Genomic DNA, 57,671 nt, shown 5'->3' with positions numbered 1-57,671 from the left:
TCCAGGGTGGCGGTCAGCTCGGGGCGCATGAGGTCGTCCTCGACGCCGAGGACCCTGCGGCCCTTGGAGCGGATGACCCGGCGGCGCACCACGCGGCCCGGGTCGACCGGGGTGGAGCGGTAGAACGGGGCGGCGGCGGGCGCCCGCCAGTCGATCACGAGCGGGGCGTAGTCGGAGTCGAGGACGCCGATCCGGCCGATGTGCAGGGTCTCGCCGATGTCGGCGTGCTGCCGGCCGCCTTCCGTCCGCACCGCGTCCTCGGCGGGCTCGACGGAGGTGTAGGCCCCGTCGGGGCCCTTCTTCCCGTCCTTGCCGAAGAGGAGGTCGATCCGGCCGAAGAGGAAGTCCTCGAACTCGTTGTTGAGCCGGTTGAGGTGGATGCCGGCCCGGAACACCTGGGCGTCGCGCTCGGCGAGGGCGCCGGGCGTGCCGACCTGGCCCCGCTGGGCGGCGTCGTTCATCAGGAACTCGGCCTCGTGGATCTTCTCCTCGAGGCGGCGGTAGACCTGATCCAGATGTTCCTGTTCGACACCGATCTCACGGTCCCTGACCGTGTCGACGGCTTCCTGCGCGGCCACCGGGGCCCCCTTCTGACGTGCACTGGGCAGCCGTCGAGCGTACGCCACCGGAGGCCGTGTGTCAGGCCTGACGTCCCGGGCGGGGTACGGGGGGCGCGGATCCGCGTGGAGGGGCCGGCCCGGGCGTACGGGGGAGCCGCCCGGGCCGGCCGGAACCGGTGCGGCGCGGGGGAAGCGCCGTCCGGTGGTCCGAGGACGTCCTCGCAGGTCAGCGGGACGCCCCCACAGCATCAACGTTCAACTGTTTATTATCTACGGACCATTTTTCCTAGGAATTGACGCAGGGCGCGAGAAAAGGGGGGAGTCACGTGAACAGGACGGCGCTGCGGGCCCTCCTCCGCGAACGCCGCGAACTGATCGCGCCCGAGGCGCACGGCCTCTCGCGGCCCACCGGCCGCGGCCGGCGCGCCCGCGGCCTCTCCCAGCAGCAGGTCGACGAGCTGACCTGCCGCGCGGTCGACACGTACAACCGGCTGGAGACCGGCCGCTACCTCCACCCGCCCGCCGACTACCTCCGCCAGGTCGCCCGGCTCTTCGGCCTCAACGAGCAGGAGTGGGTCTCGCTCTGCCGGTACGCGGGCATCGGCGACCCGCCCGGGCCGCTCCACCCGACCTCCGGCCTGGAGGTGCCCGGCGTGTGGCAGGAGGCCGTGGACGGCATCAGGCACATGGCGTACATCACCGACGCCTCCTGGAACCTGCTCGCCCACAACCGCCGCTTCGCCGAGATGTACCCGGGCGGGCGGCCCCCGGCCAACACGATGCGCTGGATGCTCCTGGACCACGCGGCCCGGGACACCACCCTGGTCGACTGGCGGACCGTGTGGGCGCCGCTGATCCTGCCCCAGCTGCGGGCCGCGATCGCCGCCCGCGGCGAGGACGCGACGCTGCGCCGGATCGAGGCGGAGGTCCGCGCCGACCCGGACCTCGGGCCGCTGTGGGAGGCGGGCGGCGCCCACATCCACCCGGACGGCGACGAGCGCCCGCTCCACCACGCCCTGCTGGGCCCCGGCCACGTCACGATCTGCGCCGCGCAGCCGCTCACGGCCCCGGGGTCCCGGCTGATCATCATGCTGTTCCGCCCCGGCCTCCAGAAGGCCCACCCCCGGGCCCCGATGCTGCGCGCCGGCACGCCCTAGCGGACGGGGGCGCCGTGGACGCGCGCGTATGCCGCTGCGACGCACGGCCATGTCCTCCGGCCGACTCCTGCCCTTCCATGGGGACATGACGAAGACGGAGCACCAGACGGGCCATCGGACGGACGGCCGGACGCACGGCGGCACGGGGAGGGGGACGGGCACGGGGGGAGCCGCCGGGGCGGTCCTCGGGGCGGCGACGGTGGCGACCGGACTGACGGCCGGCGTGTGGTTCGCGTACGCCTGCTCGGTGATGCCGGCCCTCGCGCGCAGCGACGACCGCGTCTACGTCGAGGTGATGCGGAACATCAACGACGTCATCCAGAACCCGGTCTTCTTCACCCCGTTCTTCGGCGCGCTGCTGCTCACGGCACTGGCCGTCCGGCAGCTGCGGTCCGGCGGCCGGGCCCGCGGCTGGACGGTCGCCGCCCTGGTCCTGTACGTGGCGGTGTTCGCCGTCACGTCGGCCGCGAACGTCCCCCTCAACGACGCCCTCGCGGCCACCGCGGACCCGGCGAGGGCCCGAGCGGCCTTCGAGGGCCCGTGGGTGCTCTGGAACGACGTCCGCGGGGTGCTCACCCTGGCGGGGTTCGGCTGTCTGCTGCGGGCGTGGGCGGTACGGGGCCGGGGCTGACCGGGCGGCCTCGCCGCGGACCGGGGCCGGCGGGCGGCCTCCCGGCAGGTCGTCGGCCGGCGGTCCGGAGTCAACCGGCCGTCTCGTCCCCGTACTTCGTGTCCGCCACCGGGTCCAGCGCCAGCCGGTACCCGCGCTTCACCACCGTCTGGATCAGCTTCGGCGCGCCCAGGGCGGTCCGCAGCCGGGCCATGGCGGTCTCCACGGCGTGCTCGTCGCGTCCGGCGCCCGGCAGGGCCCGCAGCAGGTCCGCGCGGCCGACGACCCAGCCGGGCCGGCGGGCGAGCAGCCCGAGCAGGGCCATCCCGGCCGGCGGCACCGGCCGCAGCGCGCCGTCGACGAGGACGGCGTGGCCGCGGATCTCGACCCGGCGCCCGGCCACCGGCAGCACCCGGGCCCGGGACGGCAGCTCCTGGCAGAGCAGCCCCACCAGGGGGCCGAGCCGGAAGCGTTCGGGCTGGTACGTGTCGATGCCGAGGGCCTGCAGCGGCAGCGCCGTCACCGGCCCCACGCACACCGCCGGCACCTCGCGCCGCAGCGCCGCGACGAGCTCGTCGCGCAGTCCCCGCTCCCCCGCCCGGCGCAGCAGCGAGGCGGCGGCGGGGGCGCTGGTGAAGGTCACGGCGTCCAGCGCGCGGGCGACCACCGCGTCCAGGAGCCGGTCGAGCGGCCCGGTGTCCACGGGCGGCATCCACCGGTAGACCGGCACGACGACGACCTCCGCCCCGCCCTCCTCCAGCGCCTCCACGAACCCGGGCAGCGGCTCGCCGTGCAGCTGGAGCGCGATCCGGCGCCCCGCGACGCCCTCGGCGAGCAGCCGGTCGAGGACCTCGGCCATCGACTCGGAGGACGGCGACCAGGACTCGGTGAGCCCGGCCGCGCGGACCGCGCCCTTCACCTTGGGGCCGCGGGCCAGCAGTTCGACCCCGCGCAGCCGGTCGAGCAGCTGGTCCCCGCAGCCCCAGCCGTCGGCCGCCTCGACCCAGCCGCGGAAGCCGATCGCCGTGGTGGCGACGACGACGTCCGGGGCGTGGCCGATGAGCTCCTCGGTGGCGGCGAGGAGCTCGGTGTCGTCGGCGAGCGGCACGATCCGCAGCGCCGGCCCGTGGACGACGGCCGCCCCGCGGCGGCGCAGCAGCGCGATCAGCTCGTCCGCGCGCCGCGCCGCCGTGACCCCGACGGTGAACCCCGCGAGGGGCCCCTGGCCCTGCCTGCCGCGCTCTTGCTCGTCCATGCCGCCCGAGACTGCCGGGGCCGCGTGACGGTCTCGGTTCGCGCGTATTTCCTGGTCGTTACGGCCGTGCGGGACCACTGTGACTCACACCTCGGCGTATCCGAGCCGGGCGGTCGACGGCTCTGCGACGCCTTCCGCCGTGCCGGTCACCGGCGCCGTGGCGGCGGGCCGGCGAAGGTATACCGCCCAGGTCACCGCCATGCACGCCGCGTAGAAGGCGAGGAAGGCGACGAAGGCCCCGGTGCCGGTGCCGACGGTCAGGAAGGACTGCCGGAAGGCCAGGTTGATGCCGAGGCCGCCGAGTGCGCCGATCGCCCCGATGAGCCCCATGGAGGCCCCGGAGAGCCGCCGCCCGTAGGCCTCGGCCGCCTCGCCGGTGAGGCCCTTGCCGTGCCCCTGGGCCAGGAAGATCGCCGGGATCATCTTGTACGTGGAGCCGTTGCCGAGCCCGCTGAGGGCGAAGAGCCCGATGAAGCCCACGAGGAACACGGTCAGCGACTCGGTCATGGACGCGTGGATCACGACCCCGGTGGCGGCGGCCATCGCGGCGAAGGTGGCCAGGGTGATGCGGGCGCCGCCGTGCCGGTCGGCGAGCGCGCCGCCGAGGGGCCGGACGAGCGAACCGAGCAGGGGGCCGATGAAGGTGAGCGAGGCGGCCTGGAGCGGGGTGCGCCCGAACTGCGTCTGGAGGACCAGGCCGAAGGCGAAGCCGTAGCCGATGAAGGAGCCGAAGGTGCCCACGTAGAGGAAGGCCATGATCCAGGTGTGCCGGGCCGCCACGGCCTCCTTCACGGCGCCGGTGTCGTTCCTGACCGGGGCCAGGTTGTCCATGAAGAGCGCGGCGCACAGGGCGGCGACGACGATCAGCGGCAGGTAGACGCCGAGGACGAGGCGCGGGTGCAGGGCCCCGGCGGTGCCGATGACGAGGAGCCCGACGAGCTGGACGACGGGGACGCCGATGTTGCCGCCGCCCGCGTTCAGGCCGAGCGCCCAGCCCTTCTTCCGCAGCGGGAAGAAGGCGTTGATGTTGGTCATGGACGAGGCGAAGTTGCCGCCGCCGACGCCGGTGAGGGCGGCGACCAGCAGGAAGGTGCCGTACGAGGTGCCCGGCTCCATCACCGCGTAGGCGAGGCCCGTCGGCAGCAGCAGCAACAGGGCGCTGACCACCGTCCAGTTCCGGCCGCCGAAGCGGGCGACGGCGAAGGTGTACGGGATCCGGACGAACGCGCCGACCAGGGTGGCGGTCGCGATCAGGAAGAACTTGCCGGCCGGGTCGACGCCGTACCCCGGTCCCATGAACAGCACCATGACCGACCACAGGCTCCAGACCGAGAAGCCGATGTGCTCCGCCAGCACGGAGAACCACAGGTTCCTGCGGGCGATCCGCTCGCCCCCCTCACGCCAGAAGGTCTCGTCCTCCGGCTCCCAGCGTTCGATCCACCGGCCGCCCATCTCGCACCTCCACGGTGTCGGGCCCCTCGCGCGAGTGCTCGGGTCCCCGTGCGGCTGACGCTAGGAAAGGCGCGTTTCGGCCCGGTGGCGGGAGGTGACGGGTACGGAACCTTGCTCTCACCCGGAGCGCGGGGGTGCTGTGAGCGCCCCCAGGAGCTCCCCGTCCGGCAGCCAGGAGCCGGCCGGGCGCTCGTACCAGCCCTCGGCGGCGGCGAGCTCGGCGGCGGCCCGGCGCAGGGCGTCGAGCCCCGGGTGCCGCAGCCCCCTGCGCCAGACCAGGCTCACGGGGGACAGCGGGACGGGGTCGACGAGGGGCCGCAGCACACAGCCCGGCATCGGCGGGAAATCGACCACGGCGAGGACCGGGGTGGGCGACTTGGCCATGATCCGGCGGAACTCCTCCATCCCGACGACGAGCGGCGCGGGCGGGGCGACCCGCACGCCGTGGCCGGCGAAGAGGCGGGCGGCCAGGTCGGTCCACTCGGGCGTGCGGTCGTTGCCTGCGCCCGCGTAGACGTCCCGGCCGGCCAGCGCGCCGAGCGGGACCTCGGGCAGCGCGGCGAGCGGGTCGCCCTCCGGGAGCAGCACGGCCATCGGCTCGTACCGCACGAACTGCGCCTCCAGGCGGTCCCGCAGGACCGGGTCGAGGCCTCCGTACCGCCCGAAGGAGACGTCGAGCCGCCCGGCGAGGATCTCGCGCGCCGCGCCGGTGAGGCCGCTCTCGTAGCGGGCCATCAGCTCCAGTTCCGGGGCGAGTTCGCGGGCCCGGCGGACGACGTTCTCATGGCCGAGGCCGGCGCTGTTGAGGTCGACGAGGAGCGGACGGGGCCCGCCGCGGAAGGCGTCGGCGAGCTCCTCGTACGCGGTGAGGACGCGGTGCGCGTACGGGAGCAGCCGCTCGCCGTCCGGGGTGAGCGCGACCTGCCGGGTGGTCCGGACGAACAGCTCGGCGCCCAGCTCCCGTTCGAGCCGCCGGATGTCCCGGCTGAGGGCCTGCTGCGCGGTGTACCGGCGGGCGGCGGCGCGGGTGAAGTGGAGTTCCTCCGCGACGGCGACGAAGGAACGGAGAAGCCGGGGGTCGGGGTCGCCGGAGATGCTCACCCCCGCATTCAACAACAGAAGCGCGTGAATGCGGCCCGCATGGGTGTTGGACCGCCAGGGGCATGCCAAAAGAACCTTGATCCATGCCCCCTCCACCGGACCTGATCCTGACCCCCGCGGGCCCCGCCCCGGCCCCCCGCTACACCCGCCACCACTCCCCCGGGGCTCCCGCCCCCGCCCACTCCCCCGGGTCACCCGCCCCCGCCCGGGCTCCGCGCCGCACACCGGGGGCTGCCGCCCCCGTCAACCCCTACCTCCGCCTCTTCACCCTCCCCGGCGCCCGCGCCTTCACCCTGGGCAACCTGCTCGCCCGGCTGCCCATGGGCATGTTCGGCGTCAGCGCCGTCATCCTGATCGCCGAGACCTACGGCTCCTACGCCCTCGCCGGCGCCGTCGGAGCCGCCGGCCTGTTCGCCGGGGCGCTCACCGCGCCCTGGATCGCCCGGCTGGTCGACCGGTACGGCCAGGCGCGGATCGCCGTGCCCGCCACCGTCCACGCGGTCCTCGGCCGGCTCGTCCTGCTGCTCTGCGCCTCCGCCCAGGCCCCGGCCTGGACCCTCTTCGCGACCACCGCGCTCACCGCCACCGCCCCCAACACCGGCGGCATGTCCCGGGCCCGCTGGGCCCACCTTCTCAAGGACGCCCCCGACGCCAAGGCCGCCCTGCACACCGCCAACGCCTTCGAACAGGCCGCCGACGAGCTGTGCTTCATGCTCGGCCCGGTGCTCGCCGCCTTCCTCTGCTCGGCGCTCTTCCCCGGGGCGGGCACCCTGGTCGCCGCCGCCCTCTTCCTCACCGGGGTGCTGCTCTTCGCCGCCCAACGCTCCACCGAACCCCCGGTCGCCCCGCGCACCACGGGCCGCTCCCCGCTGCGCGCCCCCGGCATGCCGGCCCTGCTCGCGGTCTTCCTCGCCACCGGCGCGGTCTTCGGCGCGATGGAGATCGTCACCCTGGCGTACGTGGACGGCCCGGCCGCCGGCCCCGTCCTGGCCCTCCAGGCCGCGGGCTCCTGCGCGGCCGGACTGGCCTACGGCCGCGCCCGCCGCTCGGCCCGCCTCCCCGGCTGCCTCGCGGCGATGGCCGCGCTGATGGCGCTCCCCCTCCTCGCCGCCCTCACCGGCTCGCTGCTCGCCCTCGCGGGAGCACTGCTGCTGGCCGGCCTGACGATCGCCCCGACGATGGTCACCGGCATGACCCTGGTCCAGCGCCTGACCCCGCCGGACCGCCTCAACGAGGGCATGACCCTCGCGGTGACCGCCCTGCTCGGCGGCGTGGCGGCGGGCTCGGCCCTGGGCGGCTGGCTCTCGGAGCACGCCCCGACGACGACCTGCGGCTACCTCGCCCCGGTCACGGCGGCGACCCTGGCCCTGCTGCTGTGCCTGGCGACGGGGGTGGGCCGCCGGGAGCGGGAACGGAAGCGGTGACGGCGCACGACAAAGGCCCGGCAGTCGTCGGAACGACCACCGGGCCTGTGCCCACATGGGATGAGTGGAGATGGCGGGAATCGAACCCGCGTCCAACGGTGCGGAAACAGGGCTTCTCCGTGTGCAGTCTGGTACGAGTTTCTCAGCCCTCCGGATCACCCAGACAAGTCCGGAACGGGCTCAGCCACTGTTTGATTTCCCTCAGGCCCCCGTGACCGGGGCTAGAGGTTTAGATCCCTGAATGACGCCAGGATCCGGGTCGGGACCACCCCCGGGCTGACGCTCCTCACAGAGGCTTCTGCTCGTTACCTAAAATTAGGCAGCGAGGGCGAAGCGGGAGTTATCGCTCTTGGAGTTGGCGATTATTGGTTGCGACATATGGTTTACGAGATCATTGCCGCTTCCTCGACACGCTTCCCCTGCTTCGACATCCGCTGTCGAAACCGATCATCCCCATGTTGATTTTTCAAAGCGCGCACCCTCTCCGAGGTGCAGGCCCCATCGTACGTGACCGGGGGCCGCGGTAGCCAGCGCATTAACCCCGGGTGGCTACACCCGGCTCGCCCGCTGACGCCGCTTCGCCGCCGCGATGGCCCGGTTGGTCTCGCGGGTGTCCTGCTGCTCCCGCAGGGTCTGCCGCTTGTCGTACTCCTTCTTGCCCTTGGCGAGCGCGATCTCGCACTTGACCCGGCTGCCGAGGAAGTACAGCGCGAGGGGCACGACCGTGTGACCCGTCTCGGAGGCCTTCTGCTCCAGCTTGTCGATCTCCTCCCGGTGCAGGAGCAGCTTCCGCTTCCGCTTCGCGGAGTGGTTGGTCCAGCTGCCCTGCATGTACTCGGGCACGTGGATGTTGTACAGCCAGGCCTCGTGGCCCTCGATCTGGACGAAGCCGTCGACGAGCGACGCCCTGCCCATCCGGAGCGACTTCACCTCGGTGCCCATGAGCACCACACCGCACTCGTAGGTGTCGAGGATGTGGTAGTCGTGCCGCGCCTTCTTGTTCTGCGCGATGAGCTTGCGCTCCGGCCCCTTGTCCTGGCTCTTCTTCTTCGCAGGCTTGCCCTGCACGTTGACGAGTCCCTTTGCCATAGTGCGCTCATTTTCGCACTACGAGGCCCCTCCGAGGCCACTCAATACCGTACGGGCCCGCTCCTCGGCCCGATCGCCCACCGCGAGGTCCGGGGTGATGCCCCGGCCGTCCACCGCGTGCCCGGCGGGCGTGCGGTAGTGGCCGACGGTGAGCTCGGCGACCGAGCCGTCGGGCAGCGCGCTCGGCATCTGCACCGATCCCTTGCCGAAGGTGCGGGAGCCGACCGTGACGGCCCGGCCCCGGTCCTGCAGGGCGCCGGTCAGCAGCTCGGCCGCGCTCATCGTGCCGCCGTCGATCAGCGCCACCAGCGGCCGTACGGTGTCGCCGCCGCCCTCCGCGTACACCGCGCGCTGCTCGCCCTCCACGTCGTACGTGGCCACGAGCCCGCCGTCGAGGAAGGCGGAGGCGGCCACCGCGGCCTCGGCGAGCAGCCCGCCGGCGTTGCCGCGCAGGTCGAGCAGGACCCCCGCGCCGGAGGGCGCGGTCCGGACGGCCGAGCGGACCCGCTCCCCGGTCCCCTTGGTGAAGGCGGCCACCCTGATCAGCACGGTGCCGTCGTCGAGCCGGCGGACGGTGACGGGGTCGGTGGTGAGCCGGGCCCGGCGCAGGGTCTGCGTCCAGGAGGCCCGGCCGCGCTCGACGCCGAGGGCGACGGAGGAGCCGGAGACGCCGCCGCCGCGCAGCAGCGAGACGACCTCGGAGACGGACAGCCCGGCGACCGGGCGCCCGTCGACGGCGGTGAGCCGGTCGCCGGGGCGCAGCCCGGCCCGGTCCGCGGGGCCGCCGCCCTGGATCCGGCTGATCTCGACCCGGTCCCCGGCCGCCCTGCGGGCGGAGAGCCCGACGCCCGTGTACGCGCCGTCGAGGGCCTGCTCGAACTCGGCGTACTCCCGCTTGTCGTACACCGCGCCCCAGCGGTCGCCGCTGCGGCTGACGAACTCCTCGGCGGCCTTCTTGCCGGACTTGCCGTCGGCGACGGCCTCGGCGGCGGCGCGGGCGAGCGCGGCCCGGTCGACGGTCGCCCGGGTCGCCGCGGGCACGGGTGCGAGCTCGCGGGCCTGCTCCCGGCGGGGCAGCGAGCCGGTGGCCGCCGCCGTGCCGAGCACTCCGGCGAAGACCAACGTCAGAGCGGCCCCACGGAGGACTCCGCGGGGCCGTCGACAGAACTCGGGGCCGGCACCGGCACGCATGTCGCCCACTCTAGGACAAGCGAATGGCGCCGTACGGCTGTTGGCCGGACGACGCCATGGGCTCACCCCGAGTGGACTGTCACACCTTCAGGTACTTGCGCAACGCGATGAAGGCGGCAAGGGCGGGCATCAGCAGGCCTACCGCGATGACCAGCGGCAGCTTGGAGAGCACCGCGTCCCATCCGATGAAGTTGACCAGCGCCATCTTGTCGGCGAGCGCGAGGCCGTGGTCGATGAGGAAGTAGCGCCCCACCAGCAGCATCACCGAGGCGACGGCGCCGCCGAGGAGACCGGCGAAGGCGGCCTCCATGATGAACGGCATCTGGATGTAGAAGTTGGTGGCGCCGACCAGCCGCATGATGCCGGTCTCGCGCCGCCGGCTGAAGGCGGAGACGCGCACCGTGTTGACGATCAGGATCAGCGCGATGACCAGCATCAGCGCCATCACGTACAGGGCGACGACGTTCATGCCGTTCATCAGGTCGAAGAGGTTCTGCAGGATGCCGCGCTGGTCCTGGACGGACTCGACGCCGTCCCGTCCGGCGAAGGCGGTCGCGACGACCTTGTACTTCTCCGGGTCCTTCAGCTTGACCCGGAAGGACTCCTGCATCTGGTCCGGGGTCACGACCGAGGCGATGGCCGTGTCGCCGTACTGCTCCTTGTAGTGCTTGTAGGCCTCGTCGGCGGACTCGCGGTGGACCGTCTCGACGATGTCCATCTTCTTCAGATCGGCCTCGATCTGCTCCTTCTGCTGCGCGGTGACCGCGCCCTTGGCGCACTTGGGCGAGGTGGCCCCGTCGCTCTTGTTGCAGAGGAAGATGGAGACGTTGACCTTGTCGTACCAGTAGTCCTTCATCGTGCTGACCTGCTCGCGCATGAGCAGCGCACCGCCGAACAGGGCGAGCGAGAGGGCCACGGAGACGACGACGGCGAAGGTCATCGTCAGGTTGCGCCGGAGACCGACCATGATCTCCGAGAACACGAACTGAGCGCGCATGTGTCTGTTTCCCCTACCGGCTCAGTGCTGATATCCGTAGACGCCGCGTGCCTGGTCGCGGACGAGACGGCCCTTCTCCAGCTCGATGACGCGCTTGCGCATCTGGTCGACGATGTTCTGGTCGTGGGTCGCCATGACGACGGTGGTCCCTGTCCTGTTGATCCGGTCGAGCAGCTTCATGATGCCGACGGAGGTCTGCGGGTCGAGGTTTCCGGTGGGCTCGTCGGCGATCAGGAGCATCGGCCGGTTGACGAAGGCCCGCGCGATGGCGACGCGCTGCTGCTCACCGCCGGACAGCTCGCCCGGCATGCGGTCCTCCTTCCCGCCGAGACCGACCAGGTCGAGCACCTGGGGGACGGCCTTGCGGATCTCGCCGCGCGGCTTGCCGATGACCTCCTGGGCGAAGGCCACGTTCTCGGCGACGGTCTTGTTCGGCAGCAGCCGGAAGTCCTGGAAGACCGTCCCCAGCTGGCGCCGCATGTGCGGCACCTTCCAGTTGGACAGCCGGGCGAGGTCCTTGCCCAGGACGTGCACCTGACCTTGGCTGGTGCGCTCCTCGCGCAGGATCAGCCGCAGGAAGGTCGACTTTCCGGAGCCGGAGGAACCGACGAGGAAGACGAACTCCCCCTTCTCGATCTCCAGGGATACATCCCGGAGCGCGGGGCGGTTCTGCTTCGGATAGGACTTGGAGACATTGTCGAATCGGATCACGGATGCACCACGGTCGGCCGGGAGTAGGTGTGCGTGACCATACGCGAACGGGGATGGCCCGCGCAGTCGCGGTCCGGACTTGTGTGCTTTATCCTTTTCGCCCCCGGGTACGCGATCCCGCGGGGCGCGCCGAAAACCGCCGGAGCTGGCACAGTGGTAGGGGAACGCCCGGAACGCCCGGACCGTTCTTCTTGGTGAGGCCGTGAGGACCGCAAGGCTCGTAGGGATCGCAAGGATCCCGCGCGGGAGGAGGAGAGCGCATGACGTATGACCGACTGGTGTGCGCCAACTGCGCGGCCCCCGTCGCGGAGGGCCGCTGCCCCGTCTGCCGCGCGAACCGAGAGCGCCTGCCCCAGCCGGCGGGCCTGACCCCGGCGATGCTGCTGACCCTGGTGCTCGCCCTGGTGGCGACGATGGCGCTGCTGGCGGCGCTGCGCGGGGCCTAGGGGGCCGCACGCGAGCCGGAGAGCACGCAGAGGAAAGGGCCGGGGGTACGAGACCCCCGGCCCTTTCTCATGCGCTCACGCGCCTACGCACGCCTTCAGACGGCGGCGCGGTTGCCGCCCACGAGACGCGGCAGCATACGGAAGCCGATGCCACCGGCGATCATGGTCGCGGCACCGATCAGCAGGAACGAGGTCTCGGCGGCGCCGGTCTCGGCCAGCTCCTCCTTGACCTTGCCCTGCTCGACGGGCTGCGAGCCGGCGTTGTTGGTGCCCGGGTTGTTGTCCACGCACTCGGCGCCGTCGAGGTCGACGGTGCAGGTGCCGGTGCCACCGTCGGTGGAGGAACCACCGGTCGTGGAGGAGCCGCCCGTGGTGGAGGAACCACCGGTGGAGCCGGAGGTGCCGCTGCCGCCGGTGGTCTCGGAACCGCCGGAGGACGAGCCGCCGGTGGAGCCGGAGGTGCCGGACGTGCCGCTGCCGCCGGTGGTCTGGGACCCGCCGGTGGAGGAGCCACCGGTCGTCTCGGTGCCACCGGTCGAGGAACCGCCCGTGGTCTCGGTGCCGCCGGTCGAGGAACCGCCGGTCGTCTCCGTGCCACCGGTGGACGAGCCACCCGTGGTCTCCGTGCCACCGGTCGAGGAACCGCCCGTGGTCTCCGTGCCACCGGTGGACGAGCCACCCGTGGTCTCCGTGCCACCGGTCGAGGAACCGCCCGTGGTCTCCGTGCCACCGGTGGACGAGCCACCGGTCGTCTCCGTACCGCCGGTCGAGGAACCGCCGGTCGTCTCCGTGCCACCGGTGGACGAGCCACCCGTGGTCTCGGTGCCACCGGTCGAGCTACCGCCGGACTGGCCGCCCGACTGGCAGAGCGTCGGGTCGATCTCGCAAGGGTCCTCGCTGTTGACCCCGGCGCTGAAGCCGATTTCCACGCCGACGGCCTGAGCGGCACCGGCGGCGGTGAGCGAGGCTCCGGCGGCGATGACCGCTCCGGCCGCTATCCGCGCGACACGAACCCGCGTCTTCTTCGTCATCTGGCTGCTACCCCCAGTAGCTCAATCGTCTGTAGAGCTGCGCTCGGGGCTCGGACGCTGGGCGGTCACCGTTGCTCACTGGACCCGCCCCCGTTCACACGCGCCCCAGTTACACGCATGCCGCCTGCCACCCTTCCGAGTTTCCGATGGCCAGTCAAGGTCGTTGCGCGTGTGATGCCCGAAAGATCACCAGTTGCCCCGCATGCGGCGATGCAACTGTGACGTAAACCCGGAACTCCCGCCTCCTGCACGCCCATTGCCATGTCGACAAAGCGTCAGACGAGCCTTTCCTCCGCTTGCTCCCGCAAAAGCGTCGGGCCCACTCCCCCGTGGGGAATGGGCCCGACACCGGAAGACGGAAGGCGACTAGCTCGCCTGCTCCTGCTGCTTGCGCCAGCGGATGCCCGCCTCCAGGAAGCCGTCGATCTCGCCGTCCAGGACGGACTGCGGGTTGCCGACCTCGAACTCCGTGCGGAGGTCCTTGACCATCTGGTACGGGTGGAGGACGTAGGAGCGCATCTGGTTGCCCCAGGAGCTGCCGCTGTCCTTGAGCGCGTCCATCTTGGCGCGCTCCTCCTGGCGCTGGCGCTCCAGGAGCTTGGCCTGGAGGACGTTCATGGCGCTCGCCTTGTTCTGGATCTGGGAGCGCTCGTTCTGGCAGGAGACCACGATGCCGGTCGGGATGTGCGTGATGCGCACCGCCGAGTCGGTCGTGTTGACGCCCTGGCCGCCGGGGCCGGAGGCGCGGTAGACGTCGACGCGGAGGTCCGAGTCCTCGATCTCGACGTGGTCGGAGGACTCCACGACCGGGAGGATCTCGACGCCGGCGAAGGAGGTCTGGCGCCGGCCCTGGTTATCGAAGGGCGAGATGCGCACCAGGCGGTGGGTGCCCTGCTCGACGGAGAGGGTGCCGTAGGCGTACGGGGCCTTCACGACGAAGGTGGTCGACTTGATGCCGGCCTCTTCCGCGTACGAGGTCTCGTAGATCTCCGTGGAGTAGCCGTGGCGCTCGGCCCAGCGCAGGTACATGCGCTGGAGGCGCTCGGCGAAGTCGGAGGCGTCGACGCCGCCGGCCTCGGCGCGGATGTTGACCAGCGCCTCGCGCTCGTCGTACTCGCCGGAGAGGAGGGTGCGGACCTCCATCTCGTCGAGCGCCTTGCGGACGGCCGTCAGCTCGGCCTCGGCCTCGGCCCGGGTGTCCGGGTCGTCCATCTCCTCGGCGAGCTCGAAGAGCACCCCGAGGTCGTCGATGCGGCCGCGCAGCGCCTCGGCCTTGCGCACCTCGGCCTGGAGGTGCGACAGCTTGCTGGTGATCTTCTGCGCCGCCTCCGGGTCGTCCCACAGGGACGGGGCCGCGGCCTGCTCTTCGAGCACGGCGATGTCTGCCCTCAACTTCTCGAGGTCCAGAACGGCCTCGATCGACCCCATGGTCGAGGAGAGGGACTTCAGCTCTTCGGATACATCGACGACTGCCACGCGTCCAGCGTAACGGCTCCGGGCCGAGACCTGGACCCGTGTTCCGCCCGTGGCCCCGCCACGGCCGCCTACGGCCGGGTCGACTGCTTCGAGTCCTGGGGCGGGGCGTCCGTGCCGCCGGAGTCGCCCGACACCGCCAGGTAGCCGCCCGCCCCCAGCGCGCCCGCGAGGACGACCGCGGCGACCGTGAGCGTGATCCGGCGCTTGCGGACCGTCCCGGCCTTGTGGCGGGCCGATCCGGGCCTCCGGGCGCTCGCCGAGCGGGGGGCGCGGGCGGTGCCCAGCGGGCCGCCGGAGAGCTCGTCGGGGCCGGGGACCCGCATGGAGGTGTGGGTGTCCCGGTTGGAGTCGGTCGAGGCGCCGGGGACGAGGGGGACGGCGGCCCGGCGCGGGGCGGGCTCGCCCGTACCGGTCGGGAAGGGGTCCTCCTCGTACGCGGGCTCCGCCGTCGGGTCCGCGTCCGGCTCGTCCACGTCGAGCGGCGGGATGCCCTTGAGCAGCGGCAGCACGTCCCGCAGCCGGGTGCCCAGCTCCGAGGCGCGCAGCCGGGAGGCGGGGGCCTTGGCGAGGCACTGGACGAGGAGCTGCCAGAGCTCCTCGGGGATGCCGGGGAGCGGGACGACGGTCTCGGTGACGTGGCGGCGCAGTACGGCGCCGGGGTGGCCGCCGCCGAACGGGGTGAAGCCGGCGAGCAGCTCGTACAGGACGGTCGCGAGGGCGTAGATGTCGACGGCGGCGCGCGGCGGCAGGCCCTCGACGATCTCCGGGGCGAGGTAGTCGGGGGTGCCGATGATGCGGGTGGCCTTGGTGCGGCCCGGGGTGTCGATCAGCTTGGCGACGCCGAAGTCGGTGAGCAGCGCGGGGTGGGCGCCGCCGGGGCCGAGCGGGCCCTCCATGTCGAGCAGGATGTTCTCGGGCTTGACGTCCCGGTGGACGACCCCGGCCTTGTGCGCGGCGGCGAGGCCGTCGGCGACGTCGGCGATGATCGCGACGGCCGCCTCGGGGGCGAGCCGGCGTTCCCGGTCGAGGCGGGTGCGCAGGTCGGTGCCGCGGACGAGGTCCATGACCAGCGCGAGGTCGTTGCCGTCGACGACGAGGTCGCGGACGGAGACGACGTGCGGGTGGTCGAGCCCGAGCAGGGCGGTGCGCTCCTGGACGAAGCGGCCGACGAGCTCCTGGTCGGAGGCGAGGTCCTCGCGCAGCAGCTTGATGGCGACGGGGCCCTCGGGGCCCTCGCCGAGCCACACCGTGCCGGCGCTGCCCCGCCCGAGGATCTGGTGGGCCGTGTAGCGGCTGCCGATATTCCGTGCCAAGACTGCTCCCTCAGCGGCTGCGGTTCGCGTCAAAGTTACGCGGCCGAGGGCGCCCACCGGCACTTCCGAGGGGAAATCACCCCTCGGAAGTCGACAAAGAGACAGCATTGGCGTCCACGGACGCCTCCGTCCGGCCCTCGTCCGGCCCCTTTACTGCCCCGTACCGCCGGTAGTACCGCCGGTAGCACCGCCGCCCGTGGAATCGCCGATCGAGGAGACCCAGTCGGAGATCGAGGTGATCGCGTCGCCGATCGCCTGCCAGTAGCCCTTGCCCTGGGCGACCCAGTCCTGGAGCGGGGTGAGCTCCCAGATCAGCCAGCCCGCGACGATGAACAGCACGATCGTGAACAGGCAGCCCTTGAGGCAGCCGAGCCCCGGGATCCGCATCGGGTTGGCGCTGCGCGGGCGCGGCGGGCGCGGCTCGCGCGGCGCCGGGGCGGGCGGCTGGGACTGCGGCGGCGGCTGCGGCGGCACGTACTGCTGCTGGGGCGGCTGCGGCGCATACTGCTGCCGCTGGGGCGGCTGGGGCGCGTACGGCTGGGGCTGCTGCTGGTACTGCTGCGGCTGCGGCGGGCGCTGCGGCTGCTGGTACTGCGGAGGCTGCGGGGGCCGCTGCTGGTACTGCTGCGGCCGGCCCTGCTGACCGTGCCCGTACCCCTGCTGCCCCGGCCCCTGGGGCCGGTCCTGGGGCTGCTGCCCCTGGTACTGCTGCGGCTGGCGCTGCGGGCGGCGGCGGAGCGGGTCCTCGCTCGGGTCCAGGTACTGCACCTGGGTCTGCTCGTTGCGGTCGCGGACCGCGCGCAGCTGGCTCTCCCAGGGGTGCGGCTCGTCGCCCTGCGGCGCGGCCTGCGGAGGCTGCGAGGGTACGGGGGGCAGGACGGCGGTCGGGTCGGCGGCGCCGGTCGCCGGGAGCACCGCCGTCGGGTCCGCCGCGCCGGCCGGACCGCCGGTCGGCATCACGCTGGTCGGCGCCGCCGGGTCGTACTGCGCGGCGCCGCCGGGCAGCACCTGGGTCGCGCCGGCCGGGTCGACGCCCGGGGTCTGCGGGACGGGCGCCGGGGCCGGGTCGGGGGCGAGCAGGGCGCCCACGCCGTCCGCGGCCTCGATCTGGGCCGGGGTGGCGTGCACGCCGATGCCGGCGGCGACCGTGCGCAGGCCGCGGGCCAGGTTCTCGGCGCTGGGCCGCCGGTCCGGGTCCTTGCTCAGGCAGCGCTCTATCACCGTCCACAGCGGCCCGGGCACGGTCGAGGGACGGCGCGGCTCCTCGCTCAGGTGCCGGTGCAGCACCTCCAGGGCCGTGCCGCCGGCGAACGGCGGGCGGCCGGTGACCAGCTCGTACAGCAGGATGCCGGCGCCGTAGATGTCGACCGCGGAGGTCTGCGGGCGGCCCTCGGCGGACTCGGGCGCGACGTACGCGGGCGTGCCGACGAACTCGTGGGTGCGGGTCAGGCCCGGGGAGTCGGCGAGCCGCGCGATGCCGAAGTCGGTCAGCATCGGGAACATGGCGCCGTCCCGCTCGGCGAGCAGCACGTTGGCGGGCTTGAGGTCGCGGTGGACCACGCCGTCGGCGTGGCTCGCGGCGAGCGCGTCGGCGATCTGCGCGGTCAGCAGCGCGGCGCCGACCGGGGTGAGCGGACCGTTCTCGCGGATGTAGCGGTGCAGGTCGGGGCCCTCGACGAGGTCCATGACCAGGGCGAGGACGTCGCCCTCCACGACGAGGTCGCGAGTGCGCACGATGTTGGGGTGGGTCAGCCGGAGCAGCACGGACCGCTCGCGCAGGAAGCGCATCACGATGTCCGCGTCGTTGGCGAGCTCCTCCTTGAGGACCTTGATCGCGACGGTCTCGCCGGGCTGGCCGGGCACGGCCGCCTCGGCGCCGGCCGCCTCACGCTGGCGGGCTCGCCAGACGGTGCCCGTGGCGCCGCGGCCGAGCGGCTCCTCGAGCAGGTACTTGCTGCCGATAGGCCGCACGTCACGCGCTCCCTGCTGATCGTGGTCCTGGGGGGTCTCAGGTGGGTCTGTGGAGTGTCCCCGGGGTTCCTGTGTGTTCTGTGACCCGTCCGGGTGTCCGACCCACTTTAGTGCCGCCGAACGGGTCATCGACCGTGCACGGGCGGGCGCATTCCGGTGGGTTCGCCACCGGGGACGCGCGCAGGACACGGGGTCCGGCCCGCGACGGGCGACGGTCCGGACCGCGGCGCGGACCGCCCCGGACCGCCCCGGGAGCGTCCCGGAGTCGCCCCGGAGTCGTCCCGGACCTGTCCGGACCGCCCCGGAGTCGTCCCGGGATCGCCCCGGACCTGTCCGGAAGAGAGACGCCCGGTGGGCGGCCGAGGTTGCCGGAAGCGACGCGAGACATACGCAACCAGGCGTTTTCGCGTCGTCCGACGATCGAACAAGATCACTTCTGGACGACCCGTGGGCGGGTTGTCAGCGGTAGGTGCGAGGATGCCTACAGCACGTCGTGTCGAGGGTCGGGAGCCCTCGCTCCGTGCCGACCTGTACCGGACGACGCGTCCGTGCCGGGTGGGGGGGAGTCAGTGGGCGGTTCCCCCGCCGGGCGCGCCGCGCAGAAGGGACCGCTGACGGCGATGCAGATCCGGCTGACCGTCCTCGCGCCGCACGCCGGCCACGGCGCGGGGCGCGCCTGCGACGTGCTCGTCACCGCCCCCGCGGGGACGGAGCTGGCCGCCGTGGCCTCCTCCCTCGCCGCGGCCGTCTCGGGCCCCGACACCTCCTCCTCGGGCACGACCGTGCTCTACGCGGGCGGGGAGCGGCTGGACACCCGGCGCTGCGTGCTCGGCGAGCCGCCGCTGGTCGACGGGGCCGTGCTCTCCCTCCAGGTCCCCGGCCCGGACGACGGCATAGGCGAGGGCGCCCCGGCCCGGCTGCACGTGGTGGCCGGTCCGGACGCCGGCGGCGTGCACCTGCTGCACGGCGGAGCGATCAGAATCGGCCGTTCCGTCGACGCGGACGTGCCGCTCGACGACCCGGACGTCTCGCGGGCCCACTGCACGGTGACGGTCGGCCCCGACGGCCGCGTCACGGTCACGGACCGGGGCTCCACGAACGGGACGACGCTCGACGGCGCCCCGGTCGGCCCGCAGCCCGTCCGCTTCCCGCCGGGCGCGGTGCTGCGCGTGGGCGAGTCCGCGCTGCGCCTGACCGGCGGGCGCGGCACGGAGGGCGCCCGAGGGGCGGACGGGCCCGCGGAGCGCTCCGCCGCCGTGGACGACAGCCTCCCGACCGCCCCGGACGGCGAGGGGCACCTGCGCGTCCGCCGCGAAGGGGCCCCCGGCCCCGTCGACCCGGCCGCCCCGGGGCGGAGCCCGCGCCCCGGGGCGTACGCGCCTGCGTACGGCCCCGGGGCCTCCACGGCCTCCGAGGACGCCACCTACGGCGGCTCCCGAGGCCTCGGGTCCGGCACCGGGTCGGGCCCCGGACCAGACTCCGGACCGGGCCTCACCGCCGGCTCCCCCGGCTCCCCGGGCGACGCCCCGGGCAACGGCCACGCTCGCGCCCAGGAGCTCCCGGAGTCCGAGGGAGAGACCGAGATCGAGGCGCACAGCCGGACCCGCCAGGGCCGCAAGCGCGGGCTCGGCGCCTGGGCCCGGCGGCTCGCGGGCGGCAAGGACGACGCGACCCGCACCGGCGAGTACGGCGTGGCCCCGGTGCCCGCCTTCGCCGAGTCCCGGCCCGGCAGCCTGCCCGGCACCGCCGCGGCGGGCCCCGCGCCCTCGCCCGACAGCTGGCCCGACCCGGCCGCCGTCCTGCTCACCGCCCTCGGCCCCGGCCGGCGGCTGTGGGAGCGGGGCCTCGACCACCCCGAGGCCCTGGTGGTCCGGCTCGGCACGACGGACCGCGCCGAGCTCTCCGGAGTACCCGTCACGGTCGGTCTGCGCGAGGCCGGTTCGCTGGGCCTCGCCGGTCCGGGCGGGCGGCTCGCCGGCCTGGCCCGCTCGGTCGTCGCCCAGCTGGCCGCGCTGCACTCCCCCGGCGACCTGGAGATCGTGCTGATCAGCGCCGACCGGAACCGCCCCCTGGAGGAGCGGCGCCGGGCCTGGGGCTGGCTCGGCTGGCTCCCGCACGTGCGGCCCGGGCACGGCCAGGACTGCCGGCTGCTCCTCGCGTACGACCGCGAGCAGGCGCAGGCGCGGCTGACCGAGCTGACCCGGCGCCTGGACGACGGCCCGCTCGGCGCCGGCTGGCCCAGCGCGGACCGGGCGACGGTCGCCGAGGCGGCCGCGCACCACGAGGGACCGGCGACGGTCGTGATCGTGGACGGCGACCCGGGCTCCGCCGCGCTGCGCGAGACGGCGGCGCGGCTCGCCGGGGCGGGCGCCGCCGCGGGCATCCACCTGCTCTGTCTCGCCGAGGCCCCCTCGGCCTCGCCCGCCTCCCCGGTGGCGGCGACGTACGAGGAGGCGTGCGCCGCCTCCTTCGCGTTCCGCGACTGCGGGGCGGCGGCGCTGCTCAGCGGCGACGTGGCCACGGCGCTGCGGCTGCTGCGGACGGCCGGCGGCCGGGTCGCGGGGCACGGCACGGTCGGCGTCGTGGACGCGGTGTCGGTGGCGTGGGCGGACCGGTTCGGGCGGGCACTGGCCCCCTTGCGCACGGAGACGGCCGCGGGCGCGGGGCAGGGGCGGTCCGCCGCGCTGCCGCCCTCGGCCCGGCTCCTGGACGAGCTGGGCCTGGCCCGGGCCACCCCGGCGTCGCTGATGGCGCGCTGGGCCTCGGCCGCGGACGGCACGGCGGTGCTCGGCGCGGGCCCGCGCGGGCCGGTGGCCGTCGACCTCACGGCGGAGGGCCCGCACCTGCTGATCGAGGGCCCGGCGGGCAGCGGCCGCACGGAGCTGCTGCGCGCCATCGCCGCCTCCCTGGCGGCGGGCGGACGCCCCGACCGGCTGGGGCTGCTGCTGGTCGACGGCGCGGGCGGCGAGCGCGGCGAGGGCCTCGCGGCCTGTACGGAGCTGCCGCACGTCACGGAGCACCTGGTCGCCTCCGACCCGGTGCGGATGCGGGAGTTCGCGCAGGCGCTGGGCGGCGAGCTGAAGCGCCGCGCGGAGCTGCTCGGCGACGCGCACTTCGCGGACCGCCGTTCGGGCCGCCTGATCGGGCAGCGCACGGCGAGCGCCGCCGAGTCCGTCTCCCCGGCGGCCCGCGCCACCGCCCGCGTCCCGGACGCCCGCGCGGGCGCGGCGGACCTGACCGACCGCCCGAGCGGCCGCACCCTGCGCACCGGCGGCGGCGAGCTCGGCGACACCCCGAGCGCCCGCCTGCCCCGCCACGGGACCGGGGAGCTCGGCGACCGCACGAGCGCCCGCACGCCCTACCCGGGGACGAACGACCTCTCCGACCGCGCGAGCACCCGCACCCCCTACCCGGGTACGGGCGAGCTCGGCGACCTCCCCAGTACCCGCACCCACCGCACGGGCGCGGACGCGCACACCCCGCCGCCCGGCTCCGACCTCCTGGGCGACCGCCCGAGCGGCCGCACCCTGCGCACCAGCGGCGGCGAGCTCGGCGACGCCCCGAGCGCCCGCCTGCCCCGCCACGGGACCGGTGACCTCGGCGACCGCACGAGCAGCCGCACCCCGTACCCGTACCCGGACGCGGGAGACCTCGGCGACACCCCGAGCGCCCGCCTGCCCCGGCACGGGAGCGGCGGCCCGGTCGACCCCTCCGGCGGCCGGCCGGCCCGGCCGGGCGCGGGCGACCTGGGCGAGCGGCCCAGCGCCCGTACCCACCGCGTGGGCGCCGACGACCTCACGTACCTCCCCAGCGGGCGCACCGAGCGCACGCGGAGCGACGAGCTCCTGTACGGCGGCGGGGCCGCGGGCTCGCAGCCGCCCGCGGAGGGGGCGGGCTCGCTGCCGCGGCTGGTCGTGCTCGTCGACGACTTCGACGCGCTGGTCGCGCCGGCGCTCGGCGCGCCGGGCCGTCCGGCGGCCGGGTCGGTGGTGCGCGCCCTGGAGGCGGTGGCCCGTCACGGGGCCCGGCTCGGGGTGCATCTGATCGCCGCGTCGGCGCGCCCGGACCGGACGGTGGACACGGAGCTGGCGCACGGCGCGCGGCTGCGGATCGTGCTCGACCCGCCGCCCGCCACGGCCGGCCCCGACGAGCCGCAGCCGGGCCGGGGGCGGCTCGGGCACCCCGACGGCCGGGTGACGCCGTTCCAGACGGGCCGGGTCACCGGGCGCATCCCGCGCACGGCGACCCTGCGGCCGACGGTGGTGCCGCTGGAGTGGGAGCGGATGGGCGATCCGCCGACCCGCCGCCCGGTCCGCGAGCTGGGCAACGGCCCGACCGACCTGGCCCTGCTCGCCAGTGCCCTGGACCGGGCCGCCCGGTCCGTCGAGGCCGCTCCCGTACCCCCGCTGACCTCGCCCACGCACGCCTGACGGCACGTCACGAGCCCATCACGATCCCCCGCTTGCCGCGGAAGGCGGTATTGCGGGGCCCGGGCGCCGGGCGTAGACCTGAGCCCACGGGACCAGGAAACGCGGGAGAGGCGGGGCTCGGATGCGTGGTGGCGGAACTCTTCGGATCGGCGCGGTGACGGCGGTCGCCGTCCTCATGGCGGCGGGCTGCGGAGGCGGCTCCCACACGGACATCGGCCCCTCGCACACCCCGAGCGCCGCCGGGGACGGGCTCTCCTTACCGAACCTGGCGGGCCAGAAGATCGAGGTCGCCGCCGTCTGGACCGGCCCCGAGCAGGAGAACTTCGGCAAGGTCCTGAAGGAGTTCGAGAAGCGCACGGGCGCGACGGTGATCTTCGTGCCGGCGCAGGACCCGATCGTGAACTTCCTCGGCACGAAGATCGCCGGCGGCTCCCCGCCCGACGTGGCGCTGCTGCCGCAGGTCGGCGCGATCCGGCAGGCCGTCGCGCAGAAGTGGCTCAAGCCGCTCGGCCCGGAGGCCAGGGCGCAGCTGGCGAAGAACTACGCGAAGGGCTGGCAGGACCTCGGCGCGGTCGACGGCACCCCGTACGGGGTGTACTTCAAGGCCGCCAACAAGTCCCTGGTCTGGTACAACACCGCCGCCTTCGAGAACGCCGGCGCGAGCGAGCCGAAGACCTGGAAGGAATTCCTCGCCACCGCCGACACGATCTCGGCCTCCGGCGTCACCCCGGTCTCCGTCGGCGGAGCGGACGGCTGGACCCTCACCGACTGGTTCGAGAACGTCTACCTCTCCCAGGCCGGTCCCGAGAAGTACGACCGGCTGGCGAAGCACACCATCCCGTGGACGGACCCGTCCGTGACCCGCGCCCTGACGACGCTCGCCGAACTGTTCGGCAAGCCGGCGCTGCTGGCGGGCGGGACCGACGGCGCGCTGCAGACGGAGTTCCCGGTCTCCGTGACCCAGACCTTCACCGGCGGCGACCGGGCGAAGGCCGCGATGGTCTTCGAGGGCGACTTCTCCGCGGTCAACATCGCGCAGACCGGTGCCGAGATCGGCAAGGACGCGAAGGTCTTCCCCTTCCCGGCCGTCGGCGACGGCGGCACGGCCCCGGTGGTGACCGGCGGCGACGCGGCCGTGGCGCTCAAGGACGGCAGGGCGGCGCAGGCGCTGCTGACCTTCCTGGCCTCGCCCGCGGCGGCGCGGATCTGGGCGGGCGAGGGCGGCTTCCTCTCCCCCAACAAGGGCCTGGACAAGGCCGCGTACCCGAACGACGTGCAGCGGGAGATCGCGGCGGCCCTGATCGGGGCGGGCGACGACTTCCGCTTCGACATGTCGGACCAGATGCCGCAGTCCTTCGGCGGGACGCCCGGCAAGGGCGAGTGGAAGGCGCTCCAGGACTTCCTGAAGAACCCGAAGGACATCGCGGGGACCCAGGCCAGGCTGGAGGCCGAGGCCGCCAAGGCGTACAAGGGCTGACCGATGGCCAACCGGTTCCGCGGGACGGCCGTCGCCGCCGCCTTCCTCCTGCCCGCGCTGGTCCTGCTCGGCGCGCTGGTCGTCTACCCGATCGGGTACTCGGTCCAGCGCTCCTTCCTCGACCGGTCCGGCGAGTCCTTCGCCGGCCTGGACAACTACGTCGCCCTGTTCACCGACGAGTCGATCCGCACCGCCGTCCGCAACAACCTGATCTGGGTGGTCGTGGCCCCGACCGTGGCGACGGCGCTCGGTCTGGTCTTCGCCGTGCTCACCGAACGGGTGCGCTGGGGCACGGCGTTCAAGCTGGTCGTCTTCATGCCGATGGCCATCTCGATGCTCGCCGCCGGGATCATCTTCCGGCTGGTGTACGAGCAGGACCCGGACCGCGGGGTGGCCAACGCGGTCTGGGTGGGCGTGCACGACACCTTCGCCGAGGCCTCGGGCTTCCCGCGGGCCCGCCCGCTGCCGGTGCACCCGCTGGAGGCGGCGGGCGGCGGGGCGTACGTCACCCGGTCCCCGGTGCGCGGCGGAGAGGTCGCCCGGCTGCCGCTGATCGGTGTCGCGCCGGCGCAGATGCCGGAGGGCGCGCGCCCGGCCCGTACCCCGGCGCCCGCCGCCGAGGGGATCGCGGGGGTCGCCTGGCTGGACTTCACCCGGGGCGGCGGCGGGAAGCCCAACGTCGTCGACCCGCGCGAACTCGGGCTCGACGGGCTGCGGATCGAGGCGGTGAAGGGCGGCACCGTCGTCGCGCGCGCCACGGCCGCCGCCGACGGCACGTTCATCCTGCCGCCGGCCGCCGACGGGGCCGTCCTGCGGCTCCCCGCGAGCAACTTCCGCGAGCAGTACGACGGGGTGGAGTGGCTCGGCCCCTCGCTCGTCACACCCGCGATCATCGGCAGTTACGTGTGGATGTGGGCCGGCTTCGCGATGGTGCTGATCGCCGCGGGGCTCGCGGGTCTGCCGCGCGAGCTCCTGGAGGCGGCCCGGGTCGACGGGGCGAACGAGTGGCAGGTGTTCCGCCGGATCACCGTCCCGCTGCTCGCGCCGGTCCTCGCCGTCGTCCTCGTGACCCTGATGATCAACGTGCTGAAGGTCTTCGACCTGGTCTTCATCATCGCGCCGGGCTCGGCGCAGGACGACGCCAACGTGCTGGCGCTCCAGCTGTACCGCTCGTCCTTCGGCACGGACGCCGACCTCGGGGTGGGCTCGGCGATCGCCGTGCTGCTCCTGCTGCTGGTGCTGCCGGTGATGGCGCTCAACATCCGCCGGATGCGCCGCACCCGAAGGGAGACCCGCCGATGAGCCCCCGCCCGGCCCGCCCCCTGGGGTCCCGGCTCGCCGCCCGCGCCGCCGGCGGCGCCGTACGGCTCGTCCTCGTGCTGGTGGCGCTGTTCTGGCTGCTGCCGACGGCGGGGCTGCTCCTCTCCTCGCTGCGCTCCCCCTCCGACATCGCCTCGGGCGGCTGGTGGCAGGTCTTCGCCACGCCCGCGCAGCTGACCACCGAGAACTACCGGCACCTGCTCGCGAACGAGACGATCACCGACTCGCTGCTCTCCACGGTCCTGATCACCGTCCCGGCCACCCTGCTGGTCATCGTGCTCGGCTCGCTCGCCGGATACGCCTTCGCCTGGCTGGACTTCCCCGGCCGGGACTGGTGGTTCCTGGTGGTCGTGGGCCTGCTCGTGGTCCCGGTGCAGGTGGCCCTGGTGCCGGTGTCGAAGCTGTTCGGCACGGTCGGGATCTTCGAGACGACCCTGGGCGTGGTGCTGTTCCACACGGCCTTCGGCCTGCCGTTCGCGATCTTCCTGCTGCGGAACTTCTTCGCGGAGATCCCTCGCGAGCTCCTGGAGGCGGCCCGGCTGGACGGGGCGGGCGAGATCCGCCTGTTCACCCGGGTGGTGCTGCCGCTGGGCGGCCCCGCGGTCGCCTCGCTCGGCATCTTCCAGTTCCTGTGGGTGTGGAACGACATGCTGGTGGCGCTGATCTTCGCGGACGCGCAGTCGCCGCCGATCACGGTCGCGCTCCAGCAGCAGGTACGCCAGTTCGGCAACAACGTCGACGTGCTGGCGCCGGGCGCGTTCGTGTCGATGGTGATCCCGCTGCTGGTCTTCTTCGCCTTCCAGCGGCAGTTCGTGTCCGGGGTGATGGCGGGCGCGGTGAAGTGAGCCCGTCCGGAGCGGAGCCCCCCGACCCCGGACCGGACCCCAGACCCGACCCCGGCCCCGGACTCGCCCCCGGCCCCGGTCTCAGGCGGTGAGCGCCGCCACCGCCGAGCGGGCGAGGTCGTCGAGGTAGCCCTGCGGCGTCTCGGTGCGGACCACGACGAGCCGCCAGTAGAGCGGGCCGACGACCAGGTCCAGGGCCCGGTCCGGGTCGGCGCCCTCGGGCAGTTCGCCGCGGGCGACGGCCTCGCGGACGACCTGGGCGACGACGCCCTGCCGGCCGTCGAGGAGGGCGGCCTTGATGGCCTCGGCGATCTCGGGGTTCCGTACCGCCTCGACGAGCAGGTCCGGGATGACCTGCGAGGCCACCGGGTGGCGCAGGGCGTGCGAGGCGACCTCCAGGAGGGCGCGGACGTCCCCGTGGAGCGAGCCGGTGGCGGGCGCGGGCAGGCCCTGGACGGCGACGGCGCCGACGAGGTCGAGGACCAGGGAGAGCTTGGACTTCCAGCGGCGGTAGACGGCGGTCTTGCCGACCCCGGCGCGGCGGGCGATGCCCTCGATGGACATCCGGGCGAAGCCGACGGCGGCCAGCTCCTCGAAGACGGCGGCGCGGATGGCCTCGGTGACGTCCTCCCGGAGCACGGCGGCTCCCGCGGGGGTGCGGCGAGGGGTCCGGGAAGGTGTCGTCATGCCCAGGATTTTAGCCAGCGATTACCTGGACGTAAACGTCACGACGACACGGTTGCGTTCCGACGTCGGAGCGCCCTACTCTCCCCGTAGCGACGATACGGACCCGTTCCATCGAAGCCGGGAGCGAAGGCACGGGCCGAGCCCAGGGCCGAGGGCCGGGCCGGATCCCGAAAGCCGGGCCGCATCCCGGAAGCCGAGCCGAGAGCGAGGGCGATCCCCGTGACGACGACCACCACCCTCGACAAACCCGGCGGGCCCCCCGCACCGCCCGCGCCCCCCACCTCCGAGGAGCTCCGCGCCCTCGCCCGGCGCCACGGCCTGACCGTGAGCGGCGCCCGCCCCCCGCTCCCCGCGTACGCGCGGCAGCTCTGGGCCCGGCGGCACTTCATCACCGCCTTCGCCACGGCCAAGCTGACCGCGCAGTACAGCCAGGCCCGGCTCGGCCAGGTCTGGCAGGTGATGACCCCGCTGCTCAACGCGGCCGTCTACTACGCGATCTTCGGCGTCCTCATGGACGTCCAGCGGAACATCCCCGACTACGTCCCGTTCCTGATCACGGGCGTCTTCGCATGGACCTTCACCTCACAGACGATCATGACCGGCACGAGGGCCATCAGCGGCAACCTGGGCCTGGTCCGCGCCCTGCACTTCCCGCGCGCGAGCCTGCCCATCGCGCTCGCCCTCCAGCAGCTCCAGCAGCTGGTCTTCTCGCTGGGCGCGCTGGTCGTGATCCTGCTCTGCTTCGGCGAGTTCCCGCGCCCGAGCTGGCTGCTCATGATCCCCGCGCTGCTGCTCCAGACGCTCTTCAGCACCGGGCTCGCCCTGGTGATGGCCCGGCTCGCCTCGCGCACGCCGGACATCGCGCAGCTGATGCCCTTCGTGCTGCGCACCTGGATGTACGCCTCCGGGGTCATGTGGTCGATCCAGCACCTGGCGGGCGGCGGACGCTTCCCGCACGCGGTGGTGCTGGCCCTGCAGTGCAATCCGGCGGCCGTGTACATCGACCTGCTGCGCTTCGCGCTGGTCGAGAGCTTCACGGCCGCCCAGCTCCCGCCGCACGTCTGGGCGGTGGCGGCCGGCTGGGCGCTGCTCGCCTTCGCCGGCGGGTTCGTCTACTTCTGGAAGGCGGAGGAGACCTATGGCCGCGGCTGAGCCCTCACAGCACCTCCGGCACGAGGGCGAACCCACCGTCATCGCCGACGGCGTCCACGTCACGTACACCGAGCGCGGCGGCGCCGGGCGCAAGCCGCACACCGTCCACGCCGTCAAGGGCGTGAGCTTCGCCGCGTACCGGGGCGAGGCGATCGGCCTGATCGGCTCGAACGGCTCGGGCAAGTCGACCCTCCTCAAGGCCGTCGCGGGCCTGCTGCCCACCAGCGCGGGCCGGATCTACACCCGCGGCCACCCCGCGCTGCTCGGGGTCAACGCGGCCCTGATGGCCGACCTCACCGGCGAGCGGAACGTCATCCTGGGCGGCCTCGCGATGGGCATGAGCCGCAAGGAGATCGGCGAACGCTACGCGGACATCGTCGAGTTCTCCGGCATCGACGACAAGGGCGACTTCGCGTCGCTGCCGATGCGCACGTACTCCTCCGGCATGGGCGCCCGGCTCCGCTTCTCCATCGCCGCCGCGCGCAGCCACGACGTGCTGCTCATCGACGAGGCCCTGGCCACCGGCGACGCGCCGTTCCGCCGCCGCAGCCAGCGCCGGATCGACGAACTGCGCGCCGAGGCGGGCACCGTCTTCCTGGTCAGCCACTCGAACTCCACCATCACCGAGACCTGCGACCGGGCGCTGTGGCTGGAGGCGGGCAGCCTGCGGATGGACGGCCCGGCGGACGAGGTCGTCGCGGCGTACGACGACTTCACCGCGTTCACCAGTACGGGCCCCAAGACGCGGAAGAATGAGGACAAACCTGGCTAAAGTTCTGAGGGATGACCACCGACCCGCCGCCCCAGCCCGGTGCGCCCGGCACGGCCCGCACGGAGTCCGCGCCGCCCGCACTCACCCGCTCCCCCTTCGAGTCGGAGACCTTCACCTCCGCCACCTTCGTGACCGTCGGCCTCGGCCCGCGGCTCGCCCTCGCCGCGCTCTGGGTGCTCACCCGTGCCGGGATGCTCTACCTGCTCCACCGCGACGACTTCGGCATCGGCGGCGTCGCCAGCGAGGTGCACGTCCTCTACCGGCACTGGTACGGCCTCTTCGCCCAGGGCACCTTCCCGCCCGACGACGCCACCTGGCAGTACCCGCCCGGCGCGGGCCTGGTCATCATGTCCCCCGGGATCTTCCCCTGGCTGACCTACTTCCAGGGCTTCGTCCTGCTCACCCTCCTCGCCGACGCGGCCGTCACCGTGGCCCTGGCGCACGCCGACAGCGCCCGCCTCACCCACGGCGCCTGGTTCTGGGTGCTCGGCCTCCCCCTGCTCCTGCACATCCCGCTCGCCCGCTACGACGTGCAGACCACCGCCCTCGCGGTCCTCGCGCTGCTCGCCCTCGGGTCCCGCTCCACCGCCGCCCACCGCGTCGGCGGGGCCCTCGCCGGGCTCGGCGCCCTGGTCAAGGTCTGGCCCGCCCTCACCCTGATCGGCACCCCGCGCGGCCGCACCACCCGTGAGGCCTGGACCGCCGCCGCCGTCACCGCCGCGGTCCTGCTGGCCACCCTGACCCTGCTCTTCTCCGACGCGCTGGGCTTCCTGCGCCAGCAGGGCAACCGGGGCGTCCAGATCGAGTCGCTGGGCGGCACGGGCCTCGCGCTGGCCAGGGCGACCGGGCTGTGGCCGGGCTCGGTCCAGTTCCGCTACGGCGCCTACGAGTACGTCGGCCCCTACGTCTCCACCGTCGGCCACGTCGCCCTGCTGCTGACCGTCGCCGCCTTCGGCTGGCTGCTGCTGTGGCGGATGCGCGCCCGCACCTGGACCGCGGCCACCCCGCTCGACGCCGCCTTCGCCGCGGTGCTGCTCTTCACCGTGACCAGCCGGGTGATCAGCCCCCAGTACATGGTCTGGCTGCTCGGCCTGGCCGCCGTCTGCCTGACCTCACGCAGCACGGTCATGCGGCCGGTCGCCTTCCTGATGCTCCCGGCCGCCGCGCTGAGCTCCCTCGCGTACCCCGTCCTGTACGTGGACGTCGCCGCCGGCACCTGGCCCGGCATCACCGTGATGGCGCTCCGCAACGGCCTGCTGCTCGCGGCGGCGGCCGTGGCCGCCCGGCGGCTGTGGACCGGCTCGGTGAGCGTCCCGGCCTGACCGTCGCGCGGAGGCGCGAAGGGGGGTCACCCCCGCGCGGAGAAGCGAGAGGGGGCGCCCCCGCCGGTCCGTGGCCGGCGGGGGCGCCCCCTTCCTCGCGCGCTCCGACTAGCTGTGCGTACGGAGCAGGGTGCGCATCGTCCGCATGGCGACCGACAGGTTCGCCAGGTCGAAGCCCTCCGAGCCCTGGATCTCCTCCAGGGTGGTGCGCGCCCGGCCGAGGATCGCCGCGTTCTCGTCCTCCCAGGCCTTGAACCGCTCCTCCGGCGTGGCGGTGCCGTCCCCGGCCGCCAGGACGTCGGACGTGAGCCCGGCGTGCGCGGCGAACAGGTCCTCGCGGATGGAGGCGCGGGCCATCGACTGCCAGCGGTCGCTGCGCGGCAGCTCGATGATCCGGTCCATCAGGTCGGTGATCTTCAGCCGGTCGGCCAGGTCGTAGTAGACCTCGGCGACCGCCAGCGGGTCCTTGCCGGTGCGGTCCGCGATCGCGACGATGTCGAGCGTCGGGAAGGCGGAGGAGAACCCGGCCACGCGCAGCGCCAGCTCCTCCGGGACGCCGACCTCGGTCAGCTCGGCCAGGATCGACTCGTACCACTCCAGGTCCGCGCCGCGCAGCAGCTGCGGCAGCTTCTCCCAGACCTGGCCGACCCGCTCCGAGAAGAACTCGATGGTCTCGCCGATCTGGAGCGGCTGCGGCCGGTTGTTGAGCAGCCAGCGCGTGCCGCGCTCGACCAGGCGGCGGGAGTGCAGGCGCATCCGGGTCTGGAACTCGGCCGGCACCTTGTTGTCGAGCGCCTCGACGGCGTCCCAGACCTCGCCCAGGCGGAAGATCGCGCGGGCCGCGGTCTGCGCCCGGACGATCTCCTCGATCGACGCGCCGGACTCCTCGCGGAGGCGGTGCAGGAAGGTCGAGCCACCGGTGTTGACGGTGTCGTTGACCAGGACCGTGGTGATGATCTCGCGGCGCAGGGCGTGGTTGTCGACGGCCTCGGTGAACTTCTCGCGCAGCAGCGTCGGGAAGTACGCGTGGAGCAGCCCGCGCAGGTACGGGTCGTCCGGCAGCTCCGTACCGATCAGCTCGTCGGCCACCGTGATCTTGGTGTACGCGAGGAGGACGGCGAGCTCCGGCTGGGACAGGCCCTTGCCGCTGTTGAGCAGCTCGCGGATCTGGCGGTCGTTGGGCAGGAACTCCAGCGAGCGGTCCAGGGCCCCGTCGCGGCCCAGGCGGCGCATGAAGCGCTGGGCGGCGTGGAGCAGGGACGGCGACTGGGCGACCGCGTTGGCCAGGGCGGTGTTCTGCGCGTAGTTGTTGCGCAGGACGAGCGCGCCGACCTCGTCGGTCATCTCGGCGAGGATCTTGTTGCGCTGCTTGACGGTCATGTCGCCCTCGGCGACGAGCCCGTTGAGCAGGATCTTGATGTTGACCTCGTGGTCGGAGGTGTCGACGCCGGCGCTGTTGTCGATGGCGTCGGTGTTCACCTTGCCGCCGGTGCCCTCGGGGCCGCCGGAGCGGGCGAACTCGATGCGGCCCAGCTGGGTCGCGCCGAGGTTGCCGCCCTCGCCGATGACCTTGGCGCGGACGTCCTGGCCGTCGACGCGGATGGCGTCGTTGGCCTTGTCGCCGACCTCGGCGTTGGTCTCGGCCGAGGACTTCACGTACGTGCCGATGCCGCCGTTCCACAGCAGGTCGACCGGGGCGTGCAGGACGGCCTTCATCAGCTCGGCCGGGGTCATCTTGGTGACCCCGTCCTCGATGCCGAGGGCGGCCCGGACGTGCGCGTTGACCGGGATCGACTTGGCGGTACGCGGGTGGATGCCGCCGCCCGCGGACAGCAGCGAGGCGTCGTAGTCGGCCCAGGACGAGCGGGGCAGGTCGAACAGGCGGCGGCGCTCGGCGTACGAGGTGGCCGCGTCCGGGTTCGGGTCGATGAAGATGTGCCGGTGGTCGAAGGCCGCGACGAGGCGGATGTGCTCGGAGAGCAGCATGCCGTTGCCGAAGACGTCGCCGGACATGTCGCCGACGCCGACGACGGTGAAGTCCTCGGTCTGGGTGTCGTGGCCCAGCTCGCGGAAGTGGCGCTTGACCGACTCCCAGGCACCGCGGGCGGTGATGCCCATGCCCTTGTGGTCGTAGCCGGCCGAGCCGCCGGAGGCGAAGGCGTCGCCCAGCCAGAAGCCGTAGGACTCGGCGACCCCGTTGGCGATGTCGGAGAAGGTCGCGGTGCCCTTGTCGGCGGCGACGACCAGGTAGGTGTCGTCCTCGTCGTGGCGGACCACGCCGACCGGGGGCACGACCTCGCCGGCGACCAGGTTGTCGGTGATGTCGAGCAGCGCCGAGATGAAGGTCTTGTACGAGGCGATGCCCTCGGCCAGCCAGGCGTCGCGGTCCACCGACGGGTCCGGGAGCTGCTTGGCGACGAAGCCGCCCTTGGCGCCGACCGGCACGATGACGGTGTTCTTCACCATCTGCGCCTTGACCAGGCCGAGGATCTCGGTACGGAAGTCCTCGCGGCGGTCGGACCAGCGCAGACCGCCTCGGGCGACCTTGCCGAAGCGCAGGTGGACGCCCTCGACGCGCGGCGAGTAGACCCAGATCTCGAAGGCCGGGCGCGGGGCCGGCAGGTCGGGGATGGCCTGCGGGTCGAACTTCATCGACACGTAGGAGTGCGGCCGGCCCTCGGCGTCCCGCTGGAAGAAGTTGGTCCGCAGCGTCGCCTTGATGACGGTGAGGAAGGAACGCAGGATGCGGTCCTCGTCGAGGGAGGCGACCTGGTCCAGGGCGCCGTCCAGCTCCTCCAGGAGGCCGTCGATCAGCTCGGTGCCGGCGCGCTGGCGCTCCGGCGCCATGCGCGCCTCGAAGAGGTTGACCAGCAGCCGGGTGGTGTGGACGTTGTTGCGGAGGGTGTCCTCCATGTAGTCCTGGCTGAAGGTCGAACCGGCCTGGCGCAGGTACTTCGCGTAGGCGCGCAGCACCATCGCCTCGCGCCAGTTCAGCCCGGCGGACAGGACGAGCGAGTTGAAGTTGTCGTTCTCGGCCGCGCCGGTCCAGGTGGCCGCGAAGGCCTCCTGGAAGCGCTCGCGGGCGTCCTCGCCGATGTAGTCGCCGCCGTTGCCCGTGGGCGTGGGCATCCGCAGACCGAAGTCGTAGATCCAGGCGTGGGCGCGGTCGGCGCAGCGCAGCTCGTACGGACGCTCGTCGGTGACCTCGACGCCGAGCCGGTTGAGGACCGGCAGCACGGCGGAGAGGGAGATCGGGTCGCCGGTCTTGTAGATCTTGAAGCGGCGCTCGCCGGCTCCGGAGGCGACGGGCTCGTACAGGGAGAGCGCGAAGTCCTTGTCGCTGTCGGCCAGGGCCTCCAGGTGGACCAGGTCGGACACGGCGGCGCGCGGCGAGTGGTCGGCCTTGTAGCCCTCGGGGAAGGCGTTGCCGTAGCGGCGGAGCAGCTCGGCGGCGCGCTCCTCGCCCAGCTCGGCGTTGAGCGCCTCGCCGAAGCCGTCGGCCCAGGAGCGGGCGGCGTCGGCGAGCCGGGCCTCGATGCGGTCGACGTCGGTCTCGGTGAGCTTGGCCAGCTCGGTGCCGGGCTCGACCCGGATGACGAAGTGCAGACGGGAGAGGATCGACTCGGTGTTCCAGGCCGTGAAGTCGACGCTGGCGCCCTGCAGCTCCTCCTTCAGGATGTCGATGATCCGCAGTCGGACGCGGGTGGTGTAGCGGTCCCGCGGCAGGTAGACGAGGGCCGAGTAGTAGCGGCCGTACTCGTCCTGGCGCAGGTAGAGCCGCAGCCGGCGCCGCTCCTGCAGGTACAGGACGCTGGTGACGATGGAGCGGAGCTCGTCGGCCGGGGTCTGGAAGAGCTCGTCGCGCGGGTAGGTCTCCAGGATCTGGAGCAGGTCGCGCCCGTCGTGGCTGCTCGGCGAGAAGCCGGCGCCCTCCAGGACCTCCTGGACCTTGCGCTTGACGACCGGGACGCGGCGCACGGACTCGGTGTACGCGGCCGAGGAGAAGAGGCCGAGGAAGCGGCGCTCGCCGATGACGTTGCCGTCGGCGTCGAACTTCTTCACGCCGACGTAGTCGAGGTACGAGGGGCGGTGCACGGTCGCGCGGCTGTTGGCCTTCGTCAGGACCAGCAGCTTGTGCTCGCGCGCCTTGGCGCGGGCGTCGGCGGGCAGCCGGCTGAAGGACGGCGAGACCGGGTGTGCGTGGGGGTCGTCCCCGCTGTGGTGCGGGTCGGCGCGCAGGATGCCGAGGCCGGTGCCGGGGACGGCGGACAGGGCGTCCCCGTTGACCAGCTCGTACTCGCGGTAGCCCAGGAAGGTGAAGTGGTCGTCCGAGAGCCAGCGCAGCAGCTCGCGGGCCTCCTCGACCTCGGTGGGCCGCAGGTCGGCGGGGGTGGGCTCCTCGGGCAGGGTGTCGGCGATGCGCAGCGCGGCGTCGCGCATCTTCTCCCAGTCCTCGACGGTCTCGCGGACGTCGGACAGGACGCGCAGCAGGTCGGCGGTGATCTGCTTGAGGTCGGCCTTGTCGGTCTCGCGGTCGATCTCGACGTGGATCCAGGACTCGACGAGCGCGTCGTGCGGCAGGCCGCCCTTGGGCTGCTCGGTGACGACCTCGATGAGCTTGCCGGCCACGTCGCGGCGGACGAGGACCTGCGGGTGGATCACGACGTGGATGCCGCGGCCCTGGCGGGACAGCTCGTTGGTCACGGAGTCCACGAGGAACGGCATGTCGTCGGTGACCACCTCGACGACGGAGTGGCTGCAGGTCCAGCCGTTCTCCTCCACCGTCGGCGTGTGGACGCGGACGCTCGCGGTGCCCTGCGGACGGTTCTCCGCGAGGCGGTAGTGCGAGAGCGCGGCGCCGAAGACGTCGTCGGGCTCGCGGTCCGTGAGGTCTTCCGGCGCGGTGTGCAGGTAGTAGCGCTGGAGGTAGTCGAGCACGGTGCCGCGGTCCGGACGCTTTCCGTTCTCCGGCCCTGTCGGAAGTCGCCCCCCGACCGGGCTGTTCTCAGCTACCCGGGCGGCCCGATCGAGCAGCTCGGCCTTGGCTTCGTCCAGCTTGGTCTGCATGTCCTCTGACTCCTGTCGCGCGCCGTTGCGTGACGTCGGTGGAAGAAAGGACACAACGCCACGACGCGGTGGTACCGGTCGGAGTCGACGTTATGCCGCGATGAGAGATGTCCGGGTGCATATCGGCCATGGTGGCCTTCGCGCCCGGACGGAAGGGATCGGCGAACGCGCCATCGACCCGGTCGCTGTGGCGAACCGGGCGGAAGCCGGGGGCTGCACTGCCCCCTCGGCGTATCGCGCTGATCACGGGAAAAGCCTATCGCTGTTGCCCCCCGGACCGTCATGGTCCTTATGTGTACAAAACCAGGGGGGGAAGTTTGACACTGTGGACAGCGACGAATGGTTACCCGGGGCATACCGACCGACGAGCGCTCTTGGGGAGACGCAGTGGCGAAGATCTTGATCGTGACCGGGGACGCGGCGGAGTCGCTGGAGGTGATGTACCCGTACCAGCGCCTCCTGGAGGAGGGGTACGAGGTCCACATCGCGGCGCCCGCCCGCAAGCAGCTCCGCTTCGTGGTCCACGACTTCGAGCCCGGCTACGACACGTACACCGAGAAGCCGGGCTACACCTGGCCCGCCGACCTGGCCTTCTCCGAGGTCGACCCGGGTGAGTACCTGGCCGTGGTCATCCCGGGCGGCCGCGCCCCGGAGTACCTGCGCAACGACCCGGAGCTCCGCAAGATCCTGAAGTCCTTCTTCGACGCGGACAAGCCGGTGGCCCAGATCTGCCACGGCCCCCTCCTGACGGCCGCGACCGGCAGTCTGGAGGGCCGCCGCGTGACCGCGTACCCGGCCCTGGAGCTCGACATGCAGGCGGCGGGCGCCACCTTCCAGGACTCGGCCGCGGTCGTCGACGGCACCCTCGTCTCCTCCCGGGCCTGGCCGGACCACCCGAGCTGGATGCGGGAGTTCCTGAAGGTCCTGCGGGACACGAAGGCGTAGCACCCGGGGGTCTGTGGGCCCTCGTTCCGCCAGGGCCGGGGGTCCTCCGGACGAAGTCCGGGGGAGATTGCGCACAGACCCCCACCGGGCCGCACCCGGCAGCGCACTCGGCCCCTAGACGAGCTCCTCCGCCACCGCCACCGCCTCCGCGAGCGAGTCGACGACCGGCACCCCGACCCGCTCCAGCGAAGCCCGACTGTGCGACCCCCCGGTGTAGAGCACGGCCCGCGCCCCCACGTGCAGCGCCGCCACCCCGTCGTCCGCCGCGTCCCCGATGACGACGACCCGCTCCGCCGGCACCTCCAGCGCCGCCAGGTGCCGGACCATGTGCCCCGACTTGCCCTCGGTGGACCGGTCGACCCGCCCGTCGACCCGCAGGAACCGCTCCGCGATCCCGTGCCGCCGCACCAGCGGTATCAGCTCCTCGTGCGGCGCGAGCGACAGCAGCGACTGCGTGAACCCGGACGCCTGCCGCGCCGCGAGCAGCTCCGCGGCGCCCGCGGTGAGCCCGCAGCCCTCGGCCCGCTGCCAGTAGTGCCGATGGAAGGCGCCGTCCATGACCAGCCACTCGTCATCGGTGGGCAGCCGCCCCATCAGCCGCTCGTAGAACTTCGGCACCGGCACCGTGTACAGCTCGCGGTACCGCTCCAGAGTGATCGGCTCGAGCCCCAGCTCGGCGAAGGCCGCGTTGGTCGCGCCGATCACCGCGCCGGTGTCGTCGAGCAGTGTGCCGTTCCAGTCCCAGACCAGGTGCTTCCCGTGCTTCCCCATGGAGGCACGGTACCGGTCGGCCCTGGTGCGCCGACTCAGCCCAGCAGGCCCGGGATCTCCTGCACCCCGTACCAGAGCAGCTCGTGGTCCTCGGCGCCGTCCACGACGAACTGGGCGTCGTCGTCGCCCTGGTCCGCCGCCCCGAGCGCGTCCGCCGCGGCCGAGACGTCCGCGTGGGCGTCGTCGGCGTCGGCGTGCACGGCCGCGGCCTTGGCCAGCGGTACGGTCCCGGCGATCCGGACCTCGCCGAGCGCACTCGCGTCGAGCCCGCGGTCGGGGTCCACGGCCGCGTCCTTGTCGGCCACGTCCACCGCGACCACGATCCGGCGCCGGGCGGCCTCGGGGTCACCGGCGAGCAGTCGCAGCGAGGCGGCGGCGGCGCGGTTGAGGGCCGCGTACTCCAGCTCCTCGATGTCGTCGGAGACGTACCACTCGCGCAGCGCGGGGGTGACGGCATAGGCGGTGAGCGGCCCGGGACCGAGCTCGCCCGCCTTGTGCGCCTGTGCGAGACCGGGGAGGGTCAGGGGGACGTAGACGCGCATGGCTGGCCGCTTTCGTAGTCGGAGACGCCCTCAGGATACGTGCGGAGTCCCCCTTCGGGGCCCCCGACCCAGCCCCTCGCCCCGTCACCCCCGGGAGCCGCGCCCCCGGGCCCCCGTGGGCCCCAGGAACCCCTCCGTCACCCTGATAGGTGAACCCCGCCGCGCCCTCGCGCACGGGTCCGCGCCCCTTGCCCGGGCGACCGCCGCCCCCGTACAAGATCCCCAACGGAAGTTACCGACTGGTACCGGTCGGTGACCGAACGCGACGAACGGGGACCGTCATGACCACGCACACGCCCACCCGCCCGGCCCGCTCCCCCCGCGGCCCCGGGGGCCCCTCGGGCCCCGCCGGCTCCAGGGGGCCCTCGGGCCCCGCCGGCACCGGCCCCCGCGGCCGCGCGGGCGTCGGCCCGCGCCGGATGCCGCCCCCGCACGTCCTCTTCGCCGAGAAGCTGCTCGCCGTGCTCAGCGGCGAGCGCCCGGTCCACTGGATGCTCGGCCACACCATCGGCGAGGCGTACGAACAGCTCGTCCGGCTCGCCCCGGAGACCCCGCTGCGCTCCTGCGGGCCCCGCCCGGTGCTGCGCCACTGCTCGGCCCGGCCCCCGGGCCCGGACGCCGTCGAGGCCTGCGCGACCATCGCGACCGGCGAGCGCGTCCGGGCCATGGCCTTCCGCCTGGAACGCGGCCGGGACCGCCGCTGGCGCTGCGCGGCGGTGGAGCTGGACGGCCTGCCCGCCTAGGGCGTGCTTTCCGGATCGGGCAGGCCCGCCGGCGAAGACGCGGAGGGGCCGGTCACCGCACCCGGTGACCGGCCCCTCCGTACAGCCCTGCCGCTTACTTCTTGCGGCGGCGTCCGCCCGCGTTCTTCTGCGCCTTGCGGCGCTCCGCGCGGGTCAGCCCGTCGCCCGCGGCCTCGCCGCCGTCGGAGGCGAAGTCGCCCTCGACGACCGAGCCGTCACCGTCGACCTTCGGCGCGGAGAAGTGCAGCCGGTCCGGGCGCTGCGGCGCGTCCAGGCCCTTGGCGCGGATCTCCGGGCGGCCGGCGCCCGCCGCGACGGCGCCCTTCTCCAGGGACGGCGCGTCCTGCACCGGGACCTCCTCGACCTGCTGCTCGACCTGGACCTCCAGGTTGAACAGGTAGCCGACGGACTCCTCCTTGATGCCCTCCATCATCGCGGAGAACATGTCGAAGCCCTCGCGCTGGTACTCGACCAGCGGGTCCTTCTGGGCCATCGCCCGCAGGCCGATGCCCTCCTGCAGGTAGTCCATCTCGTAGAGGTGCTCGCGCCACTTGCGGTCGAGCACCGAGAGGACCACGCGGCGCTCCAGCTCGCGCATGATCTCCGAGCCGAGCTGGGCCTCGCGGGACTCGTACTGCTCGTGGATGTCGTCCTTGACGGACTCGGCGATGAACTCGGCGGTGATGCCCGCCCGGTCCCCGGCCGCGTCCTCCAGCTCCTCGACCGTGACCTTGGCCGGGTAGAGCTGCTTGAAGGCGTTCCACAGCCGGTCCAGGTCCCACTCCTCGGCGAAGCCGTCGGCGGTCTCCTGGCGGATGTAGTCGTCGATCGTGTCGTCCATGAAGTGGCCGACCTGCTCCTTGAGGTCCTCGCCCTCCAGGACGCGGCGGCGCTCGCCGTAGATGACCTCGCGCTGGCGGTTGAGCACCTCGTCGTACTTCAGGACGTTCTTGCGCGTCTCGAAGTTCTGGCTCTCGACCTGGCCCTGCGCGGAGGCGATGGCCCGGGTGACCATCTTGTTCTCGATCGGCACGTCGTCCGGCACGTTCGCCATCGCCATGACGCGCTCGACCATGGCGGCCTTGAAGAGGCGCATCAGGTCGTCGCCGAGCGACAGGTAGAAGCGGGACTCGCCCGGGTCGCCCTGACGGCCGGAACGGCCGCGGAGCTGGTTGTCGATGCGGCGGGACTCGTGGCGCTCGGTGCCCAGGACGTACAGGCCGCCGAGCTCCTTGACCTCCTCGAACTCCGCCTTCACGGCCTTCTCGGCACGCTCCAGGGCGCCCGGAAGGGCCGCGGCCCACTCCTCGACGTGCTCGACCGGGTCCAGGCCGGACTGGCGCAGCTCGGCCTCGGCGAGGTCGTCCGGGTTGCCGCCGAGCTTGATGTCCGTACCACGGCCGGCCATGTTGGTGGCGACGGTGACGGCGCCCTTGCGGCCGGCCTGCGCGACGATCGCGGCCTCGCGCTCGTGGTGCTTGGCGTTCAGCACCTCGTGCTGGATGCCGCGCTTGCTGAGCTGCTGCGACAGGTACTCGGACTTCTCGACCGAGGTGGTGCCGACGAGGACCGGCTGGCCCTTCTCGTACTTGTCGGCGATGTCGTCGACGACGGCGGCGAACTTGGCGACCTCGGTCCGGTAGATCAGGTCCGGCTGGTCCTTGCGCTGCATGGGCTTGTTCGTCGGGATCGGGACGACGCCCAGCTTGTAGATCTGGTGGAACTCGGCCGCCTCGGTCATGGCCGTACCGGTCATGCCGGAGAGCTTGTCGTAGAGGCGGAAGAAGTTCTGGAGGGTGATCGTGGCGAGCGTCTGGTTCTCGTCCTTGATGTCCACCCCCTCCTTCGCCTCGATCGCCTGGTGCATGCCCTCGTTGTAGCGGCGGCCGGCGAGGATACGGCCGGTGTGCTCGTCGACGATCATGACCTCGCCGTCGATGACGACGTAGTCCTTGTCCTTCTTGAACAGTTCCTTCGCCTTGATGGCGTTGTTCAGGTACCCCACGAGCGGGGTGTTCACCGACTCGTAGAGGTTGTCGATGCCCAGCCAGTCCTCGACCTTGGCGACGCCGGCCTCGTGGATGGCCACGGTGCGCTTCTTCTCGTCGACCTCGTAGTCGCCGGTCTCCTCGATGCCCTTCAGCGGGTTGCCGGGCTCGCCCTTGACCAGGCGGGTGACCAGCTTCGCGAAGTCGCCGTACCACTTGGTGGCCTGGTCGGCCGGGCCGGAGATGATCAGCGGCGTACGGGCCTCGTCGACGAGGATCGAGTCGACCTCGTCGACACAGGCGTAGTTGTGGCCGCGCTGGACGAGCTCGTCCTGGGACCACGCCATGTTGTCGCGCAGGTAGTCGAAGCCGAACTCGTTGTTCGTGCCGTACGTGATGTCCGCGGCGTACTGCTGGCGGCGCTGGGCCGGGGTCATGTTGGCCAGGATGCAGCCGACCTCGAGACCGAGGAACTTGTGGACCCGGCCCATCATCTCCGAGTCGCGCTCGGCCAGGTAGTCGTTCACCGTGATCAGGTGGACGCCCTTGCCGGAGAGCGCGTTCAGATACGCCGGGAGGGTACCGACGAGGGTCTTGCCCTCACCGGTCTTCATCTCGGCCACGTAGCCGAGGTGGAGGGCCGCGCCGCCCATGATCTGGACGTCGTAGTGGCGCTGGCCCAGGACGCGCTTGGCGGCCTCACGGACCGTGGCGAACGCCTCGGGGAGCAGGTCGTCGAGGGACTCACCGTCGGTGTAGCGCTGCTTGTACTCATCGGTGAGCGCCCGCAACTCGGCGTCGGAGAGGTTGACGAAGTCCTCTTCGATGGAGTTGACCTGGTCCGCGATGCGGTGCAGTTTGCGCAGGATCTTGCCTTCGCCTGCACGCATGAGCTTGTTGAAGACGGACACTGAGGCTGGTCTCCTTGCCGGTCGGGCCTGGCACTGGGTCTTGTCATGACTCGGGCGCGGGCACGGCAGGTGGTCCCCACCGCAACGGCCATCGTAAGCGAGACCGCCCTCGCGGAGGGAGGCCCGCTGTGCCGGGAGCCCTGCTCCCGCCCGTGAGGCCTCTCTCAAGAGAGAACGCACGAGGCCGCCGGAAGGTGCCGCCCGCTACCGAAAAGTGTTCGCATCGGCCCGGGCGGGTCACCACAATTCCGTCATGGAGCCCATCACTCTGACCACGGACCGGCTGCGTCTTCGCCTCTTCACCCCCGAGGACGTCGAGGCGGTCCACGCCGCTTGTCAGGACCCCGACATCCAGCGCTGGACGACCGTCCCCTCCCCGTACACCCGCCGGGACGCCGAGTTCTTCGTCCACCGCATGGTGCCGGAGGGCTGGAGCAGCGACCGGGAGTACGCGTTCGCCGTCGAGCCGGTGCAGGGCGGGCCGCTGCTCGCCGCGATCGGCCTGACGGCCCGCGGGGAGGGGGTCAGCGAGGTCGGCTTCTGGCTGGCCAAGGAGCACCGGGGGCGCGGCTACATGACGGAGGCCGCCGGCGCCGTCGCCCACTGGGCCTTCACCGCGCTCGACTGCCACCGCCTGCTGTGGCGCGCCGAGGTCGGCAACACCGGCTCCCGCGCGGTGGCCGAACGGGCCGGCTTCGTCCTGGAGGGCGTCGAGCGGGCGGGTCTGGTCAACAAGGGCACGGTCCGCGACTCCTGGATCGGCTCCCTGCTCCCCTCCGACCTGGGCCTCCCGGCCAGGCTGCCGTACCTGCCGCACGGGGGGTGACGACGGCCGCGGGCCGGTCCCGGGGGCGGTGAGGGCGGGCGCGGGCCCGGTGGCGGCGAGGGCGGGCTCGGGCCCGGTGGCGGGCCGCGGGCCGGTCCCGGGGTGTTGTCAGTGCCGCCCTCTAGGGTGCGGATCATGACGACCGCCCCGCGCCCCGCCGCCGAACTGTCCGCCGACGAAGCCCGCCGGATCGCCCTGCGGGCCCAGGGGTTCCTCGGCGCCCCCGACCGCCGGGGCGGGGTGCGGGGCGTGCTGCGCCACCTCGGGCAGGTCCAGCTGGACACCATCTCCGTGCTGGCCCGCTCGCACGAGCTGATCCCGTACGCGCGCCTGGGCGCGGTCGGCCGACCCGCGGTCGAGGAGGCGTACTGGACCGAGGGCCACGCCTTCGAGTACTGGTCGCACGCCGCGTGCATCCTGCCCGTCGAGGAGTGGCCGCTCTTCGCCTTCCGCCGCCGCGCCTACCGCGACCGCCCGCACTGGGGCCACGAGCTGTCCGACGGGGCGTACGACGCGGTGATCCGGCAGTTGCGCGACGAGGGCCCGCGGACGGCGACCGAGCTCGGCGGCGCGAAGAACAAGGGCGAGTGGTGGGACTGGTCCGACTCGAAGATCGCCGTCGAGCGGGCGCTGATGTACGGCGAGGTGGTGGTCACCGAGCGGCGCGGTTGGAAGCGGGTCTACGACCTGGCCGAGCGGGCCGTGCCCCAGGCGCTGCTCCACGACGACCTGGACGACACCGAGTGCCTGCGCCGTCTCGTACGGCAGGCCGGCGAGGCGCTGGGCGTCGGCACCCGCGCGGACATCGCCGACTACCACCGGATCAAGGGCGAGGCCTTCGACGCGGTGGTGGCGGACTCGGGGCTGGTGCCGGTGACGGTGGCGGGCTGGGGGAAGCCGGCCTGGGCGGACCCGGCGGCGCTCGCGAGCGAGCCGCGCGGACGGCACCGGACGACGCTGCTGTCGCCCTTCGACTCGCTGATCTGGGAGCGGGCCCGCACCGAGCGCATCTTCGGCTTCACGCACCGCCTGGAGGCGTACGTGCCGAAGCAGAAGCGGGTGTACGGGTACTTCGCCATGCCGGTCCTGTCCGGCGGCCGTCTGGTCGGCCGGGTGGACCCGGCGCGGGAGGGCCGGACGCTGGTGGCCCGGCAGGTGTCGCTGGACGGCCCGAAGGCGGTCCCCGCGGTGGCGCGGGCACTGCGCGAGGCGGCCGAGTGGGTGGGCTGCGACGCGGTGGCGGTGGAGCGCGTGGACTCTCCGGAACTCGCCGCAGAGCTCGTCAAGTCGCTCGGCTGAGGACCGGGCTCAGGACTGGGCTCAGGACCGGGCGGTGGGCGGAGGGCCGGGGGCCGGGGGCCTCAGCGGATCTCGAGGATCTTCTCCCGCATCGCGTAGACCACGGCCTCCATCCGGGAGTGCAGCTGGAGCTTCTCCAGGATGTTCCGCACGTGGTTCTTGACGGTGTTCTCGGAGATGAACAACTCCTTGGCGATGTCCCGGTTGTTCATACCGGTCGCGACCAGCTTGAGGACCTCCAGCTCGCGGTCGGTCAGCCGGGGCGCGGGCACCAGTCGGCGCTCGTCGGTGCGCTGGATCATCGACTTGAACTCGGTGAGCAGCTTCGAGGCCATCGAGGGGCTGATCTGCGACTGGCCGTCGGCGACCGCGCGGATCGCGGTCGCGACCTCGTCGGTGGAGATCTCCTTCAGGAGGTAGCCGGTCGCGCCCGCCTTGATGGCGTCGTAGAGGTCGGCCTCCTCGTCGCTGATCGTCAGCATGATGATCTTCGCGCTGGGGGCGACCTCCTTGATCGAGGTGCACGCCTCGATCCCGCCGCGCTTGGGCATCCGCACGTCCATCAGCACGATGTCGGGCAGCAGATCGGCCGCTTTGTCGACGGCCTCCGCCCCGTCCCCGGCCTCTCCGACGACCTGGATGTCCTCCTCCTGCGCGAGGACGATCTCCAGACCGCGCCGGAAAAGGGCGTGGTCGTCCACGACGAGGACCCGGATCGGCTCGTCGCGTGACGCGCCGATGGCCGGATCCGATGCCTCCGGGTTCACCGTGCCGAGGGACTCTCGCCCGCTGTGCACCGGCCCGAAGCTGTCCGCCATCGTTCCTCCCCCTGAAGGCCGTGGCCTGAAGTCGTGTACTGAATCGCTTTCGGTCCTCCAACCGCTGCTCGGGGAGCACCGGTTGGCGTGCACACCATGCTTTCATGCCTCGGCGGCCTCGCGGTGAACGCGTGGTCGCACGCGGTCGCATTCCGTCGCTTCCGGTCGCACAGGGGTGCCCCTGGGAGCGCGGGGGGCGCTCCAGGGGCACCAGGTCGGATCCGCGACCGCGGCTCGGTCGCGAGGGTGTACTCGGGCGGCCGGGTCAGCCGCCGAGCGCACCGCCCGCGCCACCGAGGTCCTCACCCGCGAGGGGGTCGCTCTCCAGGTGGATGACGCCGTAGTCGTAGGCGTGCCGCCGGTAGACGACACTGGGCTGCTTCGTGTCGGAGTCGACGAAGAGGTAGAAGTCGTGCCCGACCAGCTCCATCTCGTAGAGCGCCTGGTCGAGCGTCATGGGGGCGGCCTTGTGGGTCTTCTCGCGGACCACCAGCGGTCCTTCGCCCTGGACCTCGATCGAACCCATCATCGTGGTGGGAACGGTGCCGGTCTCCTCCGGCACCACCTGGCCGGCGCCGTTCAGCGACGCCACGCCCGGCACCACGTCGGCGACCTCCGCCGCCGAAAGCCTGCCGTTGCCACGGCGGGTGAACCTCTTGTCGTGCTGCTTGCGCAGTCGGGCCTCGAGCTTGTCGCTGGCGAGGTCGAGCGCTGCGTACGGGTCGCCTGCCGCCGCTTCCGCCCGGATCACCGGGCCTCGGGAGTGGAGGGTGATCTCCACGCGGTCGGACCGGTCGGCCTGCCGCGGGTTGTGCTCCTTGGACACCTCGACGTCGAGGCTGATCACCTTGCCGTCGAGCTTCTGGATCTTCTCCAGCTTCAGCTTCTCGGCCACGTGCTTACGGAACCGCTCGGGCACCTCGGTCTTGCGGCCCTTGACGACGATGTCCACGCAGAACTCCGTTCCCGGATCGCTCCCTACGGCTCCTAGGCCGCGGAGCATCTCCCTTTGCACCAGACTCCGGCGATTGCCGGGGTCTCGGACTTGGCGACTTCGCCCCTCTCCTCCCCAGTCGACAAGCACCCCACCCCATTGACAAGAGGTTAATTCGCCCTGAACTCCCGTCCTGTAGGCGCACCCGTGCATTAGGTGAGGCGTAGCCTTCGCCATTCCTCACAACCGAACATAGCTCGTTCGGACGGGTGTCGTCACCCGCTGACGGGACTTACCTCCATTCGGGTGTTCTCACCTCTCACCACCTGCAACGATGCAAGTTCTCGGAGAGTTCCGGTTTATTTCGAACGAAGCCGGAGAGGATGCGACTACAGCCGCTGCCGGCTGTTCGAAAAGGCCTTCCGTCGCAGGCCCCTTCGGGCTGTCCGGTAATCCAGGAATGAACGGACGGTGTACACCGGAACGGGCGGCACCCAGTGCCCTCGCCGCTTCCGCGAGCGATGCACCCGTGGTCATCAGATCGTCCACGAGAACCACCCTCCCGGCCGTCCGGCCGGCCTCCTCCAGCAGCCGCACGCCGCCCGCCGGGACCTCCAGGGCGCCCGCCAGGTTGGCGAGCCGCCCGCGCGCCCCCAGCCCGGCCTGGTCGGCCACCGGCCTGGCCTGACGCAGCACCGGCAGGACCCGCGCCGCCCGCCCCGAACGCCGCAGCCGCGCCGCCGCGGCCAGCGCGATCCGCCGGGTCGGATCGTGGCCACGCGCGCGTACGGAGCTCCGCGAGGACGGCACCGGTACGAGGAGCAGCGATCCGCCTCCGGACGCCTCACAGGGCCCTGCGGCGGCCGCCACGGCCCCGGCCAGCGCGGCGCCCAGGGGTCCGGCGAGCGGCAACGCCCCACGCTCCTTGTGGGCGAGGAGCAGGGCCCGCACGGCACCTTCGTACGGCGCGGCGGCATGGACGACGGGCAGCCCCGGGGGTTCGGGCCGCGGACGCACCCTGCGGGGACCGGACCCGGTCAGCCCGGCCTCGCACCGCGGGCACAGCCCCGCACGGGGTCTCCCGCAGCCTCCGCAGGCGACCGGCAGCACCAGCCCGGCGATCTCGCGCCACCACCCCCGCATGGCTCCACTCTCCTCCCGCGGGCCCCGCCGGGCCACCCCTGTGGAAAACCGGGCGGCAGAACGGACGCCAGGCGGGCGGGGGGTCCGGGGCCCGGGAGGGCAGCCGGAGCCGGCGGCCGGGCCCCCGGACAGGGAAAGGCCGGGGGAACCTCAGCCGGGGTAGACCGGCGAACGCCCCTCCTTCACGATGGGCTGCCAGTTCGCCCCGGGCACGAGCCGCACGATGCCGTCGTTGTTGGAGTCCGCGACCACCGGCGACTGCTCACCGTGCGGCGCGGCGACCGCCGTGACCCCGTTCAGACCCGGCAGGACCGAGGTCGTCGACGTCGAGCCGTCCGTCTGCACGTACCGCACCTGCTGCACCCCGCCCGCCTCGGTACCGACCACCACCAGGCGGCTGGGGCCGGCCCAGGACACGGCGGTGACGGACTCCAGGCGCGGCGCGGCCCGCTGCGGGGACTCGACCGAGACGCTCTCGTGCCCCTCGCTGCGGGTCCGCTCGACCCGCCCGATCTGCAGGGTCGTGCGCTTGTCCTTCGTGACGAGCATCGCGATCCGCACCCCGTCGGCGGAGACCCGCAGGGACTCGATCCGCGCACCGTCCTTCAGCCACGGCGTGCTGACCTCGACCGGCTCGCCCTGGCCTCCCGGCACCATCCACAGGCGCGGGTTGACCGGGTTGCGGTCGGCGACCCACAGGTCGCCGTGGCCGTCCCAGCTCGGCGCCGACAGCCGGTCCTCGCGCCGCGGTCCGGCGCTGGTCACGACCGGCTGCGCCGGCTCCTCGTCGGAGGTGATCGAGCCGACCCGCAGCGCACGCCCCTCCTGCACGATCCCGGCGGCCCGGTTCTCCTCGCGGTCCACCGCCACGTACGTCAGCGGCAGCGCGCCCGTGCCGAACGGTCCGGGCACCTCCACCGGCTTGTCCAGCTGCTTGGAGGCGACGGACAGCATCATCAGCTTGCCGTGCTCGTCGACGAAGAAGGGGTTCTCGCCCCGGCCCGGGTCGCGCACCGGCGAGAACTCGTCGGTGGCCTGCCCCTTGCCGAGCAGGCACAGCCGGTTGCCGTCGCTGCCCTGGAGCTCCACCTGCTCCACCCGCGCCGACGTCAGGTCGCCCAGGGTGAACAGCAGTTGCGCCGCCATGCCCTTGCAGACCAGGGAGCTGATGTGGTCGGCCTTGGCGTTGAGCGGGACCTTCAGGGTGAACTGGTCGTCGGTCGTGAGCGTCGTGACGCCCTTCTTCAGCTCCGTACCGGACGGGAAGCGCGAGTCGACGGCCGGGCCGAGCCAGCCCGTCGGGCCCTCCAGGAGCGCCTTCACGGTCTGCGTGACCGGGTCCATGCGGGTGACCGGGTCCTGCCGCTGCCGGATGTAGACAGGGTCGGCGACGACCCAGTTCTCCCCCGAGGCGAAGTAGTACTTGTTGACCGAGCGGTAGTTGCGCAGGAAGTCCGCCTCGCCGAGCACCAGGCCCGAGGGCAGGCTGTCGATGCGCCACTCCTTGCCCTTGCCGTCCGCCGAGGGCTGCTGCACCACGTGGATCGACTCGTTGAACTCGGCCGGGACCTCCGGCCGGTACGCGTGCCGGGCGTCGACCTTCGCGATCCGCCGCCCGGAGATCGGGTAGGACTTCCCCTCGTTCTCCGTGTCGGCCATGCGGTCCGCCTGGTCGCGGTCGGGCGCGTTGGTGAGCACGGTGATGCTCGCCTCCGGACGCCAGGTCCGCGCGGCCTGCCGGGTCAGGTACTTCCGCGCCGTCGCGAACCCGGGGTCGTCGCTCGTCATGGCCTCCAGGAAGCCGTCGACGATCTCCTCCGGATCGGCGTTGTCCCGGGGCGCGACCGCGTACACCCGCACCTGCGAGTCCCCCGCGTTGGACGCCTTCACGGCCCGTACGTCCCCGCTGTCGGGCATGTTCGCGCAGCCGGCCGCCAGCAGCGAACCGCAGGCCAGCAGCACGACCCCGCGCACCGACCGTCCCCGCCCCAGGGCCTCCCGCTTCCCTCGAAGGTCAGCGCCCACCTGTCCCGCCCTCCTGCTCGGCGCGCGTCGACGCCATCGCCTCGCCCCCGGCACCCCCGTTGTCGTCCCCGCCCGTCGCCGGCCGAGCGACCACCCGCGCGCCGCTGCCCGGCAGCGCCGTCGGGTCCACCGTCGCCCGCGGCACGGTCGGCATCCGCGGCGGCACGGGCAGCGCCGGGTGCTCCCCGGCGGGCTGCGCCGGCACCGCCGCAAGGCGCGCCCCGGCCGCGGCCGCGGCCTGCTCGCGGTTGCGCCGCGAGTCCTCCGGCTCCAGCGGGATCGGCGAACCGCGCAGCGGCTCGTCCGCGGTGCGCGGCAGCGTCAGCCGGAACTGCGAGCCGCCCCCGGGCTCGCCCCAGGCCTGGAGCCAGCCGCCGTGCAGCCGCGCGTCCTCGACGGCGATGGACAGGCCGAGGCCCGTTCCGCCGGTGGTGCGCGCGCGGGACGGGTCGGCCCGCCAGAAGCGGTTGAAGACCCGGGTCGCCTCGCCGGGCTTGAGCCCGATGCCGTGGTCGCGCACGGCGACGGCGACGGCCCCGCCGGCCGCGGCCAGCTTCACCGTCACGTCCCGGCCCTCGCCGTGCTCGACGGCGTTCACCACCAGGTTGCGCAGCACCCGCTCGACCCGGCGGGCGTCCGCCTCGGCCACCACGGGCTGCTCGTCGCCCACGACGAGGATCCGGCTGCCCTTGCGCTCGGCCAGCGGCTCGGCGCCGCCGATGACCCGCCGCACGACCTGGCGCAGGTCTATCGGCTCGGCCTCCAGGGCCGCGGCGCCCGCGTCGAAGCGGCTGATCTCCAGCAGGTCCGACAGCAGCGACTCGAAGCGGTCCAGCTGGTCCCCGAGGAGCTCGGCGGAGCGCGCGGTGACGGGGTCGAAGTCGACCCGGGCCTCGTGGATGACGTCCGCGGCCATGCGGACGGTGGTCAGCGGCGTACGCAGCTCGTGCGACACGTCGGAGACGAACCGCCGCTGCATCCGCGACAGGTCCTCCAGCTGCTGGATCTTCAGCTGGATGGTCTGCGCCATCTTGTTGAAGGCCTCGCCGAGGCGCGCGATGTCGTCCTCGCCGGTGACCTTCATCCGCTCCTGGAGCCCGTTGGCCGACAGCCGCTCGGCGACCGCGGCGGCCATCCGCACGGGGGTGACGACCTGGCGGACCACCAGCCAGGCGATGGCGCCGAGCAGCACCACGACGAACAGCCCGGCGGTCGCGAGCGTCGTCTTCACCAGCGCGAGGGAGTCCTCCTCCTGCGTCAGCGGGAAGAGGTAGTACAGCTCGTACGGGGTGCCGTCGGCGTCGTTGAGCCGCTTGCCGATCACCAGGCCGGGCTCGGACGCCTTGCCGCTGGTGTAGTGGATCCGCGCGGGCTGCTGGAAGGTGCTGGTGCCCTGCGCGACGTTGTGCCGCAGCTCGGCGGGGATGCTGGTGGTCGGGTCGACCTCACCGGAGGCGCGGGCGCCCCGGCTGGCGGTGTTGCCGGTCTCCAGCGACAGCGCGACGACGTTGAACGCGCTCTGGCCGCCACTGGCCAGCTGCTCGACCAGCGTCGAGCGCCAGTTCACGGAGGCTCCGGCCCGGCCGCCGTCCTGCCCGCCGGGCGCGGGCGGCGTGGTCGCCGCCTTGTCCTGGGCGGCCGAGAAACCACCGGCCGCCTGGCTCTGCGCGGCCTTCTCCTTGGCGTCGAGCAGGCCGTTGCGGACCTGCCCGATCACCACGAGCCCGAGCAGCAGCACGACACCGAGCGACATGAGCAGGGTGCCCGCGACCACGCGCACCTGCAGATTGCGCCGCCACAGCCGTACGGCGGGCAGCAGCGGCCGGCGCACCCAACGCGCGACGAGCCGGAACACGGGTCCGCCCGGCGCACCGTCCTGGAGCAGGCGGCCGAAACGCGAGCCCCCCCGCCCCGGTCCGGCAGCCCGCCCCGTACGGACTCCCGGATCACCGGGCTTCGGAGCAGTACTGCCTGCGCTCATGTCAGCTCGGCCCTGCCTTGTACCCGACGCCGCGGACGGTCACCACGATCTCCGGGCGCTCGGGGTCCTTCTCGACCTTCGAGCGCAGCCGCTGCACGTGGACGTTGACCAGCCGGGTGTCGGCGGCGTGCCGGTAGCCCCAGACCTGCTCCAGCAGGACCTCACGGGTGAACACCTGCCACGGCTTGCGCGCCAGCGCGACCAGCAGGTCGAACTCCAGCGGCGTCAGCGCGATCGACTGCCCGTCCCGCTTCACCGAGTGACCGGCCACGTCGATGACCAGGTCACCGATGGCCAGCTGCTCCGGCGCGGGCTCCTCCGAGCGCCGCAGCCGCGCCCTGATCCGGGCGACGAGCTCCTTCGGCTTGAACGGCTTGACGATGTAGTCGTCGGCCCCGGACTCCAGGCCCACGACGACGTCCACCGTGTCGCTCTTGGCCGTGAGCATGACGATGGGCACCCCGGACTCGGCCCGGATCAGCCGGCAGACCTCGATGCCGTCACGACCGGGCAGCATCAGATCGAGCAGCACCAGGTCAGGCTTGGCCTCCCGGAAAGCGGCGAGTGCCTTGTCGCCGTCCGCAACGAACGACGGCTCGAAACCCTCACCCCGCAGCACGATCCCGAGCATCTCGGCCAGTGCGGTGTCGTCGTCGACGACCAGAACGCGTCCCTTCATATCGACATCATCCCATTTCCGTATCAGTCTCTAGGCGGCTGGTGAGATACCTCACTGACCTGCGGTGACGTCCGTGATAACCCGCCGTTACCGCCGGTGCCTGTGGGTGTCGATGCCCGACATGGATGTCACGCCCGTGACCCCCGTGGTCGCCCCGAACCGTACCCTGCGCCCCCTCCCGCGGCCCATGGGGAGGGCCGGGCTCCTTTCGACCGGTGGCCTCACCCCGCCATCGGCCGCCTCCGCCGGAAGATCCGCGCCCCCTTGCGGCACGGGCCGGGTGATCACGATCCCGGGCGTCCGGCCCCCGGCCCTTCTCCGGCCCTCCCCGATCTCTCCCCCTCCTCCCCCGGAACCCCGGCGGGACAAGGCACCAGGTGGGACTGGGCCCGCCCGCGGGAGGGCCCCGCGTGGCACGATGGCTCCCGGCCCGTCGCCGCACCCGGCGGACGGCCGCAGTGACCGAGCCGGTTCGCCGATCCGGCCCCGCGACCATTCCTCGAGGTGGACGACCGTGAACGACACTCCGGGCTGGACCTCGCCCGGATCTGCTTCCTCCGACGGCCAGGACGGTTCCGGCATTCCCCGGCCCTCCTCGCCCGGCGACGCGAACGGCTCCGCCCCCCAGTGGTCCAAGGACCAGCCGCCCGCCGGCCAGTGGCAGCCGCCGACCGCCCCGGCCCCCGGCACCCAGGCCCCGGCCCGAGCGCAGTCCGGCCCCGGCTGGGGCGGCCCGCCGCAGCACAACCAGTGGGGCCGCCCGCCGGCCGCGAAGCCGGGAGTGATCCCGCTGCGCCCGCTCACCATGGGCGAGATCCTCGACGGCGCGGTCACGACGATGCGCCGCTACTGGCAGACGGTGCTGACCATCTCGGTCACGGTCGCCGTCATCGGCCAGGTCGCCGAGATCCTCGCGCAGCGCTATCTGGTGCCGGCCGCGCCGCAGGTGGACCCGGACGCGAGCCCGTCGGAGCAGCTCCAGCAGTCCGCCGACACGCTCCAGAACAGCGTGATCGGCATGGGCCCGGCCTTCCTGATCATGCTGGTCGCGACGCTGTTCTGCGCCGCCCTGCTCACCGTGGTGATCAGCCGCGCCGTCCTGGGCCGGCCCGTCACCCTCGCCGCCGCCTGGCAGGAGGCCCGCCCGCGACTGCTCCCCCTGCTCGGGCTGACCCTGCTGCTGGCGCTGATGAGCTGCGGCATCATGTTCGTCGGTCTGCTGCCGGGCCTGCTCCTCGGCGGCACCGGCGGCGCGGTCCTCGCCGCCCTGGGCGGCATCGCCGCCTTCGCCGCCATCGTCTGGCTGACCGTCCGCTTCAGCCTCGCCTCCCCGGCGCTGATGCTGGAGCGCCAGGGCGTCCTCACCTCCCTCAAGCGCTCGGCCAAGCTGGTCCAGGGCTCCTGGTGGCGCATCTTCGGCATCACCCTCCTCACCCAGCTGCTGATCTTCCTCGTCGCGATGATCGTCGCGATCCCCTTCACGGCGATCGCCATAGGCGCCAGCGAGGGCGGCTTCAGCGGATTCCTCTCGGGCACCACTCCCGAGAACAGCTGGACGTTCCTGATCGTCACCGGCATCGGCGGAGTGATCATCAACGCGGTCACCTACCCGATCTCCGCCGGCGTCACCGCGCTCCTCTACGTCGACCAGCGCATCCGCCGGGAGGCCCTGGACCTCGAACTCGCCCGGGCCGCCGGACTGCCCGGCTACGGGGGCTGATGGCGTGACGGTCACGGGGGGCACGACCGACGACGTACCACTGGACATCCCCCGCGTCCCCGCCCAGGAGGCGGCGGAGCGGGAACTGTCCAAGCCGATGTACCACGAGAACGATCCCAGCCTGCTCCAGCGCGGCCTCGACCGCTTCTGGGACTGGATCGGACGCCTCTTCGACTCGGCCTCCGGGGTCACCCCCGGAGGCGTGGTCGGCCTCGTGGCCGTCGCCCTGGTCGTGCTCGCCGTGATCGGCGCCCTGTGGTGGCGCCTCGGCACCCCCCGCCGCTCGCCCTCCACCGGCGGCGGCGACTCACTCTTCGACGACGGCCCCCGCACCGCCGCCGAACACCGCGCGGCCGCCGCCCGGCACGCCTCCGCCGGCCAGTGGAACCAGGCCGTCCAGGAACGGATGCGGGCCATCGTGCGCTCCCTCGAAGAGCGCGCCCTGCTCGACCCGCGCCCGGGCCGCACCGCCGACGAGGCCGCCGCGGAGGCCGGCCGGTCGCTGCCCGCCCACGCCGACGGACTGCGCTCCGCCGCCCGCGCCTTCGACGACGTCACATACGGCGGCCGTACCGCCGACGAGCCCGCGTACCGCCGCGTCGAGCAGCTCGACACCGCCGTGGAGCGGACCAAGCCGAGCCTCGAACCGGCCATCGCCGCCACCGCCTTCACGGAGGCCCCCCGATGAGCCGGCCGGCCACCAGCGCCACCTCGACCTCGCTCTCCCCCCGCCAGATCTGGACCCGCGCGCGCGGCGCCCTGCTGCTCCTCGCCCTGATCCTGATCGGCGGCATCGTCCTCGCCACGATGCGCTCCTCCGACCACCACGGCCGCCTCGACCCGCGCTCGGCCGACCCCTACGGCAGCCGCGCCCTCGCCGAACTCCTCAAGGCCCAGGGCGTCTCCGTCGACGTCACCACCACCCTCGCCGGGGCCACCGCCGCCACCGGCGCGGACACCACGCTCCTCGTCACCAGCCCGGACCTGCTCACCGGCGACCAGCAGGCCACGCTGTACGAGGCGATGAAGGGCTCGGCCGGCCGCACCGTCCTGCTCGGCGCCGGCGCCCCCTCCCTCGGCACCCTGGTCCCCGGCCTCACCACCGGCGGCGACACCTCCGTGTCGGCCCTGGACCCCGCCTGCACCCTGCCGGCCGCCACCCGCGCCGGCAGCGTCGACCTCGGCGGCGAGCGCTACGTCACCGACCACACCACCGCCGACAGCTGCTACTACGCCGACGGACTGCCGACCCTGGTCCGGCTCCCCGGCCAGGGCACCGCCGACACCGTCCTGCTCGGCTCCCCCGAACCCCTCTACAACAAGCGCCTCGCGCACCAGGGCAACGCCTCCCTCGCGCTGCAGCTCCTCGGCTCCCGCACCCATCTCGTCTGGTACCTCCCCTCGCTCGCCGACACCCCGGCCGACCCCGAATCCGAGGACACCGGCACCGCTTTCCTCGACCTGATCCCCTCCGGCTGGCTGTGGGGCACCCTCCAGCTCACCGTCGCGGCCCTGCTCGCCGCCGTCTGGCGCGCCCGACGCCTCGGCCCCCTCGTCGCCGAACGCCTCCCGGTCGCCATCCGCGCCTCCGAGGCCACCGAGGGCCGCGCCCGGCTCTATCGCAAGGCCAACGCCCGCGACCGCGCCGCCACCGTGCTGCGCACCGCGACCCGCACCCGGCTCGCCCCCCTCCTCGGCGTCCCCGCCCAGGACGCCCACGCGGCCGAACTCCTCCTCCCCGCACTCTCCGCCCGGATCCCGGCCACCGCCGTGGACCACCGGGACCTCCTCTTCGGCGCGGCTCCCGCCGACGACGCCGCCCTCATCCGCCTGGCGGACCAACTCGACGCCCTCGAAAGAGAGGTACGCACCTCATGAGCGCCCCGACCCCCGAGACCGTCACGACCTCGGACACCGCACGCGCCTCCCTGGAGGCCCTGCGCACCGAGATCGGCAAGGCAGTGGTCGGCCAGGACCCCGCCGTCACCGGTCTCGTCGTCGCCCTGCTCTGCCGGGGGCACGTCCTCCTCGAAGGCGTCCCCGGCGTCGCGAAGACCCTCCTCGTCCGGGCGCTCGCCTCCGCTCTCGAACTCGACACGAAGCGCGTCCAGTTCACCCCCGACCTGATGCCGGCCGACATCACCGGCTCGCTCGTCTACGACAGCAGGACCTCGGAGTTCTCCTTCCAGCCCGGCCCGGTCTTCACCAACCTGCTGCTCGCCGACGAGATCAACCGCACGCCCCCGAAGACCCAGTCCTCGCTCCTTGAGGCCATGGAGGAGCGCCAGGTCACCGTGGACGGGGAACCCCGCCCGCTGCCCGAGCCGTTCCTGGTCGCCGCGACCCAGAACCCCGTCGAGTACGAGGGCACCTATCCGCTGCCCGAGGCCCAACTCGACCGCTTCCTGCTGAAGCTGACGGTCCCTCTGCCCTCACGCGAGGACGAGATCAGCGTCCTGACCCGTCACGCCGAGGGCTTCGACCCGCGCGACCTGAAGGCCGCCGGAGTCCGCCCGGTCGCCGGCCCCGCCGAACTCGAGGCCGCCCGCGAGGCCGTGGCCAAGGTGGCGGTCTCCCCCGAGATCGCCGGCTATGTCGTCGATATCTGCCGTGCCACGCGTGATTCCCCCTCGCTCACCCTCGGCGTCTCCCCCCGAGGAGCCACCGCCCTGCTCTCCACGGCCCGCGCCTGGGCCTGGCTCACCGGCCGGGACTACGTCACCCCGGACGATGTGAAGGCCCTGGCCCTGCCGACCCTCCGTCACCGCGTCCAACTGCGGCCCGAGGCCGAGATGGAGGGAGTCACCTCCGACTCCGTCATCAACTCGATCCTCGCCCACGTCCCCGTACCCCGCTGAGAACGGCGCCCCATGGCCCTCACCGGACGAACCGCGCTGCTCGCCGCCCTCGGATCGCTCCCCGTGGGCATCCTCGCCCCCAGTTGGACGGGGATGCTCGCGGTGAACGCGCCCCTCTCCCTCGCAATTCTGTGCGACTACGCCTTGGCCGCGCCAGTGAGAACGCTCCAGTTCACCCGAAGCGGTGATACAAGCGTTCGGTTGGGTGACGGGGCGGACGTCCAGCTCACGGTCACCAACCGGTCCCGCCGCCGCCTGCGCGCCCGGCTCCGCGACGCCTGGCCCCCGAGCAGCACCCAGGCTCCCGCACGCCAGGACGTGACGGTCCCGGCCGGCGAACGCCGCCGCCTCGGCACGGCCCTGCGTCCCAGCCGCCGCGGCGACCACCGTGCCGAGCGCGTCACCGTCCGCTCGTACGGCCCGCTCGGCCTCGCCGCCCGCCAGGGCAGCCACGAGGTGCCCTGGACGGTCCGCGTCCTGCCCCCCTTCGCCAGCCGCAAGCACCTGCCCTCGCGCCTGGCCCGCCTGCGCGAACTCGACGGCCGCACCAGCGTTCTGACCCGTGGTGAGGGAACCGAGTTCGACAGTCTCCGCGAGTACGTCCCGGGTGACGACACTCGCTCCATCGACTGGCGGGCCACCGCCCGCCGGACCACCGTCGCCGTCCGCACCTGGCGGCCCGAGCGGGACCGCCGCATCCTCGTCGTCCTCGACACCGGCCGCACCTCGGCCGGCCGCGTCGGGGACGTCCCCCGCCTCGACGCCTCGATGGACGCGGCACTCCTCCTGACCGCCCTGGCCGCCCGCGCCGGCGACCGGGTGGACCTGCTGGCCTACGACCGCCGTCTGCGCGCCCAGGTCCAGGGCCGGTCCGCGAGCGACGTCCTGCCCGCCGTGGTCGACGCCCTGGCTCCCCTGGAACCCGAGTTGGTCGAGACCGACGCCCGCGGCCTGGCGGCCACCGCCCTGGCCCGTGCTCCCCGCCGGTCCCTGATCGTCCTGCTCACCGGCCTGGACGCGGCTCCGATCGAGGAGGGCCTCCTGCCCGTCCTGCCGCAGCTCACCCAGCGCCACACGGTGCTGGTGGCCTCCGTGGCCGACCCGCACATCGCTCGCATGGCCGGCGCCCGGGGCACGCTCGACGGCGTCTACGAGGCCGCTGCGGCCACCCAGGCCCAGGCCCAGCGCCTCCGCACCGCGGAACAGCTGGAGCGTCATGGCGTGACCGTCGTGGACGCGACTCCTGACCGCCTGGCACCGGCCCTCGCGGACGCGTACCTGGCCCTGAAGGCAGCCGGCCGCCTCTGACAACACCCCTGTGGGGCTCCCTTGGGAGTCCCACAACCGGCCTCTGAACGGCCCCTGAACGCAGAAAAGCCCCGCACCATAAGGTGCGGGGCTTTCCCACAATGATTGTTCGGCGGCGTCCTACTCTCCCACAGGGTCCCCCCTGCAGTACCATCGGCGCTGAAAGGCTTAGCTTCCGGGTTCGGAATGTAACCGGGCGTTTCCCTAACGCTATGACCACCGAAACCCTATCGGTTTCGAGCGAACAAGCACACTCTGTAGTTGTGTTCTAGCTCTAGAAACCAGCAACCGTTCGTTGCTTCAGAACTAACACAGTGGACGCGAGCAACTGAGGACAAGCCCTCGGCCTATTAGTACCGGTCAGCTCCACCCATTACTGGGCTTCCACATCCGGCCTATCAACCCAGTCGTCTACTGGGAGCCTTACCCTCTCAAGGAGGTGGGAATACTCATCTCGAAGCAGGCTTCCCGCTTAGATGCTTTCAGCGGTTATCCCTCCCGAACGTAGCCAACCAGCCATGCCCTTGGCAGGACAACTGGCACACCAGAGGTTCGTCCGTCCCGGTCCTCTCGTACTAGGGACAGCCCTTCTCAATATTCCTACGCGCACAGCGGATAGGGACCGAACTGTCTCACGACGTTCTAAACCCAGCTCGCGTACCGCTTTAATGGGCGAACAGCCCAACCCTTGGGACCGACTCCAGCCCCAGGATGCGACGAGCCGACATCGAGGTGCCAAACCATCCCGTCGATATGGACTCTTGGGGAAGATCAGCCTGTTATCCCCGGGGTACCTTTTATCCGTTGAGCGACGGCGCTTCCACAAGCCACCGCCGGATCACTAGTCCCGACTTTCGTCCCTGCTCGACCCGTCGGTCTCACAGTCAAGCTCCCTTGTGCACTTACACTCAACACCTGATTGCCAACCAGGCTGAGGGAACCTTTGGGCGCCTCCGTTACCCTTTGGGAGGCAACCGCCCCAGTTAAACTACCCATCAGACACTGTCCCTGATCCGGATCACGGACCGAGGTTAGACATCCAGCACGACCAGAGTGGTATTTCAACGGCGACTCCACCATGACTGGCGTCACGGCTTCAAAGTCTCCCACCTATCCTACACAAGCCGAACCGAACACCAATATCAAACTGTAGTAAAGGTCCCGGGGTCTTTCCGTCCTGCTGCGCGAAACGAGCATCTTTACTCGTAGTGCAATTTCACCGGGCCTATGGTTGAGACAGTCGAGAAGTCGTTACGCCATTCGTGCAGGTCGGAACTTACCCGACAAGGAATTTCGCTACCTTAGGATGGTTATAGTTACCACC

43 protein-coding genes, 2 rRNA genes and 1 other RNA gene (2 of these 46 running past the window's edge) are annotated in these 57,671 nt (G+C 72.8%); 20 read left to right on the top strand and 26 right to left on the bottom strand.

Annotated elements, in window-relative coordinates:
- A protein-coding gene (locus tag ABD981_RS24810; RefSeq protein ID WP_123955122.1) for a HelD family protein crosses the window boundary here: on the bottom strand, positions 1 to 578 show its 5' portion. 1,771 nt of this gene lie to the left of the window's left edge; only the first 578 of its 2,349 coding nucleotides appear in the window; its start codon is at positions 576 to 578; the stop codon falls past the left edge of the window.
- A 308-nt stretch (positions 579 to 886) separates the two neighbouring features.
- On the opposite strand from ABD981_RS24810, the gene ABD981_RS24805 reads away from it, so the two are divergent.
- Together ABD981_RS24805 and ABD981_RS24800 are read left to right on the top strand one after the other, a co-directional pair.
- Positions 887 to 1,717: an MmyB family transcriptional regulator gene (locus ABD981_RS24805; RefSeq protein WP_046911452.1), complete on the top strand. Its 831-nt coding sequence runs from the start codon at positions 887 to 889 to the stop codon at positions 1,715 to 1,717.
- Between the two features lie 85 nt (positions 1,718 to 1,802).
- A complete protein-coding gene (locus tag ABD981_RS24800) occupies positions 1,803 to 2,348 on the top strand; it encodes an anthrone oxygenase family protein (RefSeq protein WP_123955125.1) in 546 nt (181 codons plus the stop codon).
- A 70-nt stretch (positions 2,349 to 2,418) separates the two neighbouring features.
- Here ABD981_RS24800 and ABD981_RS24795 read toward each other — a convergent pair whose 3' ends face one another.
- The 3 genes from ABD981_RS24795 to ABD981_RS24785 all read right to left on the bottom strand — a co-directional run bounded on the left by ABD981_RS24795 (position 2,419) and on the right by ABD981_RS24785 (position 6,129).
- Complete coding sequence (locus tag ABD981_RS24795; RefSeq protein WP_046911453.1) at positions 2,419 to 3,582, bottom strand: uroporphyrinogen-III synthase; 1,164 nt, start codon at positions 3,580 to 3,582, stop codon at positions 2,419 to 2,421.
- Positions 3,583 to 3,666: 84 nt separating this feature from the next.
- Positions 3,667 to 5,034 (bottom strand): nitrate/nitrite transporter, encoded by a 1,368-nt coding sequence (locus ABD981_RS24790; RefSeq protein ID WP_046911454.1) that lies wholly within the window; start codon positions 5,032 to 5,034, stop codon positions 3,667 to 3,669.
- A 117-nt stretch (positions 5,035 to 5,151) separates the two neighbouring features.
- Complete coding sequence (locus ABD981_RS24785) at positions 5,152 to 6,129, bottom strand: LysR family transcriptional regulator (RefSeq protein WP_123955126.1); 978 nt, start codon at positions 6,127 to 6,129, stop codon at positions 5,152 to 5,154.
- Positions 6,130 to 6,218: 89 nt separating this feature from the next.
- On the opposite strand from ABD981_RS24785, the gene ABD981_RS24780 reads away from it, so the two are divergent.
- A complete protein-coding gene (locus ABD981_RS24780; protein ID WP_345530382.1) occupies positions 6,219 to 7,559 on the top strand; it encodes an MFS transporter in 1,341 nt (446 codons plus the stop codon).
- Between the two features lie 62 nt (positions 7,560 to 7,621).
- Here ABD981_RS24780 and ssrA read toward each other — a convergent pair.
- The 5 genes from ssrA to ftsE all read right to left on the bottom strand — a co-directional run bounded on the left by ssrA (position 7,622) and on the right by ftsE (position 11,547).
- Positions 7,622 to 8,014, bottom strand: a transfer-messenger RNA (tmRNA) gene (ssrA, locus tag ABD981_RS24775).
- A gap of 94 nt (positions 8,015 to 8,108) precedes the next feature.
- Positions 8,109 to 8,648, bottom strand: a complete 540-nt coding sequence (smpB, locus tag ABD981_RS24770; RefSeq protein ID WP_046910801.1) for an SsrA-binding protein SmpB — start codon at positions 8,646 to 8,648, stop codon at positions 8,109 to 8,111.
- An 18-nt stretch (positions 8,649 to 8,666) separates the two neighbouring features.
- Positions 8,667 to 9,839: a S41 family peptidase gene (locus tag ABD981_RS24765; protein WP_046910800.1), complete on the bottom strand. Its 1,173-nt coding sequence runs from the start codon at positions 9,837 to 9,839 to the stop codon at positions 8,667 to 8,669.
- A gap of 79 nt (positions 9,840 to 9,918) precedes the next feature.
- A complete protein-coding gene (ftsX, locus tag ABD981_RS24760; protein ID WP_046910799.1) occupies positions 9,919 to 10,836 on the bottom strand; it encodes a permease-like cell division protein FtsX in 918 nt (305 codons plus the stop codon).
- Positions 10,837 to 10,857: 21 nt separating this feature from the next.
- Positions 10,858 to 11,547: a cell division ATP-binding protein FtsE gene (ftsE, locus tag ABD981_RS24755; protein WP_046910798.1), complete on the bottom strand. Its 690-nt coding sequence runs from the start codon at positions 11,545 to 11,547 to the stop codon at positions 10,858 to 10,860.
- 260 nt (positions 11,548 to 11,807) lie between these two features.
- Here ftsE and ABD981_RS24750 point away from each other — a divergent pair, with 260 nt between their 5' ends.
- Entirely contained in the window at positions 11,808 to 11,993 is a 186-nt protein-coding gene (locus tag ABD981_RS24750; RefSeq protein WP_046910797.1) for a hypothetical protein, read from the top strand.
- A gap of 95 nt (positions 11,994 to 12,088) precedes the next feature.
- Here the strand turns inward: ABD981_RS24750 and ABD981_RS24745 are convergent, their stop codons facing one another.
- The 4 genes from ABD981_RS24745 to ABD981_RS24730 all read right to left on the bottom strand — a co-directional run bounded on the left by ABD981_RS24745 (position 12,089) and on the right by ABD981_RS24730 (position 17,784).
- Positions 12,089 to 13,024: an LPXTG cell wall anchor domain-containing protein gene (locus tag ABD981_RS24745; protein ID WP_046910796.1), complete on the bottom strand. Its 936-nt coding sequence runs from the start codon at positions 13,022 to 13,024 to the stop codon at positions 12,089 to 12,091.
- 366 nt (positions 13,025 to 13,390) lie between these two features.
- Positions 13,391 to 14,500 (bottom strand): peptide chain release factor 2, encoded by a 1,110-nt coding sequence (prfB, locus tag ABD981_RS24740; RefSeq protein WP_046910795.1) that lies wholly within the window; start codon positions 14,498 to 14,500, stop codon positions 13,391 to 13,393.
- A gap of 68 nt (positions 14,501 to 14,568) precedes the next feature.
- Entirely contained in the window at positions 14,569 to 15,813 is a 1,245-nt protein-coding gene (locus ABD981_RS24735) for a serine/threonine-protein kinase (RefSeq protein WP_046910794.1), read from the bottom strand.
- 150 nt (positions 15,814 to 15,963) lie between these two features.
- Positions 15,964 to 17,784, bottom strand: coding sequence for a serine/threonine-protein kinase (locus ABD981_RS24730; RefSeq protein WP_046910793.1), 1,821 nt, complete (start codon positions 17,782 to 17,784; stop codon positions 15,964 to 15,966).
- A gap of 620 nt (positions 17,785 to 18,404) precedes the next feature.
- On the opposite strand from ABD981_RS24730, the gene ABD981_RS24725 reads away from it, so the two are divergent.
- From ABD981_RS24725 to ABD981_RS24710, 4 genes are all read left to right on the top strand, one after another.
- A complete protein-coding gene (locus ABD981_RS24725) occupies positions 18,405 to 22,214 on the top strand; it encodes an FtsK/SpoIIIE domain-containing protein (RefSeq protein WP_046910806.1) in 3,810 nt (1,269 codons plus the stop codon).
- Between the two features lie 121 nt (positions 22,215 to 22,335).
- Complete coding sequence (locus ABD981_RS24720; RefSeq protein WP_046910792.1) at positions 22,336 to 23,691, top strand: ABC transporter substrate-binding protein; 1,356 nt, start codon at positions 22,336 to 22,338, stop codon at positions 23,689 to 23,691.
- Between the two features lie 3 nt (positions 23,692 to 23,694).
- Positions 23,695 to 24,993 carry a carbohydrate ABC transporter permease gene (locus ABD981_RS24715; RefSeq protein ID WP_046910791.1) on the top strand — a complete coding sequence of 433 codons (1,299 nt, stop codon included), beginning with the start codon at positions 23,695 to 23,697 and terminating at the stop codon, positions 24,991 to 24,993.
- On the top strand, positions 24,990 to 25,856 hold the full coding sequence (locus ABD981_RS24710) for a carbohydrate ABC transporter permease (RefSeq protein ID WP_046910790.1): 867 nt from the start codon (positions 24,990 to 24,992) through the stop codon (positions 25,854 to 25,856). Before ABD981_RS24715 ends, ABD981_RS24710 begins: the two co-directional genes overlap by 4 nt.
- Before the next feature lie 81 nt (positions 25,857 to 25,937).
- Here ABD981_RS24710 and ABD981_RS24705 read toward each other — a convergent pair whose 3' ends face one another.
- Positions 25,938 to 26,543, bottom strand: coding sequence for a TetR/AcrR family transcriptional regulator (locus ABD981_RS24705; RefSeq protein ID WP_123955007.1), 606 nt, complete (start codon positions 26,541 to 26,543; stop codon positions 25,938 to 25,940).
- A gap of 219 nt (positions 26,544 to 26,762) precedes the next feature.
- Here ABD981_RS24705 and ABD981_RS24700 point away from each other — a divergent pair, with 219 nt between their 5' ends.
- Genes ABD981_RS24700 through ABD981_RS24690 form a run of 3 tightly spaced genes read left to right on the top strand, consistent with a single transcriptional unit; the run spans position 26,763 to position 29,789 of the window.
- Positions 26,763 to 27,695 carry an ABC transporter permease gene (locus tag ABD981_RS24700; RefSeq protein ID WP_046910788.1) on the top strand — a complete coding sequence of 311 codons (933 nt, stop codon included), beginning with the start codon at positions 26,763 to 26,765 and terminating at the stop codon, positions 27,693 to 27,695.
- Positions 27,682 to 28,467, top strand: coding sequence for an ABC transporter ATP-binding protein (locus ABD981_RS24695; protein ID WP_046910787.1), 786 nt, complete (start codon positions 27,682 to 27,684; stop codon positions 28,465 to 28,467). The genes ABD981_RS24700 and ABD981_RS24695 overlap by 14 nt, the downstream gene beginning before the upstream one ends.
- A gap of 11 nt (positions 28,468 to 28,478) precedes the next feature.
- Positions 28,479 to 29,789: a glycosyltransferase 87 family protein gene (locus tag ABD981_RS24690; RefSeq protein ID WP_123955006.1), complete on the top strand. Its 1,311-nt coding sequence runs from the start codon at positions 28,479 to 28,481 to the stop codon at positions 29,787 to 29,789.
- A gap of 108 nt (positions 29,790 to 29,897) precedes the next feature.
- On the opposite strand, the gene ABD981_RS24685 is transcribed toward ABD981_RS24690, so the two are convergent.
- Positions 29,898 to 34,856, bottom strand: a complete 4,959-nt coding sequence (locus ABD981_RS24685; protein ID WP_046910786.1) for an NAD-glutamate dehydrogenase — start codon at positions 34,854 to 34,856, stop codon at positions 29,898 to 29,900.
- Between the two features lie 387 nt (positions 34,857 to 35,243).
- On the opposite strand from ABD981_RS24685, the gene ABD981_RS24680 reads away from it, so the two are divergent.
- The gene (locus tag ABD981_RS24680; protein ID WP_276205607.1) at positions 35,244 to 35,801 is read left to right on the top strand and encodes a DJ-1/PfpI family protein; all 558 of its coding nucleotides are present in this window, start codon (positions 35,244 to 35,246) and stop codon (positions 35,799 to 35,801) included.
- Between the two features lie 114 nt (positions 35,802 to 35,915).
- On the opposite strand, the gene ABD981_RS24675 is transcribed toward ABD981_RS24680, so the two are convergent.
- Complete coding sequence (locus tag ABD981_RS24675) at positions 35,916 to 36,572, bottom strand: HAD family hydrolase (protein WP_046910784.1); 657 nt, start codon at positions 36,570 to 36,572, stop codon at positions 35,916 to 35,918.
- Positions 36,573 to 36,607: 35 nt separating this feature from the next.
- A complete protein-coding gene (locus ABD981_RS24670) occupies positions 36,608 to 37,114 on the bottom strand; it encodes a DUF6912 family protein (protein ID WP_046910783.1) in 507 nt (168 codons plus the stop codon).
- Positions 37,115 to 37,395: 281 nt separating this feature from the next.
- Here ABD981_RS24670 and ABD981_RS24665 point away from each other — a divergent pair, with 281 nt between their 5' ends.
- Positions 37,396 to 37,857, top strand: a complete 462-nt coding sequence (locus ABD981_RS24665) for an Rv3235 family protein (protein WP_382748326.1) — start codon at positions 37,396 to 37,398, stop codon at positions 37,855 to 37,857.
- A gap of 94 nt (positions 37,858 to 37,951) precedes the next feature.
- On the opposite strand, the gene secA is transcribed toward ABD981_RS24665, so the two are convergent.
- Entirely contained in the window at positions 37,952 to 40,756 is a 2,805-nt protein-coding gene (gene secA, locus ABD981_RS24660; RefSeq protein ID WP_046910782.1) for a preprotein translocase subunit SecA, read from the bottom strand.
- A 253-nt stretch (positions 40,757 to 41,009) separates the two neighbouring features.
- Here secA and ABD981_RS24655 point away from each other — a divergent pair, with 253 nt between their 5' ends.
- Together ABD981_RS24655 and ABD981_RS24650 are read left to right on the top strand one after the other, a co-directional pair.
- Positions 41,010 to 41,582, top strand: a complete 573-nt coding sequence (locus tag ABD981_RS24655) for a GNAT family N-acetyltransferase (RefSeq protein ID WP_046910803.1) — start codon at positions 41,010 to 41,012, stop codon at positions 41,580 to 41,582.
- 135 nt (positions 41,583 to 41,717) lie between these two features.
- The gene (locus ABD981_RS24650) at positions 41,718 to 42,881 is read left to right on the top strand and encodes a winged helix-turn-helix domain-containing protein (protein WP_046910781.1); all 1,164 of its coding nucleotides are present in this window, start codon (positions 41,718 to 41,720) and stop codon (positions 42,879 to 42,881) included.
- Positions 42,882 to 42,943: 62 nt separating this feature from the next.
- Here the strand turns inward: ABD981_RS24650 and ABD981_RS24645 are convergent, their stop codons facing one another.
- The 6 genes from ABD981_RS24645 to mtrA all read right to left on the bottom strand — a co-directional run bounded on the left by ABD981_RS24645 (position 42,944) and on the right by mtrA (position 50,461).
- Entirely contained in the window at positions 42,944 to 43,699 is a 756-nt protein-coding gene (locus tag ABD981_RS24645) for a response regulator (protein ID WP_046910780.1), read from the bottom strand.
- 265 nt (positions 43,700 to 43,964) lie between these two features.
- Entirely contained in the window at positions 43,965 to 44,651 is a 687-nt protein-coding gene (gene hpf, locus ABD981_RS24640; RefSeq protein ID WP_046910779.1) for a ribosome hibernation-promoting factor, HPF/YfiA family, read from the bottom strand.
- A gap of 294 nt (positions 44,652 to 44,945) precedes the next feature.
- Positions 44,946 to 45,776: a ComF family protein gene (locus ABD981_RS24635; RefSeq protein ID WP_123955003.1), complete on the bottom strand. Its 831-nt coding sequence runs from the start codon at positions 45,774 to 45,776 to the stop codon at positions 44,946 to 44,948.
- A gap of 150 nt (positions 45,777 to 45,926) precedes the next feature.
- Positions 45,927 to 47,801 carry an LpqB family beta-propeller domain-containing protein gene (locus ABD981_RS24630; RefSeq protein WP_123955002.1) on the bottom strand — a complete coding sequence of 625 codons (1,875 nt, stop codon included), beginning with the start codon at positions 47,799 to 47,801 and terminating at the stop codon, positions 45,927 to 45,929.
- On the bottom strand, positions 47,791 to 49,782 hold the full coding sequence (gene mtrB / locus ABD981_RS24625) for an MtrAB system histidine kinase MtrB (protein WP_123955001.1): 1,992 nt from the start codon (positions 49,780 to 49,782) through the stop codon (positions 47,791 to 47,793). The genes ABD981_RS24630 and mtrB overlap by 11 nt, the downstream gene beginning before the upstream one ends.
- A 1-nt stretch (position 49,783) precedes the next feature.
- Positions 49,784 to 50,461 (bottom strand): two-component system response regulator MtrA, encoded by a 678-nt coding sequence (gene mtrA, locus ABD981_RS24620; protein WP_009333493.1) that lies wholly within the window; start codon positions 50,459 to 50,461, stop codon positions 49,784 to 49,786.
- 514 nt (positions 50,462 to 50,975) lie between these two features.
- On the opposite strand from mtrA, the gene ABD981_RS24615 reads away from it, so the two are divergent.
- The 5 genes from ABD981_RS24615 to ABD981_RS24595 are packed head-to-tail and all read left to right on the top strand — an operon-like array spanning position 50,976 to position 56,347.
- On the top strand, positions 50,976 to 52,181 hold the full coding sequence (locus tag ABD981_RS24615; RefSeq protein ID WP_046910776.1) for a DUF7847 domain-containing protein: 1,206 nt from the start codon (positions 50,976 to 50,978) through the stop codon (positions 52,179 to 52,181).
- Between the two features lie 4 nt (positions 52,182 to 52,185).
- Entirely contained in the window at positions 52,186 to 52,869 is a 684-nt protein-coding gene (locus tag ABD981_RS24610; RefSeq protein WP_046910775.1) for a DUF4129 domain-containing protein, read from the top strand.
- Positions 52,866 to 54,059, top strand: a complete 1,194-nt coding sequence (locus ABD981_RS24605) for a DUF4350 domain-containing protein (protein ID WP_046910774.1) — start codon at positions 52,866 to 52,868, stop codon at positions 54,057 to 54,059. The genes ABD981_RS24610 and ABD981_RS24605 overlap by 4 nt, the downstream gene beginning before the upstream one ends.
- On the top strand, positions 54,056 to 55,039 hold the full coding sequence (locus ABD981_RS24600) for an AAA family ATPase (RefSeq protein ID WP_046910773.1): 984 nt from the start codon (positions 54,056 to 54,058) through the stop codon (positions 55,037 to 55,039). The genes ABD981_RS24605 and ABD981_RS24600 overlap by 4 nt, the downstream gene beginning before the upstream one ends.
- A gap of 12 nt (positions 55,040 to 55,051) precedes the next feature.
- Positions 55,052 to 56,347 carry a DUF58 domain-containing protein gene (locus ABD981_RS24595; RefSeq protein ID WP_046910772.1) on the top strand — a complete coding sequence of 432 codons (1,296 nt, stop codon included), beginning with the start codon at positions 55,052 to 55,054 and terminating at the stop codon, positions 56,345 to 56,347.
- A 107-nt stretch (positions 56,348 to 56,454) separates the two neighbouring features.
- Here ABD981_RS24595 and rrf read toward each other — a convergent pair.
- Both rrf and ABD981_RS24585 read right to left on the bottom strand, forming a co-directional pair.
- Positions 56,455 to 56,571 (bottom strand): 5S ribosomal RNA (rrf, locus tag ABD981_RS24590).
- 106 nt (positions 56,572 to 56,677) lie between these two features.
- Positions 56,678 to 57,671 (bottom strand): 23S ribosomal RNA (locus tag ABD981_RS24585) (it continues 2,127 nt past the right edge of the window).

The organism is Streptomyces showdoensis (genome assembly GCF_039535475.1).
GTDB lineage: Bacteria > Actinomycetota > Actinomycetes > Streptomycetales > Streptomycetaceae > Streptomyces > Streptomyces showdoensis.
Note: the sequence above shows the minus strand (reverse complement) of the source record. Positions and strands in the feature narration are given on the sequence as shown.

What these genes read in the sequence shown, in the direction of transcription:
- ABD981_RS24715 (WP_046910791.1), top strand. Translation starts at nt 23,695, where the DNA reads ATGGCCAACCGGTTCCGCGGGACGGCCGTCGCCGCCGCCTTCCTCCTG.
- mtrB (WP_123955001.1), bottom strand. Translation starts at nt 49,782, where the DNA reads ATGAGCGCAGGCAGTACTGCTCCGAAGCCCGGTGATCCGGGAGTCCGT.
- ABD981_RS24665 (WP_382748326.1), top strand. Translation starts at nt 37,396, where the DNA reads ATGACCACGCACACGCCCACCCGCCCGGCCCGCTCCCCCCGCGGCCCC.
- ABD981_RS24745 (WP_046910796.1), bottom strand. Translation starts at nt 13,024, where the DNA reads ATGACGAAGAAGACGCGGGTTCGTGTCGCGCGGATAGCGGCCGGAGCG.
- ABD981_RS24635 (WP_123955003.1), bottom strand. Translation starts at nt 45,776, where the DNA reads ATGCGGGGGTGGTGGCGCGAGATCGCCGGGCTGGTGCTGCCGGTCGCC.
- mtrA (WP_009333493.1), bottom strand. Translation starts at nt 50,461, where the DNA reads ATGAAGGGACGCGTTCTGGTCGTCGACGACGACACCGCACTGGCCGAG.
- ABD981_RS24695 (WP_046910787.1), top strand. Translation starts at nt 27,682, where the DNA reads ATGGCCGCGGCTGAGCCCTCACAGCACCTCCGGCACGAGGGCGAACCC.
- ABD981_RS24670 (WP_046910783.1), bottom strand. Translation starts at nt 37,114, where the DNA reads ATGCGCGTCTACGTCCCCCTGACCCTCCCCGGTCTCGCACAGGCGCAC.
- ABD981_RS24790 (WP_046911454.1), bottom strand. Translation starts at nt 5,034, where the DNA reads ATGGGCGGCCGGTGGATCGAACGCTGGGAGCCGGAGGACGAGACCTTC.
- ABD981_RS24765 (WP_046910800.1), bottom strand. Translation starts at nt 9,839, where the DNA reads ATGCGTGCCGGTGCCGGCCCCGAGTTCTGTCGACGGCCCCGCGGAGTC.
- ABD981_RS24720 (WP_046910792.1), top strand. Translation starts at nt 22,336, where the DNA reads ATGCGTGGTGGCGGAACTCTTCGGATCGGCGCGGTGACGGCGGTCGCC.
- ABD981_RS24710 (WP_046910790.1), top strand. Translation starts at nt 24,990, where the DNA reads ATGAGCCCCCGCCCGGCCCGCCCCCTGGGGTCCCGGCTCGCCGCCCGC.
- ABD981_RS24800 (WP_123955125.1), top strand. Translation starts at nt 1,803, where the DNA reads ATGACGAAGACGGAGCACCAGACGGGCCATCGGACGGACGGCCGGACG.
- ABD981_RS24685 (WP_046910786.1), bottom strand. Translation starts at nt 34,856, where the DNA reads ATGCAGACCAAGCTGGACGAAGCCAAGGCCGAGCTGCTCGATCGGGCC.
- smpB (WP_046910801.1), bottom strand. Translation starts at nt 8,648, where the DNA reads ATGGCAAAGGGACTCGTCAACGTGCAGGGCAAGCCTGCGAAGAAGAAG.
- ABD981_RS24655 (WP_046910803.1), top strand. Translation starts at nt 41,010, where the DNA reads ATGGAGCCCATCACTCTGACCACGGACCGGCTGCGTCTTCGCCTCTTC.
- ABD981_RS24690 (WP_123955006.1), top strand. Translation starts at nt 28,479, where the DNA reads ATGACCACCGACCCGCCGCCCCAGCCCGGTGCGCCCGGCACGGCCCGC.
- ABD981_RS24600 (WP_046910773.1), top strand. Translation starts at nt 54,056, where the DNA reads ATGAGCGCCCCGACCCCCGAGACCGTCACGACCTCGGACACCGCACGC.
- ABD981_RS24780 (WP_345530382.1), top strand. Translation starts at nt 6,219, where the DNA reads ATGCCCCCTCCACCGGACCTGATCCTGACCCCCGCGGGCCCCGCCCCG.
- ABD981_RS24795 (WP_046911453.1), bottom strand. Translation starts at nt 3,582, where the DNA reads ATGGACGAGCAAGAGCGCGGCAGGCAGGGCCAGGGGCCCCTCGCGGGG.
- ftsX (WP_046910799.1), bottom strand. Translation starts at nt 10,836, where the DNA reads ATGCGCGCTCAGTTCGTGTTCTCGGAGATCATGGTCGGTCTCCGGCGC.
- ABD981_RS24645 (WP_046910780.1), bottom strand. Translation starts at nt 43,699, where the DNA reads ATGGCGGACAGCTTCGGGCCGGTGCACAGCGGGCGAGAGTCCCTCGGC.
- ABD981_RS24650 (WP_046910781.1), top strand. Translation starts at nt 41,718, where the DNA reads ATGACGACCGCCCCGCGCCCCGCCGCCGAACTGTCCGCCGACGAAGCC.
- ABD981_RS24675 (WP_046910784.1), bottom strand. Translation starts at nt 36,572, where the DNA reads ATGGGGAAGCACGGGAAGCACCTGGTCTGGGACTGGAACGGCACACTG.
- ABD981_RS24725 (WP_046910806.1), top strand. Translation starts at nt 18,405, where the DNA reads ATGCAGATCCGGCTGACCGTCCTCGCGCCGCACGCCGGCCACGGCGCG.
- ABD981_RS24705 (WP_123955007.1), bottom strand. Translation starts at nt 26,543, where the DNA reads ATGACGACACCTTCCCGGACCCCTCGCCGCACCCCCGCGGGAGCCGCC.
- ABD981_RS24605 (WP_046910774.1), top strand. Translation starts at nt 52,866, where the DNA reads ATGAGCCGGCCGGCCACCAGCGCCACCTCGACCTCGCTCTCCCCCCGC.
- ABD981_RS24750 (WP_046910797.1), top strand. Translation starts at nt 11,808, where the DNA reads ATGACGTATGACCGACTGGTGTGCGCCAACTGCGCGGCCCCCGTCGCG.
- ABD981_RS24595 (WP_046910772.1), top strand. Translation starts at nt 55,052, where the DNA reads ATGGCCCTCACCGGACGAACCGCGCTGCTCGCCGCCCTCGGATCGCTC.